The 57671-nt window shown below is 30.1% G+C and carries 39 protein-coding genes and 1 pseudogene (1 of these 40 running past the window's edge); 25 read left to right on the forward strand and 15 right to left on the reverse strand.

Going from position 1 to position 57671, the window contains the following annotated elements; genetic code table 11:
- Nucleotides 1–20 precede the first annotated feature (20 nt).
- The 3 genes from H527_RS23390 to H527_RS0120355 all read left to right on the forward strand — a co-directional run bounded on the left by H527_RS23390 (nucleotide 21) and on the right by H527_RS0120355 (nucleotide 4088).
- Complete coding sequence (locus H527_RS23390) at nucleotides 21–362, forward strand: hypothetical protein (RefSeq protein WP_051316890.1); 342 nt, start codon at nucleotides 21–23, stop codon at nucleotides 360–362.
- Nucleotides 363–1009: 647 nt separating this feature from the next.
- On the forward strand, nucleotides 1010–1552 hold the full coding sequence (locus H527_RS0120350; RefSeq protein WP_027414342.1) for a hypothetical protein: 543 nt from the start codon (nucleotides 1010–1012) through the stop codon (nucleotides 1550–1552).
- Nucleotides 1553–1703: 151 nt separating this feature from the next.
- Nucleotides 1704–4088 (forward strand): TonB-dependent receptor, encoded by a 2385-nt coding sequence (locus H527_RS0120355; RefSeq protein ID WP_027414343.1) that lies wholly within the window; start codon nucleotides 1704–1706, stop codon nucleotides 4086–4088.
- On the opposite strand, the gene H527_RS0120360 is transcribed toward H527_RS0120355, so the two are convergent.
- Together H527_RS0120360 and H527_RS22850 are read right to left on the reverse strand one after the other, a co-directional pair.
- Nucleotides 4085–6340 (reverse strand): right-handed parallel beta-helix repeat-containing protein, encoded by a 2256-nt coding sequence (locus H527_RS0120360; protein ID WP_027414344.1) that lies wholly within the window; start codon nucleotides 6338–6340, stop codon nucleotides 4085–4087. The two genes, H527_RS0120355 and H527_RS0120360, sit on opposite strands and share 4 nt — an antisense overlap.
- Nucleotides 6341–6467: 127 nt before the next feature.
- Nucleotides 6468–6923, reverse strand: coding sequence for a Fur family transcriptional regulator (locus H527_RS22850; RefSeq protein WP_051316891.1), 456 nt, complete (start codon nucleotides 6921–6923; stop codon nucleotides 6468–6470).
- Nucleotides 6924–7219: 296 nt separating this feature from the next.
- Between H527_RS22850 and H527_RS0120370 the strand changes: the two genes are divergently transcribed.
- Genes H527_RS0120370 through H527_RS0120380 form a run of 3 tightly spaced genes read left to right on the forward strand, consistent with a single transcriptional unit; the run spans nucleotide 7220 to nucleotide 12802 of the window.
- Nucleotides 7220–9943 (forward strand): lantibiotic dehydratase, encoded by a 2724-nt coding sequence (locus tag H527_RS0120370; protein ID WP_027414345.1) that lies wholly within the window; start codon nucleotides 7220–7222, stop codon nucleotides 9941–9943.
- Between the two features lie 2 nt (nucleotides 9944–9945).
- Nucleotides 9946–10845, forward strand: a complete 900-nt coding sequence (locus H527_RS0120375) for a thiopeptide-type bacteriocin biosynthesis protein (RefSeq protein ID WP_027414346.1) — start codon at nucleotides 9946–9948, stop codon at nucleotides 10843–10845.
- The gene (locus H527_RS0120380; protein ID WP_027414347.1) at nucleotides 10838–12802 is read left to right on the forward strand and encodes a lanthionine synthetase LanC family protein; all 1965 of its coding nucleotides are present in this window, start codon (nucleotides 10838–10840) and stop codon (nucleotides 12800–12802) included. Before H527_RS0120375 ends, H527_RS0120380 begins: the two co-directional genes overlap by 8 nt.
- 19 nt (nucleotides 12803–12821) lie before the next feature.
- Here the strand turns inward: H527_RS0120380 and H527_RS0120385 are convergent, their stop codons facing one another.
- From H527_RS0120385 to H527_RS0120410, 6 genes are all read right to left on the reverse strand, one after another.
- Nucleotides 12822–13019, reverse strand: a complete 198-nt coding sequence (locus H527_RS0120385; RefSeq protein WP_027414348.1) for a pinensin family lanthipeptide — start codon at nucleotides 13017–13019, stop codon at nucleotides 12822–12824.
- 127 nt (nucleotides 13020–13146) lie between these two features.
- Nucleotides 13147–15276: a TonB-dependent siderophore receptor gene (locus H527_RS0120390; RefSeq protein WP_081414663.1), complete on the reverse strand. Its 2130-nt coding sequence runs from the start codon at nucleotides 15274–15276 to the stop codon at nucleotides 13147–13149.
- Complete coding sequence (locus H527_RS0120395) at nucleotides 15273–16709, reverse strand: DUF3526 domain-containing protein (protein ID WP_027414350.1); 1437 nt, start codon at nucleotides 16707–16709, stop codon at nucleotides 15273–15275. Before H527_RS0120395 ends, H527_RS0120390 begins: the two co-directional genes overlap by 4 nt.
- Before the next feature lie 3 nt (nucleotides 16710–16712).
- Nucleotides 16713–18107 carry an ABC transporter permease subunit gene (locus tag H527_RS0120400; protein ID WP_027414351.1) on the reverse strand — a complete coding sequence of 465 codons (1395 nt, stop codon included), beginning with the start codon at nucleotides 18105–18107 and terminating at the stop codon, nucleotides 16713–16715.
- 7 nt (nucleotides 18108–18114) lie between these two features.
- Nucleotides 18115–18813 (reverse strand): ABC transporter ATP-binding protein, encoded by a 699-nt coding sequence (locus H527_RS0120405; protein WP_027414352.1) that lies wholly within the window; start codon nucleotides 18811–18813, stop codon nucleotides 18115–18117.
- A gap of 171 nt (nucleotides 18814–18984) precedes the next feature.
- Nucleotides 18985–19332, reverse strand: coding sequence for a hypothetical protein (locus H527_RS0120410; protein ID WP_027414353.1), 348 nt, complete (start codon nucleotides 19330–19332; stop codon nucleotides 18985–18987).
- A gap of 244 nt (nucleotides 19333–19576) precedes the next feature.
- Here H527_RS0120410 and H527_RS0120415 point away from each other — a divergent pair, with 244 nt between their 5' ends.
- From H527_RS0120415 to H527_RS0120470, 11 genes and pseudogenes are all read left to right on the forward strand, one after another.
- Nucleotides 19577–22858 carry a VCBS repeat-containing protein gene (locus H527_RS0120415; RefSeq protein WP_027414354.1) on the forward strand — a complete coding sequence of 1094 codons (3282 nt, stop codon included), beginning with the start codon at nucleotides 19577–19579 and terminating at the stop codon, nucleotides 22856–22858.
- A gap of 1293 nt (nucleotides 22859–24151) precedes the next feature.
- Nucleotides 24152–25348, forward strand: a complete 1197-nt coding sequence (locus tag H527_RS22855; protein ID WP_229809258.1) for a M12 family metallopeptidase — start codon at nucleotides 24152–24154, stop codon at nucleotides 25346–25348.
- A 36-nt stretch (nucleotides 25349–25384) separates the two neighbouring features.
- Nucleotides 25385–25613: pseudogene (locus tag H527_RS23725) on the forward strand (GlsB/YeaQ/YmgE family stress response membrane protein).
- A 542-nt stretch (nucleotides 25614–26155) separates the two neighbouring features.
- Nucleotides 26156–27097 (forward strand): hypothetical protein, encoded by a 942-nt coding sequence (locus tag H527_RS0120425; RefSeq protein WP_027414355.1) that lies wholly within the window; start codon nucleotides 26156–26158, stop codon nucleotides 27095–27097.
- A 258-nt stretch (nucleotides 27098–27355) separates the two neighbouring features.
- On the forward strand, nucleotides 27356–28084 hold the full coding sequence (gene tssD / locus H527_RS0120430) for a type VI secretion system tube protein TssD (protein ID WP_027414356.1): 729 nt from the start codon (nucleotides 27356–27358) through the stop codon (nucleotides 28082–28084).
- Nucleotides 28085–29173: a hypothetical protein gene (locus tag H527_RS0120435; protein WP_027414357.1), complete on the forward strand. Its 1089-nt coding sequence runs from the start codon at nucleotides 28085–28087 to the stop codon at nucleotides 29171–29173.
- Nucleotides 29174–29505: 332 nt separating this feature from the next.
- Nucleotides 29506–30066, forward strand: coding sequence for a hypothetical protein (locus H527_RS0120445; RefSeq protein WP_155837976.1), 561 nt, complete (start codon nucleotides 29506–29508; stop codon nucleotides 30064–30066).
- 88 nt (nucleotides 30067–30154) lie between these two features.
- Nucleotides 30155–30733, forward strand: coding sequence for a hypothetical protein (locus H527_RS0120450; protein WP_229809259.1), 579 nt, complete (start codon nucleotides 30155–30157; stop codon nucleotides 30731–30733).
- Nucleotides 30734–31127: 394 nt separating this feature from the next.
- Complete coding sequence (locus H527_RS0120460) at nucleotides 31128–32165, forward strand: alpha/beta hydrolase family protein (RefSeq protein ID WP_027414362.1); 1038 nt, start codon at nucleotides 31128–31130, stop codon at nucleotides 32163–32165.
- Between the two features lie 366 nt (nucleotides 32166–32531).
- Entirely contained in the window at nucleotides 32532–32954 is a 423-nt protein-coding gene (locus H527_RS0120465) for a lipocalin-like domain-containing protein (RefSeq protein WP_027414363.1), read from the forward strand.
- Between the two features lie 118 nt (nucleotides 32955–33072).
- Nucleotides 33073–34005, forward strand: coding sequence for an AraC family transcriptional regulator (locus H527_RS0120470; protein WP_027414364.1), 933 nt, complete (start codon nucleotides 33073–33075; stop codon nucleotides 34003–34005).
- 212 nt (nucleotides 34006–34217) lie between these two features.
- Here H527_RS0120470 and H527_RS0120475 read toward each other — a convergent pair whose 3' ends face one another.
- Nucleotides 34218–35522, reverse strand: a complete 1305-nt coding sequence (locus H527_RS0120475) for a phosphatidylserine decarboxylase (RefSeq protein ID WP_081414664.1) — start codon at nucleotides 35520–35522, stop codon at nucleotides 34218–34220.
- Nucleotides 35523–36508: 986 nt separating this feature from the next.
- Between H527_RS0120475 and H527_RS0120480 the strand changes: the two genes are divergently transcribed.
- The 3 genes from H527_RS0120480 to H527_RS0120490 all read left to right on the forward strand — a co-directional run bounded on the left by H527_RS0120480 (nucleotide 36509) and on the right by H527_RS0120490 (nucleotide 39237).
- The gene (locus H527_RS0120480; protein WP_027414366.1) at nucleotides 36509–37153 is read left to right on the forward strand and encodes a hypothetical protein; all 645 of its coding nucleotides are present in this window, start codon (nucleotides 36509–36511) and stop codon (nucleotides 37151–37153) included.
- Between the two features lie 63 nt (nucleotides 37154–37216).
- Nucleotides 37217–38128: a hypothetical protein gene (locus tag H527_RS0120485; protein ID WP_211235751.1), complete on the forward strand. Its 912-nt coding sequence runs from the start codon at nucleotides 37217–37219 to the stop codon at nucleotides 38126–38128.
- Complete coding sequence (locus tag H527_RS0120490; RefSeq protein ID WP_027414368.1) at nucleotides 38122–39237, forward strand: outer membrane protein assembly factor BamB family protein; 1116 nt, start codon at nucleotides 38122–38124, stop codon at nucleotides 39235–39237. Before H527_RS0120485 ends, H527_RS0120490 begins: the two co-directional genes overlap by 7 nt.
- A gap of 441 nt (nucleotides 39238–39678) precedes the next feature.
- Here the strand turns inward: H527_RS0120490 and H527_RS0120495 are convergent, their stop codons facing one another.
- The 6 genes from H527_RS0120495 to H527_RS0120520 all read right to left on the reverse strand — a co-directional run bounded on the left by H527_RS0120495 (nucleotide 39679) and on the right by H527_RS0120520 (nucleotide 51601).
- Entirely contained in the window at nucleotides 39679–41508 is a 1830-nt protein-coding gene (locus H527_RS0120495) for an Ig-like domain-containing protein (RefSeq protein WP_027414369.1), read from the reverse strand.
- Between the two features lie 52 nt (nucleotides 41509–41560).
- The gene (locus tag H527_RS22860) at nucleotides 41561–43864 is read right to left on the reverse strand and encodes a family 20 glycosylhydrolase (RefSeq protein WP_035089341.1); all 2304 of its coding nucleotides are present in this window, start codon (nucleotides 43862–43864) and stop codon (nucleotides 41561–41563) included.
- A 2-nt stretch (nucleotides 43865–43866) separates the two neighbouring features.
- The gene (locus H527_RS0120505; RefSeq protein WP_027414370.1) at nucleotides 43867–44736 is read right to left on the reverse strand and encodes an N-acetylglucosamine kinase; all 870 of its coding nucleotides are present in this window, start codon (nucleotides 44734–44736) and stop codon (nucleotides 43867–43869) included.
- Between the two features lie 155 nt (nucleotides 44737–44891).
- Nucleotides 44892–46805, reverse strand: coding sequence for a glucosamine-6-phosphate deaminase (gene nagB / locus H527_RS0120510; protein ID WP_027414371.1), 1914 nt, complete (start codon nucleotides 46803–46805; stop codon nucleotides 44892–44894).
- Between the two features lie 127 nt (nucleotides 46806–46932).
- Nucleotides 46933–48513, reverse strand: a complete 1581-nt coding sequence (locus H527_RS0120515) for a RagB/SusD family nutrient uptake outer membrane protein (RefSeq protein ID WP_027414372.1) — start codon at nucleotides 48511–48513, stop codon at nucleotides 46933–46935.
- A gap of 4 nt (nucleotides 48514–48517) precedes the next feature.
- A complete protein-coding gene (locus H527_RS0120520) occupies nucleotides 48518–51601 on the reverse strand; it encodes a SusC/RagA family TonB-linked outer membrane protein (RefSeq protein ID WP_027414373.1) in 3084 nt (1027 codons plus the stop codon).
- A 517-nt stretch (nucleotides 51602–52118) separates the two neighbouring features.
- On the opposite strand from H527_RS0120520, the gene H527_RS0120525 reads away from it, so the two are divergent.
- The 5 genes from H527_RS0120525 to H527_RS23395 all read left to right on the forward strand — a co-directional run.
- Nucleotides 52119–52871 (forward strand): sensor histidine kinase, encoded by a 753-nt coding sequence (locus H527_RS0120525; protein ID WP_248601264.1) that lies wholly within the window; start codon nucleotides 52119–52121, stop codon nucleotides 52869–52871.
- The gene (locus H527_RS0120530) at nucleotides 52868–53596 is read left to right on the forward strand and encodes a LytR/AlgR family response regulator transcription factor (RefSeq protein WP_027414375.1); all 729 of its coding nucleotides are present in this window, start codon (nucleotides 52868–52870) and stop codon (nucleotides 53594–53596) included. Before H527_RS0120525 ends, H527_RS0120530 begins: the two co-directional genes overlap by 4 nt.
- 5 nt (nucleotides 53597–53601) lie before the next feature.
- Nucleotides 53602–55437 carry a sodium:solute symporter family protein gene (locus H527_RS0120535; protein ID WP_035089345.1) on the forward strand — a complete coding sequence of 612 codons (1836 nt, stop codon included), beginning with the start codon at nucleotides 53602–53604 and terminating at the stop codon, nucleotides 55435–55437.
- A 4-nt stretch (nucleotides 55438–55441) separates the two neighbouring features.
- Nucleotides 55442–56533, forward strand: a complete 1092-nt coding sequence (locus H527_RS0120540; protein WP_035089348.1) for an acyltransferase family protein — start codon at nucleotides 55442–55444, stop codon at nucleotides 56531–56533.
- Nucleotides 56534–56806: 273 nt separating this feature from the next.
- Nucleotides 56807–57671: the beginning of a glycoside hydrolase family 19 protein gene (locus H527_RS23395; protein ID WP_051316893.1), read on the forward strand. 1802 nt of this gene lie beyond the right edge of the window; only the first 865 of its 2667 coding nucleotides appear in the window; it begins with the start codon at nucleotides 56807–56809; its stop codon lies beyond the right edge, outside the window.

The raw sequence follows: 57671 nt of genomic DNA on the forward strand, positions 1-57671 counted from the left end.
TTTCAATAATATTATGTGTCTTGTTTACAGCACAACCAATTTTCAAAATAAGTACTATAGTATATTATCAATATAATATAGATACTATTATTAAAAAATTCTGTATTAATAAAGATAGACCTAAATTACAATGTAATGGAAAATGTCATCTACTATCTAAAATAGGTACGACAACTGATAATAATAAGAAAAGTATCTCTATTAAAGATGTTTTTTCTCCTCTTTACTTTAAAGCAGAAGATATAGAACTTAAACAATCTCATGATTTTGGCTATATAGATACTATTAAAAACTGGAGTATAACATCTCTGGTAGTATACGAAATTTTGTACCCTATTGATCACCCTCCTGAATACATATAAATCATACTAAATAAAAATAAAACTGTAATACAATCTTCCTTTATTTTATTCTATAAATAAAGGAAGACAACTATATATGATTAGTTTTGATCATGGTTTTTCATCTTGCTATTTATGAATACCTAATTATAAATTGATAAATTAATCCAATTCTGGAGTAATATTAACCTGAGTTCAATTAACCTGAAATACATCAATTAGAGTAAAATTCTGTTAAGAATTTTGTATCGAAAACCAATTTTAAATACCTCTGTTGAGTTTGTCGAAAACCAATTTTTTTCTACATTATCTCGAGCCTTGAGACAGTATCAAGATAAGCTTTATCGAGAGACTAATACGAAAAATTACTCGAATTGATAGTTTTTTATGGAACATCTTAGTATATATCAAAATCAGGTTGTTAAGTCAATTTTAGAAAACTAATATCATATAAAACAAGTTTTAAGCTTTTATTTATTCCTTTTTAAATTACCGTTCGTATGAGGACCCTAATAACCTGGGGTCTAAATAAGTTAGAGCGTTAAAAAAAAGCTGTATCTAGAATCGTTTTTTTTTAGAAGGGAAACTAAAATCCTCCTTTGTTGGTTTGGACTGATGTAATTTTTTTACATCGAATTAAGATTAATAACATAATTAAAATTACCTAAATGAATATATCATATAAATTAAGTAAATCAATCCTAAGTATAACTACATCCTTATTCCTGCTTTTTTCTTGTAACAGTGATGATGATAGTAGTGAACCTGTTGTAACAGAATCTGTTATAAAACATGATTTGGAACTAACCTTAAAAAACTATACTAATGATCAAGTGATTTCTACAGGAAATGTAGTTTTTGAATTTCTAATAAAGAATGTAGGAAAAACTACTATTCCTGCGGGAACAAATGTATATCTTTCTCTTAAAATCAATGACACTAATCAATTCGATCTTACTTTAACTAATACAGGAGAGGATGCAGCTACTATGATAACGATTGATAATGATTTAGTTTCTAGTGGATCTTTTACTTATAAACAAGAACCTATACCTTTTTTAAATGTAGAAAGTACACTACAGTTTTTAGGGGTTTCTTCAGCAAAAATTTGTTCAATAGCATGGGGAATTGACAAAACCTCTATAGGAACCTTCGAATCAGATCTTAATAGCCAGAATAATACATTTTGTTTAACCTTTGGAGCTAACTAGTAATAACTAGGAGAAGTGGTTTTGTTTTTTTACTAAAATCAAAAAAAATAAAACCACTTCAAACATAAAACTTAAGTGGTATTGTATGACTATTGAGAGAGAATATGGATTTATAATAACTTAAAAACAAGAATTTAGTTCTGTATAAAATATGAATAAAACGATTATAATTATCCTCCTTATTTTTAGTCTAAGTTACTCTCCTTCGTATGCGCAACTTAGACAAGGTACTATAACAAACACAGATGGAACACCAATACCAGAAGCATCCATATTAATAGAAAAGCAATCAATCAATACACTTACTGATAGTAATGGTGTTTATACCATTAACATGGAAGAAGGAACACATCAGATTATAATATTGGCAGATGGATATAAAACACTAATAGAGGTAATTCAATGTAATTCTTATTCTTGTTTATTAGATTTTTCTATGAAAAAAGATATTCAGGAATTGGAGACGGTTATTATACAAGAAAATAAACACGAAAAAAACATTTTAAATACAATGGCTTCTGTTTCTGAAATTTCTTCTAAGTCTATAAAAGAAACACAAATAGGACTGTTAAATGACTTAAACAGTTTAATTCCTAATTATGTTTATAGTGATTTAGGAGTAAGTTATCAGCAGCAAATAACACTTAGAGGAGTAAGTGCTTTTAGTGAGGTGCCTTCTGTTGCTACTTATATAGATGGAATTAATACATTTAATATTTCTGCCAATAATTTATTACTTAATGATATAGAGAAAATAACAGTTTTTAGAGGTCCTCAAGGAGCGCTTTTTGGGCAAGATGCTATAGGAGGAGTGATTAATATTGTTACAAAAAAGCCATCTAATAAGAAATCTGTATATATAGAAACTAGTATCGGAAATCTAGGACTTTATAGTTATGCAGCTGGGTTTAAAACACCTATAATAAAAAACATACTTTTTATAGGTATTGATGGTAAACTTAACAATCAACATGGGTTTTATAGAAACAACCTAACAGGTACATTTTCATTTGAAGGAAAGCCTTTAGAGAAAAGCCCTGAAAATGGTGTTAGAATGGGAGATCAACAAGCGTTTTATGGTAATGTCGATATAAAATTTAAGCCCAACGAAAAATTAAATTTTCTTTTTAATATTAAAAAGCAGGTAGATCAATCCATAGGGACTAGCTCTTTTTACCAAGCGGCATTAACTCCTCAAAAAGCATTAGATAATCCTGATGAGTTTTCTGTAAACTCAATTGGCAGCGATTATAGAGATGTATTAAATATTTCTTTAGGAATAAAATACAAGGGAACTAATTATACGATAAAAAATTCTTCGTATTATTCTAAAGTTAAAATAGGATATGACAAAATAGACGGGGATCTAACCCCTTTTGATTTTTATTCTGCATCTTCCAGTTATAAAGGAAAACTAGGAGATCCTTTTCCTTTGGAAGTTATTGGTCAGGAAATTAAAATAGAGTCAAATAAAGAAAAGCGATTATCTTGGTTGTTTGGTGGATCAGCTTTTTTTCAAAACTATAAAAAACAATATTCTTATGTCGGAAAATCTACTATTCAAGAATATAAAGATTTTCAAGAAAATGTAGGGATATCAGGATTTGGAAAGATTTCATATCAAGTTTCAGAAAAAATTAATGTTACTCTTCATGGGAGGTATGACGCAGAAATAAAAAATATTAAAGCAAGTGTGTCAGATACAAATACAGAAAATCAACTTGATGTTATAGAATCTATTAATCGTAAAAAAAACTTTGATGCATTAAGTCCAAAACTGGTGTTTAATTACACCCCGGTTTTTAATCATCAACTATATTTATCTTATGCCAGAGGATTTAAATCTGGAGGGATTAATAATAGAGTAGTTAGCGAAAACAGTTTTTCAAGTTTTGATTCAGAATACTCTAATGTTATTGAGACTGGTTATAAATGGTTATCCAACAATAATAAATATATTATTGCCGCTACAGGGTATGTAATGCGTTGGCAAGATATGCAATTGTATTACTTTTCACAGCAGACAGATCGGCCAGATATAGGAGGGATTTGGATAATTGATAATATAGGAAATGTAAAATCTTATGGATTAGAAACAGAAATAACAGCAAAACCATTTTCTGGCTTTCAGGCGGATTTTTCATTAGGAATCAATAATGGTAGATATAGCGGATTTGAGTTTTTAGGAACAAATATTAAAGGAAACAGAACTATATTATCTCCAAAATTTACTTCATTTCTAGGGGTACAACAATTATTTCCTGTATTTAAAAAGAAAAATATTACAGGTGCTATAAGAGGAGAGTGGCGTATTATTGGAGATCAATATTTTGATTTAGTAAATACTATAAAACAGAGTACTTATCAAATTTTTAACACTAGATTATCTATAATAAACAATAATATATCACTTGCATTTGGGGTAAAAAATGTGTTTAATAAACGTTATATAAGTTTTTCTATGCCTGGACAATTTAAGGCATCTATTCTTAATCGCCCTCGTACATTTACGACAAGTCTAATTTATAAGTTTTAGAATTTATAGGTATGAGTTATTAAATTATTTATTTTCCCATTTGTTTTTGATATAACCTTAGAACAATAACCTTTTTTATCATAAAAAAAAGCTATTTCGTTATCCTTGTCAGAAATCACATGATTCTTAGCTAATTTTGGAGTTAATAACTCAAAATCCTTTTCTAGTTCTATATGTTCATTTGTAAAAAAGAATTTAGAAACCTTATTATTTTTATCAAAACCATACCCCAAAATAAAAGTATAATTTCCCGATTTAGCTTTAATTATATCCACTTTATTATCCTCGAATTTATAATACTGAATATAATTTTCACTCCAAGTTTGAGGGTAATTGGTTTGAGTTATTTCATATTTATTATTAATAGTAAAAACTGCTTCTAGATTATTGTTAGTTGTTTTAGAATCAAAACTATCAGTTTTATATTTACCGATAGTACGGTCACTGGTCATGAGATAAAAAAGGTATGTTTTCTTTTTAGACTTTAACTGTGTTTTTTCTATAAAGTTTATTAGACCATTTTTATTATAACTAACCTTATATTTACAAGAGGACCGACTGGAGAAAAGAGAATCTAATTTTTTGTTCTTTGCAAAAAAGTATTCATAATATTCGATTAATTTTCCATCACTATAAATATCTGTTTTGATGTATCTAACATTTTTAGGAATATGAAATAGAGATTCAGGATGGAGATAGTGATTAGGGGTTATGTCTTTAAATATCAATTCATTGCTTAGTTTTGTTGAAGGTTTTTTTTTCTTTCCTCCGAATAAAGCTAATATTTCTTCTTTTGTTTTTACTCCAAAATACTTTTTAAACTCCAGAAAAGGATCTCTTTTTTCGGATAAACTAATAGGTAAAGGTTTTTTTACTCCATCCCAAAAAATAATTTTATAATCTTCAGCAGTCTTATTTTGGGGTAGATAATAAGTGCTGTCTTGTGCTATAAAATTTAGGGGATCAGAGGTGTTTAAGTGGAAAAAATTTATAGTCGAGAATTTAGGTAATATAGCGTATAGCTCAGAGAGTTTTGAGTTATATTTTTTAAGCATATTCTGATTTATATTATCACTCTTATGAATAATAATACCGGGGATATGAGCCAGAGATAAACCTTTATTAGTAGACTGCTCTTTATCTTTAATTATTGGAGTTTTTTCTTTGTCTAAATAATCCTCATAATCTTTGAAATCTGACATTTGAAGTATACAATCCTCTTCAAAAAATAATTCTTGTTCAGAATCTAAATAGAATTTATCGTTATTTTCTATTTTACATTTTTTAAATTTAATTGTAGAATTTTCATCTACATACAAGAATCTACTTTTTGATCCTACATTAGATAATATATTTGTGTTTTCTATTAAAGCATTACTGTTTTTTATGCTAATCACACTGTTTGTTAGTGTGTTATTGTCTATGTTGCTGTTTTGTAAAGTGAATTTTTCAACCGTATTTAAAAAAACTCCTGTGTTACTACAGTTAAATATTCTACTATTATTTACCAAAAAATTTGTGACATTATTTGCTATAATACCTTCGGTACCACTCCCATTAAACGAGCAATTGTCTATAATTAAGTTTTTATCTTCATAAAAGCTTACTACAGGTGCATATTCTCCACAACCACCATCAGCTGTAGGGCTGTGATAAAATTGTAAGTTTTTTATACTAAGATTAGTGTTCTTCTGAAACGAAATTACAGCACCCTCATTTTGATTAGTGACAAAAGCAACAGTATTATTTTTATATCCTTCAATTATAAGGTTAGTACAGTTATGTATTTCAAGGAGGTGATTTTCATATATATTTTCTAAATACATCTCAAATAAATCGGTGTTAGAATCTACGGCGCTACTATAATAAGATCCATCCGATATGCTATAGTATTCATTTCCGAATTTTAAAAGACCATAATCGCCGTTTTTTATTAAAGAGATATTTTCTCTATTAAAATAAAGGTCTTGTATCTCCTCACTTAGATTAATCGTTTTATCCATTCTTATAATACGATCATTCCCTAAGGAGTTTAAAAAATCTTGTAAACTAGAAACGTTATATACCTCCATAGAATCGGTTTCGGTTTCTATTTCTTTTTCAAAGGAAGTATTGTCTTGAACGTTTTTTTTTGAAACTTCTATACTTTCTAATGTTTTTTTTACTTCTGTATTTTCTGTTTTAAAAACCTGGAGGATAAAAAATATAGATACAGCTACGACTATGATTCCAAAAATTATTTTTTTATACATTATTTGTTTTTAATATTAAATAATAATCGGTGATGTACCTTGTTTTTACTTTTGTATGCTAAGTATATAATAAAAATTGATCAAGATGGTTATAGAAAAAAGATAAGATGTGGTAACTCTAAAAATGCTATTCTTCATCATTCGAGTTTACATATTGCTCCGCTTTTTTAGAACATTTTTCACAGATACCATACGATACAAAATTTGTGGTATGAGATACAAAACCAGAAGGTATTTTAATATCTGGTATTTGTATATTATCTAAACAATAAATGTGTAAACATACGGTACAATTAAAATGTACATGATTGTCTTTATGATCATGTTCATTACAAGAAGAGTGGCAGATAGCGTAATTTGCAGTTCCGTTAAGATCTAATATTTTATGAATGATTCCCTTTTCTTCAAAAGTTTTAAGAATCCTATATAAAGTTACTCGATCTACATCTTTTCCAATCATCGCTTCAAGATCGGGCTGAGAAGTCGCTGTGTTTTTAGCTTTTAATATAGAAAGAACAGATAAACGAGGTGCCGTTTTTCTTAGTTGATGCTTTTCTAATAGACTGATAAATTCCTTATTCATAACAAAAAGTAAATTTAATCATTTATTGGCACATAAAGTTAAGGTGTTATAAATATATTAATAATAAATGGCTAAGGCTATAAAAGTGATTTCTGAAAAATAGATAATTTATTTTCAAAAAACAATTCTTATATTGCAACAAAGTTGCATGATGTGTTTGCATTGTATTTCAAGATAATTTTTAAATAAAAAAAAGAAATTAATACAGGTATAGCTTGAGTTTATCGTAAAAATGAAAAATTATTTTTATTGTGGTAAATTCAAATTATAAATGATATTATCCTTAAGATACCATAATGAATAAAAAAAAAAATAGGGCTAATTGTTTAGAGAAATTTGAAATTTTTCCATATTCGTTTATTCGATATGCTTCTGGTAATCATATAGATTTCGAGCAACTTAGATGTGATAAAGTAAAAAGTTTTGCAGAAGAAATAAGTACTTTAGGGTTAGAAATAAAAAATTTAAGAGATAATATATGTAATTATTTACACGCTTTAGTAAAAGAAGCTCTTACATCTTCAGAAAAACAATTTTTTATTAATATGAAAAGAGATATTTATAACTCTAGAAATATTACTTCTCAGGATCGAGCTAAACTCGTAGAAAGATTAAATAAAAAAAACAAAGATTTATTTGAGTATTATATTGTTTTAAAAGAAAAGAAAGAAGACCTACTAATAGAATGGCAAGATAGATACGTAAATACTATTACGAGGCATCGTGGTATAATTCAAGAATTATCAAAAAATGAACTTTTTCAAAAAGGAGTTAGATTATCAAGTAAAGTTTTTTACAACCAATTAGATACATTTTCAAAAAAAACAATACTATCTTTCGGAAAGAAAGAAGCCCGGTTAGAGTATAGTTTACTAAGATATCTGACCCGAATGTATTTTAAAACCTCTCCGTTTAGCACTTTTACCAATTTGGGACTAGCTAACCTAATCGAAATAGGAGATACCTATACACTTGCACAAGGAAAAATACACAGTAAAATAAGGTTAAATAATGGCATATTTGATTATTTAAAAACGTTACTTGTTTTGCATCCCGAAATTAACGAACATTTATATTTACAACTTAACCCAACTATTCAAGTAAAGGAGGAAAAAATTTCTTTTCTTATTAATTTTCATAATCTAGAATCTTTTCAGAGTATAGCTAATACGGGAGTTATAAAGCTACTTTTAGAGATAGCAAGACAAAAAGAAAAAGATTCATTAAGGATGTATGAGTTTATTGAAAAGCTGCAAGAATCTATAGATGGAGATGCCCAAGAGATCAAAGAGTACTTATTAAAACTGATAGAAATTGGTCTTTTGGAATTCGATTTTCAAACCTCAGGAACGGATCCAGATTGGAGTTTGAAATTACTAAGTTTTCTGAAACAAATTAATATTTCTTCGCAGTTATTAAAAGAAACGATTTTAGTTCTGGAAAAACAACGTGCTTGTTGTGAAATTTATGCTACTTCTAATACGAAGGAGAGAAATGTAATCCTTGAAGAAATGTTTCGGGATTTTAGTATGTTATTTGATCATTTTTTGGAAAAAATGAACATTTTTAAAAAAGATTATAAAGAATATAAGGAAAACTATAAGAGTTTATTTACTAAAGAAAATTTTAAAAAACATCCGTATATACTTCCATCACTTACTACAGAAAAACTAATATATGAAGATAGTTTTATAGAAGAAAAAGGAGAGGTTAGTAAAACGCTACTTACTGCCATAATAAAGGATATAAATACTTTCATAGATGTATTACAGCCCTTAGATAGTTTTCAGGAAGAAAGAGATAGAATAAGATCCTTTTATATAGATTATTATGGTAAAAGAGCAGAGATCAACCTTCTGGATTTTTATAATCTATATTATTTACATATAAAAAAACCTCAACAAGATTTTAAGAAGGATAATAAAGATATATATATAGATCAACATCAAGAAAATTATAATAAAACCTATCGTAAATGGATTGAAGATTTTAAAACTATTTTAAAACCAATAATAGATAAGAATCAAGAGGAAATATCTATAGATTCTAGTATGCTAAAAGCAATGCAGGAGAAATGGAAGAATAATAGAAAAATACCATTGTTTTCTAGAGGTATGTTTATGCAAGTATTTCGTACTGAAAATAATTTTCAAGTTGTAGTAAATAGTATTTCTCAGGGAATGGGCAGAGCAAGTGGTCGATTCTTACATCTTTTTAACTCTAATATTACAGAGGCTTTTAAAAAAAATAATCTTCAAAATTCTAAAGAATCATTGTTCATGGAGTTAAGCGATGGATCTTATTTTAATGCAAACTCTCATCCGCCATTATTAGATCAAGAGATTAAAATCCCAGATGGACATAATAGTTTACCTATAGAATCACAAATTGCAGTAAAAGATATTCTAATCTATTTTAATGAAGATATTCAAGAAGTATGCTTAAAGCATAGTCTTACAGGTAAACGAATTTTACCATTTGATCTATGTCTTCAATCCTTAGATCATCGATCAAAACTATACCAACTACTATTTTATTTTTCACCAGAACAGGCAGTAAGTTTTAGACCAATACAAAAGGCTGTGCAAGAATTATTATTTGAAGTTGAGGAAACATCCGTAAAACGTGAAATTTACTATTTTCCAAGATTAGTCTATAATAAACAGATTATTTTAAAAAGAAAAAGATGGTCTGTACTTACAAAATCGATCCCGCAAAAAGGAGAGCAACAAAGCGATGCCGATTATTTTTTATCCATTAACCAATGGAAACAAAAACATAATTTTCCAGATCAGATTTTTTTATACTTAAGAGCTAATACAACTACAAAGGGAGAAGGTATGGCAGACGATTATAAACCACAATACATTCGTTTTGATAGCCCGTTACTAATAATATTATGGAATAAGTTGCTTAAAAAGGCCAAAGAATATATCTATTTTGAAGAGATGTCTCCAAATACAGAAACATTAAAAGAGCAACCAGTTAATGAACTTTTGACACAATGGTATTTTAAATAGGTATGATAGATAAACACAAGTACACATGGATCTCAGCGTATTTATTTTATAAGGAATCAGCAAATAAATTTCTTATACAATTTATTTCTCCTTTTGTAGAAAAAATGCAACAAGAAAAAGTTTTGTTGAGGTATTTTTTTATTCGATATAATGAAGGGGGGTCACATATAAGGCTAAGATTATTGGTCGAAAAAGATAATGAAAACATGTGGAAGGAAAGGCTGAAAAAAGAAAGTGAAATATATTGGTCTAATACGCATGAAAACATAAAAAAGGACAAAAAATTTCTATATAATCATATTCAATTTACAGAGTATATTCCTGAAATAGATAGATATGGAGGGATGCATGTGATGAATGAAGCAGAGAAACAATTTGAATCCAGTTCTGAAGTAGTGTTGTATAACCTAGTGCGCTATTCAAAAAATTGGAAAGATAATACGGCATTTTTATTAGCTATAAAAATGCACCTTCTACTTTTTGTTAGTATGGATTTGAGTAATAAAGATATGATGAAGATCTGTAAACTTTTTATACAAGAATGGTTACCTGTTTTATATGATATATCTAAACCACAAAAAGAGCAACAACAATTTTTTCTTTCAGAGTTTGCCAAAAAATTTGACTTATATAAAGAACAAATGATATTTGCTGTCTCTACATTTTTAAAAGATATTAAAACCAATTCCTTAACAGAGAATATGTTAAATGCGTATTATTTAAAAAATGAGAGTGTAAATAAAGTATACAAAGAAAAAAAAATTGACTTAAAGATAGAATCGAGTATTACGACTAGTTTTATGCATATAACACATAACCGTATAGGGATTATAAATGCAGACGAGGCGTATATTGTTTATTTACTATATAAATGTTTAGAAAATAATTGTGTAGATGCGTAAAATAAAAAATATAGTATATAATGAAGTATTGTGGATAGCAGAAGAGTTAATTAAGAATTCAAAAGAGGATGCAAATGGTATATATTGGGAGACATTACATAAACAACCATATGGGCAGCTTTATAACCAAGTAAATGAAGAAATTTATAATGGAGTATCTGGAATTTCTTTATTCTTTATTTCTCTATATAAATATACTAAAGAAGATAAGTATTTACAAATCGCAGAAAAAAGCCTTTCTTGGGTAATTCATTATATAAAAACACTCTCTACCAAGTATTATACTTTTTATACAGGAACAGTTGGAGTTATCTATACTTTGGTAAAATTGTATGAAGCCACAGGTAATCTATCAAATTTAGATACAGCAAATACATTGTTTTTAGAACTTAAAAACGGAATTTTAGAAGAAGTAGAACTGGATGATTTATTAAGTGGTAATGCAGGAAATTTATTTGTAATAACATTATTGTACACCTATACAAAGGATATAGAACAAGAAAAAGTAATAAAGATACTTATAGAAAAATTACTCAAGAATGCACGTATTTCAAAGTACGGATTAAAATGGGGTTATGTTAGTGATACTGTAGACAGTTTAACAGGGATGTCACATGGTGCATGTGGTATTGCACATGTTTTGTTAGAAGTAGGGGAGGCTTTGGATTACCCAGAGTTAAAATGGGTTGCAGAAAAAGCATTTGCTTATGAAGATGAATACTATAGTGTATCGTTAAGTTCTTGGGTAAATATGCGGATTACGGATAATCCTAAAATTAAAAACTTGCCTATAGAACAAGGTTTATCCTATTATTTAGAACAAGAAGAAGATGTTAATGCTTGGGCACATGGTAATTCTGGCATAGGGTTATCAAGACTTAATATGTATAAAATTATTAAGAAAAAGAGGTATAAAAAATCAGCAATAAGAGCAATTACTAAAACAATCTCGGATCTTAAAAAAAATATAGAAAGACCTAATTATACATTAAGCACAGGTGTAGGATCATGGATAGAATTATTGCTTACAGCTTCTCGAGTTTTAAAAGAAAAAACACTAACAAAGGAGGCTCAAAATCTAGTGAAGAAAGCAATAGCTAATAGAAAAAATATTGGTTTTTATGGATCAGGATGGTACATAGATAAGCAAGACCCAGCATTGCTGGTAGGTGTTTCAGGCATTGGACATTTATTCTTGCAAATACTAGATAAAAATATGGACTCGATACTTCTTCCAAAAATTAAATCTAAAAAACAATTACCTATAGAGAGTAAAATAACTTTAGAGTGTTTTAAAAAAAAAATTTATGGAAAATATGTAAAACGAACCATTTGGTTTTTAGAGAGCAATGATATTTGTGTAGATATAGTTTATGAGAATGGAGAACAGGGCTTTAATAGTCGTGGTTTTACTAGAAAGATTTCAGCTCTTATAAAAACTTTAGATACAGAAAAAAGAAAAATGGCAAAAGATGTTTTTAAGTTAGAAAGTACCGCTATAGAAATGCTTGTAAATTCTAATTATAACATTTATAGAGAACATAAAAAGGAATTTTTTATAGAACAATTATCCAAATTTAATAATCTAAGTCCAAGTTTGTTTCATCAATATACATTTCAGATAAGTGAGCATATTAAAATAGTGAATTGTGAATGGCAATGGCCACTATTAGATAAAAATATTTGTTTAGAGAATAGATATATAGATAGAAATACATACCCTGTTTTATTAAGGTTAGGACCCCAAAATATAGAAGAATTTCATCTTAATTTATTGAGTACTTTATTACTAGATATCTTAAAAAGACCAAGAACTTTGTATGATTTAATAGAATTATTAAAAAAGAAGCTGGATACACACGATGAAGAAACTTTACAGAATAGACTTATGCAGCAACTACAATATTTTATGATGCAAAATTTTATAGAAACTAAAGAAAAAATGCGGGCTATATAATATAGCCCGCATGATTTTTTTATAAATTAAAAGCAGGCCCTTGAAGCTGATTTGCGCATGTACATCCTGCATGTGCATCTGTTTTACCAGTATGAGTAGGGTGTTTAGCTATCCCTAATCCACCAGCGATATGCTGAGATACTTCAGAACTAATGCTAGTTACAAAACTTTCTACTTGTAACTCGTCTAATGTTAATTTGCTTTTTGAATTTTTCATGTTTTATAATTTTTAGATTATGCCTTATAAAAATAGGGTCGGCTTATCCCATTTTGTTGCAACGATTAAAAATAATAAAGAAATAATTAAAATGCAACTTAGTTGCATTTTAATTAACATCATTTTTCTACAACTTAACACTTAGTGAGATTTTAAAATTAAAAGGAGTCCCCTCGGTATAATATACATTCCCTTCATAAATATCACCAGTTAAAATATATCGTTTATTAGTAAGGTTATCTAGTAATAAACGAGTTGTTATTTTTCCTTTTGTATACGAAATAGATCCATCAAATTTAGTATAATCTGGTATAAAAGCACCTACTGTATTTGTTGCTCTTTTTATAATAGAAGTATGTCCTAAACTTATACTAAGTCCACGAATTGTATTAGTAGGAAAAGAATAACTTACCCAGCTATTGATTAATTCTTTAGGAGAAAAAGAAGATAATTGTCCGACTATAGTAGGATCTGTATCTTTGGTTATGGTAGCTTTTGTATACGCATAGTTTGCGGATACAGCTATGTTTTTAGTTATATTACCTAAGATATCTATTTCAACACCTTTACTAACAACCTGTCCTAGTTGTTTATTAAATAATGGATCAGCAGGATCTTGAGTAACCATATTATTTCTCGAAATATGAAAAGCGGTAACCGAGGTAGATAATAAACCATCAAACCAGTTCTTTTTAACTCCTAGCTCTTTATCTTGCCCACGGATTGGCTTAAAGGGGGTACCTTGTTTATCTTGCCCACTTCTGGGCACAAAACTTTCGTCATAAAGAGCGAATACCGCAGTATTTTTGTCTATCAAATAAGTTATACCAGCTCTGGGAGTAAAAGCATCTTGATCAAATTTAGTTGCATCAGTATCAAAAATAGTTTCATTTTGGTTATGAGTATATCGCCCCCCAAAATCTACACTTAATCTTTTACCTATTTTAACATTGTTATAAAAATATAGAGCTAAAAAATTGTTATTAGATTTATAATCAAGGAAAGCTTCTTGATCTAAAAGTTCCTTTCTATCTAACCCATACTGTAGATTATTTACATCAAAAGGAAATGATTTTAATCCAAAAGTTTGATAAGTAGAATCTTTAGATATAGCATATTCAGTTCCTACCAATATATGATGTTTTATTTTTTTTCCAGTATGAAATTTTCCGTTCACAAAAAATTGAGTAGATAAAGTTTTGTTGTCGTTAAAAGATTTCCAAGCAAGCCTATTTGTTTTTCCGTTTTCATCAAACCCTACAGCATTATACGTTTCTTCAGATAAAAAAGACCATGTTTCAGCAGGAGTTTTAGAATAAGAAGATTGGTGAGTTATTTTCCAATTGTCATTAAACTCATGTTTAAAAACAACTCTAGCATTTTGTGATTTAGAAGTAGAATTAGGTAATCCAGAGTCTGCTAAATAATTTGCTCTTCTGTCATCGGTTAATATTTTATCTACAGGAAAAAATTTGGTAAAAGTAGATCCTGAAATAGCAGTTTGATTATTTAAAATATATTCTGCTAAGATAGAAGTATGTTTAGTAAAATTATACTGTACAACAGGAGCAATAATATATTTGCGACTCTCCATAATATCTACAAAATATTGTTGATAATTGTAGGCTGTATTAAAACGATAAGAGAACCCTTTTTCTTTTATACCAGATCCCAGATCGATAGAAGCTCTATAAAAATTGTAGCTACCTCCTGTAATTGTAGCATTTAGAATTTTAGAATTCCCTGGAGTTTTTGTAACGATATTAATCTTTCCGCCAGCTTCTCCTGTAGATCCTAAAAAACCTGCAGGGCCTTTGATAAATTCTATTCGGTCTATTATTGCTTCATCATCTTGTGATCCTCTAAAATCACCACTAGGAAGACCATTTCTAAAAATCCCATTTTGTGTAAAACCTCTTAAATATAAATTTCCCGCACCATCAAAAACATCATTATTTAATCCAAAATATACTCCACTTGCATTACGAGCGGCATCTCTCAAGACAAATGCACCTTGTTCTTTTAAAAGAGAAGAAGATATACTAATGATATTTTGAGGTATTTCTATTAGAGGTACATCTGTTTTTAAAGTAGAAGAAATAGTATCATTTTTTATTTTTCGTTTATTTTTAGTAACTACTACCTCTGGTAATGAAACTGTTTTTTTTAAGTTTTCTTTATCTTGTTGTTGTGTTTGTCCCCACATTTGTAATGTAGTTGCTATAGCCAATATGACTATTAGATAGTACTTGTTCATTGTTTGATTGTTAAGTATTTATTCGAATTGTATGTTACGTATGTTTGTAGTAAGATTATAAGGAGAGCTAGTAAAATAAACTCTACAGCATTTATCACGATACCTTTATATTGTATTTGGGATCTATTTTCGGGATATTCAGGCATTGTTAGGTAATCGCTTACTTGTAAATTTTCGTCCTTAAATATGAAATCATAAATAAATTTTTTCCATTTTTTCTGAAACGATAATGTAGATTCTTCAAAGTATATGTAGCTGTTAAAATCAGTATTTCCAATCTGATTTAGCGTTTTTTGCATCTTTAAAGTAGGTATGAATTCTGAAAATTTAGACATTAATTTTTTTCTTTCATTTTCTCTATCTTTATGTACCTTGGCTATAGGAGCAAGTTGTTTTTCGAGGGCATCATAATAAGCTACAAAATGTTTAGAACTATATTTTATAGTATCATTAGAATTTTGTGTATTATACTCTGGATGATGATTATAAAATTTCTGGAGTAATACTTTGGGTTCAAGATCCCAAACACTTTCCTCTATTTTTCGTTTTTCAGAAGCCATATCTGCTTTTATTCTCTTAGGGTAAGAAATGTCTATATAGAAATTAAAAAGAGAAGGAAGAATAATACTTAATAGTAGCCATGATCCAATCATATATAAGGATGTGACAATAGAGTTTTTTTGAAAAGAAATGAGTAAATAACAAATAGCAAACCAAAAAAATAAATAGCAAGTCACTATAAGTAACCAATACAACAAATTCAAAATAGAAATAGGAGTATTGGTAGGGGATATATATGCGGCAACTATATTAAGTATATATGTTAGAGTCAAAACAATTAATGTTCTGAAAAATAACTTATAAAATATAATTTTTCGAAAATGATTACTTTGTGATTTAAGTAAAATAAACGTTCCTAATTCTTTTTCTTCAGAGATTATATTATGACATAAAACGATCATAAGTAAAGGGATCAAATAGATGATAACAAAGGATAAATCAAAATTACCAGCAATTAGTATTTCTGGATTCGAAATATCTGCATCAAAGACATGAAGCGAATTATCTTTTGTAGAAATTTCCTTATAAAAAGGGTATACATCTCTATGACCAATCGCCATAGAAGAAAAGGAATTGGGATAAAATGTGGCAAATGGCTTAATTAAATGCTCTATCCAACCTGGTTGAGTTGCTTTATTATATAAAGCTTTTCCTTTATGGGTAGTAGTATCTGCATTAAAATAACCAATAGTAGTTTTTACCTGCTCTTTGTGCAAATTTTCTAAATCATGAATAACCTGAATTTGTTTTTTTGTAATACTATAGCCATAATAAATGCTATAGGCTCCTAACCCAATAAAGAATACCAGAATGGAAATACTTAGTGGAGTTCGAGCCAATTTTTTCCATTCAAATAAAAAAATAGTTTTCATACTTTATAAGATATTTTTTTTTCGAATACTTATTTCAATAGCTGCTATTAATACGATCAACCAATAAAAAAAAGAAAGTAATACTAGGTATTGTTTGTTAAAAACAAATCTTAAAGAGGGTTGGTTATAGCTAAATTGTTTCATGTTTTTTAAGAAAATAGTGTTTACAATATGTTCTTGATCTTTTGGGATCTTGGTGAGTTCTTTATTTAATGTTTTTACAAAATCATCACGATATATTCTGGCTTTTTTATGAAAATTGTGATGATAGTATAAATCCGTTTCTGCAAAAGCCATAGATGCTTGTTGTATAGAAATATATGGGGTAAAAAAAGAAGCCAATTTATGTACGTATTTTTGCCCCTCCATTTGCTTTGTAATAGGGGCAGACCTGTATTCATATACTTTACTATTATAATCTTCAGAAGCTTGTAATAGTACTCCATCTATGTTTATCGGCAAAAGAGAAATACTGTCTACATCATATTGGGTAAGTAATTTATTTTCCGTCTTCTCTTTACGTTCTTTATAAGTACCATCATTATGTATCCCAAAAGAAAAATCATGATCTATTTGTTCTTGAAACTTATGATAAGAGATAAGAGGGTACTTTGTAGTAGCAATACCAGCAATAAGTTTAGGGAAAATAACACAAAAAAGTATCCAGATACAAAGAAGGGATAATAAAGAATCTTTAGAGGTTTTGGTTCTATAAGAAATAAGAACACAAATACTTGTGATTATAAAAAAATACAAACTATACGTCAATATAAATAATATAGCTTTTAAAAACACATCAGGATTAGATATTCCCGTAATTAAAACACATATAAAAACAGGCAAAACTATTAAGAAGATAATAAAGTAATTACCAAAAATTTTGCCCCATACTAAAGAACGATACTGTAGCCCTTGCGAAAAGAGAATTTTAATAGTTCCAGCTTCTCTTTCTTTTGAAATAGAAGAAAAGGAAATAAAAATAATCAATAAAGGAACAAGTAATTGTAAAACAGTACTAACAGAAAGTTCTCCAAAACGAAGAATTGTAGTAGTATCAGGAGGACTAGCAAAGTTCATCTCGGATTGTTTATGTGCTTCTACTCTGTATGTAGAACCACTATAGTTATTTACGCCTGGATCATAAAGACTTAAAGAAGCAAATGGTTTAAAAATATATGTTCCAAAATGAGCCGCCGAATGTGGATCTCGATCTTTTTTAGATAACTCATTATAAAACATTTTTTTAGCATCATCTTGTTGCTTATTTATGTTTTGATAATTTTTAAATCCGTTAAGAATAGAAACACTTAGAATACTCCAAGTGATTATAGATAATAAGATAAAAACTTGATTACCAAAAGTCTGCCTGATTTCTTTATTTGCTATTATAAGCCACATATTATTTTTATAAAATAGTTTCTAAGTATACTTCTTGTAGCTCGTTTGCGTTGATATCGGTATTAGAAAACTCATGTACCAAACAGCCTCGACGCATAATACCAACCCTTGTCCCTATAGCTGCTGCACTTAATAGATCATGGGTAGCGATTAGAGTAGTTTTACCTTGATTACTTAAATCCTTTACTAATTCTGTAAATTCGTTTATAGCCATAGGATCTAAACCAGATGTAGGTTCATCCATTAATAAAACATCTGCATTTTTGGCAATAGCAATAGCAATACCAACTTTTTGACGCATTCCTTTAGAATATTGTCCTAAACGTTTATAAAAAGCCTCGTTAGGTAAGCCTACAGATAAAAGAAAGTTCTCTAGTTCTTCTTTAGAATATGTAAAACCAGCCAACCTACTAAAAAAATCCAGATTTTCTATACTAGTCAAATTACTATACAACATAACTACTTCTGGTATATAGGCTAAAGATTTTTTAGTTGTTTTATCATTTTGTTGAACTAAAACACCATTAATAAGAGCTTTACCTTTAGAAGGAGATATAAAACCTAAAAAAAGATTAATAGTAGTCGTTTTACCTGCTCCATTTTGACCAAGAAGACAAAAAACATCTCCTTTGTTTACAGTTAAGTTAAGACTATCCAAAGCAATGTGGTTATGGTATTTTTTTGTTAAATTAATAGCTTGTAACATGGGTTTATAGAGTTATTGGTTAGGCCTGTAAAATGTTCAAGTATCCCAAAATATAGATATACAATATTTAGTATTACATATTATTAACGTCTCTCTATTTGAAAAAAAGAGAGACGTGTTATTTTACAGAAGTAGAAAGAAATTTATAAGTCTCTTACTAATCTAAATTTTTTAGGATAAAGGAGGGCTATTTGCCAAAGGGAATAGAAGAAGATCTAATACGTATAAAGCTTCAATTAAATTTGGAGTAAAACATACAATATCTTTGGGAACATCCTTTATTATGGTAGAATTAGAAAGTAAATAAGGAATCTTTCTATTTATAATAAAATCGCATAATATACAATCTGGATTAGAAGAATGTAATTCTAAATCATTAGAGATTGGATTAAGATTAGAATGTATAATGGTAAGATGATGAAAGCTTTCAATTATAGGATTAGTCAAAAAAACCAATAATAGTACCCATGCCAAAAATGGCAATCTAATAGCCGAAGAGAAAGTATTTATATTTTTCATCTTGTTGCACCAAAGTTGCAAAATAAAACAATGCACAGCACTGTTTTATCATTTATTTAACGTAGAATATTTTATTGTATACATTTTAAAATAAAAAAGGACTGTATAGTTTTATTTATTTTCATGGTTATAATAATGCTGTTTATGTGTAAATTAATGTAGTTTGGGAGATAAGTTTATAATCACAAAAAATGTTTCTTACTTTCAGAACCCTCTAAAAGAAACACTTAATTTTAAGAAAAATATGCGAAATATAGTTTACTTCATACTACTTATAGTTATCATTTGGGGTTGTAAAAAAGATATAACTAAAAATACAGAATCAACAAAGGATAGTAAAAAAACATTGGCGTTTGAATTAGTTCCAAAAACATATAGTACAGTACATTTTAAGAATAAAGTCGAAGAAAACCTGTATTTTAATTTTCTTAATTATTCTTACATATACAATGGCGGAGGAGTAGCAGTAGGAGATATTAATAATGATGGGTTAGAAGATATATATTTTACCTCTAATCAAGGTACTAATGCCCTATATCTTAATAAAGGAGATTTTATCTTTGAAGATATTACCGCAAAAGCAGGTGTAACAGATGCTAATGGCTGGTCTACAGGAGTTTCTATAATAGATATCAATGCCGATGGTTGGTTAGATATTTATGTATGTAAATCAGGATCTTTGCAGGATAATACAAAAAGAAAAAACAAACTATATATTAATCAAAAAGATGGTACTTTTTTAGAACAAGCAAGCCAATATGGACTTGCTTCTAGTGCATTTTCAATACAAGCATACTATTTAGATTTTGATAAAGACGGAGATATAGATATTTATTTGGTAAACCACAGACCAGATTTTAATAATAATGTAAGGATAGACCCTAAAATCCAAACAGATTACCACCCAAATAGTACAGATCAACTTTTTGAAAATAAAGACGGAAAATATATAGAGATAACCCAAAAAGCAGGTGTTTTAAGTAAAGCATGGGGACTAAGTGCATCTATCGGAGATTTTAATGAAGATAATTGGCCAGATATATACGTAGCAAACGATTTTCTAGAGCCAGATTTTCTATATATCAATAACCAAGATGGAACATTTACCAATAAAGTTCTTAATACTTTGGATCATATTTCTGCCAATAGCATGGGATCTGATTATGCCGATATAAATAATGATTTAAAGTCAGATTTGATTGTTTTGGATATGGCAGCCGAAGACCATAAAAGGAGTAAAGAAAATATGGCAACCATGAGTACAGAAAACTTTAACCTTTTGGTAGATGCCGGATATCACCATCAATATATGTCTAATATGTTACAATTTAATCTAGGTAATGGAGTGTATAGTGAAATAGGGCAATTGGCAGGAGTAGCAAAAACAGACTGGAGTTGGGCACCTGTATTAGCAGATTTTAATAACGATGGTTATAAAGATCTTTTTGTTACGAATGGTATTCTACATGACCTTTCGAATCAGGATTTTAGAAATCGAATGAAAACAAATATTATAAACGGTAAAAAAGTAACCTTAGAAGAAGCTATAAACATGATGCCTTCTGCAAAGCTAAACAATAAGATGTTTATGAATAACAAAGACCTAACCTTTGCATCGGTTACAGAGCAATGGGGGTTAGAGCAAAAAGTAAATACCAATGGTGTAGTCTATGCAGACTTGGATAATGATGGAGATTTGGATCTAATTCTAAACAACCAAATGGATACTGCTAGTATCTATAAAAATAATCAAGAAGATACCAATTATATATCCATCAAACTTTTAGGAGTAGACAAAAACCCTAATGCCTTAGGAGCAAATGTAAAAGTATACACAAAAGATACACAACAATCCAGAGATCTATATACGGTAAGAGGATTTCAATCCTCAGTTACACAACGATTACATTTTGGATTAGGAAATATAACCACTATAGATAGTGTTTTAGTAGAATGGCCACAAGGAAAATCCAGTATTCTTAAAAATATAGAAAGTAACCAATTACTCACTATACACGAAAAAAATAGTAATTTAAGCACAAAAACAGGTAAAAAAGAAAGTGGAACAGCATTGCTTATAGATGCAGTAAAATTTGGTATCGATTATAAAAATAAAGAGCAAGAGTTTGAAGATTATAAATTACAATTGTTGCTACCACAAAAGCAGAGCGAAAAAGGAAAAGCCCTTATTGTAGGAGATGTAAATAACGATGGAAAAGATGATTTTTTTGTCGGAAATGCAAAAGGAGCACCTTCGGCTTTATATATTCAAAATACAGATGGAAGCTTTAGAGCTTCAAGCACCCTAGTTTTTCAACAAGATAAAGAATTTGAAGATAATCAAGCTTTATTTTTTGATATGGATCAAGATGGAGATCAAGATTTGTATGTAGCCAGTGGTAGTTATGAAGATAAAGAAAACAGTGAATGGCTTTTAGATAGAATTTATGAAAATGATGGAAAAGGAAACTTTACAAAAAGTAAAGCATTACCAGATATCAAATCTGTATCTACAACCGTTACCGTATCCGATTTTGATACAGATGGAGATCTCGATCTTTTTGTAGGTGGAGGAGTACAACCAGGCAGATACCCATTATCCTATCCTTCTTATTTCTTAAAAAACGAATCCGGAAAATTTATAGAAGTAACTAAAGAAATTTCTAGTGGTATAGAAGAGTTACAAATGGTAAACGATGCAATTTTTTCAGATTATGATAAGGACGGGGACGAAGATCTTTTGGTAGTAGGAGAGTGGATGCCGATTACTATTTTGGATAACCATCAGGGTAAATTCACCAAAAAAGAAAGCGAAGTATTACAACATACATCTGGATGGTATTTTACCATAAAAGCGACAGATATAGATAAAGATGGTGATACCGACTATGTATTAGGCAACATAGGAGAAAATACCAAGTACCACCCCAAAAAAGAAAAACCGCTACACATTTATGCTAAAGATTTTGATAATAACAATAGTCTAGATATCATACTAAGCAAAGAATCTAAAACAGGATTGCTACTACCAGTACGAGGAAAAGAATGCTCTTCTGAACAAGTACCATTATTAAAAAATAAATTTAAAACATACGGAGAGTTTGCAAACGCATCCTTGTCAGATATTTATGGAGATCAGGATTTGCGACAAGCTACCCATTATACAGCAACCAATTTTAGCAGTGTACTACTAATAAATAATGGCAAAGGAGATTTTACTATCGAAGCATTACCTAAAGAAACACAATTTGGACCAACTACAGATTTTGTTATCTCAGATTTTAATCAAGATGGTACAGAAGATATATTAGGTATAGGTTCCTTATACGAAGCCGAAGTAGAAACCATACGTTATGATGCTAATAAAGGATATTTTTTATATAAAAATAAAGAAGCCTCTAGCTTTTATGTAACACTATCTGCATTACAAGGAGTGCAAATAAAAGCAGCAGAAAGTATTGTTATTCAGGATAAAAAGTATACACTTTTTTTATGTAAAAATGAAGGACTTAAGTTATTGCAATAAAATATAACTACTATTTTTATATAGCATAGCAGCTTCTCAATAGTTTTGCTGAGCTTGCCCAAAGTATAATTTTTCTTCATGTCATCTCTAGCCTTACGGCAGTATTAATACGATTTACGGATGAGAATTGCGTATAAATAATTGCAAAGGTTTTTCGCTAGATTGATGAATCAAATTAAAGAATAGCCATAGCTATTGTTTCATTTTAGGAAGAAAATATAGTAGAAAAAGAATGCGATTATATGCGAGATTTTTATTAGTAAATCGTATAAGATACACCTGATATTAATAGAAACTCAGGTTAATACTAAAATCCTTAAGTGTTCAAAAAACATAATATTTTAGCTATTCTACCCCATACCCATAAGGGGGCACCCCCTTATGGGTATGGGGTAAAGCCCATCCAGAGGTAGTTCGAGTCGATATATTATCGCTTCGAAGGGTCATTATGCCCCCCTTTAGCCCATAAACAGACCCTTATAAGCGATAATTTTTGGGCTAAAGGGCTTGCCAGAAGGGGTAAAAGTGATATGTTTTGGGGTTAGAGCCCGCTAAAAGGTACTTCGAACTACCTCTGGATGGGCTAGAAGTACTTCGATGATTCTTCGAAGAACCTTAATAATATGTAAAAAGAAGACACAAAGAGAAAACAAAAGATGTATACTATTCTAAGAAAAAGGAAGAAGAGTAGCTTAAGTTTGAGAGACTATGGTAAAAAACAAGGCGTCACTTATGGGGCATGAAATATTGGCATAGGAAATATATAGCTAAATATCCAGATTTTAATAAAGAGATATCCAAGAAAGAAACGTAAGCGTTGCACAAGTTTCTAATTTCTTATAAAACGATTCATTTTAAGTCTTTTTATCTAGGCTTTCATTATTATAGGCCTTATTGATATGTTATTTTGAAGTAATAATTTTATTGTTACTGCTAAAAATGAATACGTTGAAATACAATTGTTTCACACCGATCAAAATGAAATTAACAACCAGTTTTTATTGTTACTCTAATGATTTATGCGTAAAGTTATTATGGCCTTTCCTTCGTGAAGAGGTCAATGAAATATGGTGCAATATTTTTTGATTTTTTTACTTTTACTTTTACTCGGGTTTTAAAAACAGAAGTTTTGAATACCTGTAAAAACAAATATTTATTCGTAAAATTATTCTTCTTTATTGCCTATGTAATTCAGAGAATAAAGTAAAAACCAACTTAAATTAATTACTCATGAAAAACTATTTTAACATTAAAAAACTGTGCATCTGCTTTACAATACTATGCTTAGTTTTTGTGTCATGCGAAAAAGATGTGGTAGAACAAGAACAACAAAACTCCTCTGTAAACACTACTAACTCCTTGGTAGAAAATCATGTGCTAGAAAAAGCATACCCGAATACCAAAGGTGAATGGACAGAAATTGAATTGTATGGGCAGCCTGTAATGGCAGAGAAGATCGGAGAAGAATATATTATTGAAGGAGATATAAAAGTAATTCCTGATCATAAGATCGATAAAGGGGATCTTAAGAGTACAGGAAGAACTCAGGGACGATGGTCAAAAAATACGGTATACTATGCAATAGAAAGTGGTATGCCTGACCAAGGTAGGATTACAAGTGCAATTGCGCATTGGCAGGCTAATACTGCGGTGCGATTTTTACCGCGAACAAATCAAATCGATTATGTCTATTTTAGAAGTGGATCTGGTTGCTCGTCTTATGTTGGACGTATAGGTGGTAAACAAGACATCACTTTGGCTAGTGGTTGTACTACAGGTAATACAATTCACGAAATTGGTCACGCTGTAGGATTATGGCATGAACAAAGTAGAAAAGATAGAGATCAGTATCTCACAATCAATTTTCAGAATATTACCTCTGGTAGAGAACATAATTTTCAGACGTATGTGCAAAGAGGAGATGATGGAAATGAATATAGCGCCACGTTAGATTTTGGAAGTATTATGATGTATAGTTCTTATGCTTTTTCTAAAAATGGACAACCTACCATTGTAAAGAAAAATGGTAGCACATTTAGTACACAACGAAATGGATTATCTAGTGCAGATAAGCAGGGAATAGCGGTTATGTATCCATCATCGGAACCTACAGGTATCATAATTAATCTGAAAGGAAGTAACAGTAAATATGTGTCTTCAGAAAATGGAAATGGCCCTATGAACTGTAACCGTGTAAATCTAGGCCCTTGGGAAAAATTTCAATTAATTCGATTAAGTAATCGTAAAGTAGCGTTAAAAGGAAATAACGGTAAATACGTAAGTAGTGAAAATGGCGATCATCCTATAACTTGCAATAGAACTGTCATCGGTTCATATGAAGAGTTTGTTCTTGTTAACACAGGTGGAAATAAGTACGCTTTAAGAGGTAATAACGGTAAGTATATTTCTTCAGAAGACGGAAGTAAACCTATGACCTGTAATAGAACTAATATAGGTTCTTGGGAACAATTTATTATTTCTGGATTATAAATAAAACACTATGTATTGGTACTTTTCTAAGTAACGATTATTATTGGTGCAATAGCTGGTTGGCTGGGTAGTACCATTTACAAAGGGAGGTCTTGGCCTTATCGGAAATATTATAGTTGGAGTCGTTGGTAGTTTTGTAGGATACTGGCTTTTAGGACAATTAGGCATCAGTTTAGGTACTGGCTGGTTAGGAGCAATTCTTACAGGTGCTATAGGAGCAATACTAATCCTGTTTTTAATTAATTTGATATTTAAAAAACGCTAAACAAAACATAACAGACTATACGAAAAAGCTACTAATTTAGTAGCTTTTTTGTGTATCAGGTATTTAATCCACATTGTGGAGTTTAATTCTAAAGGAGGCTTGTCTCAAAAACAAAATATATTTTCGGAAGCATACCTTGTGAGCTTGCTCCCAATGTCATTAAATTAAGAGTTTAAACTATCGATTTAGATTTTGTTAAGTGGATTTCTGCCTGTGCCAGAATGACAAAATAACCAAAACACAATGCCTTCTACTTGTCATTCCAGCGTAGGCTGGAATCCATAATGGAAATAAAGGAATATTTTACTTTTACAGATATTTAATTCTCAAAAAGATACAGCTTAACTTAATGACATAGAGCTTGCTCCGAGGTTATGGATTGAAATCATATTATTTTATAAAAAGATACTATCATCGTTTAGAGTAATTATAGTATTTTTAAATAAAAAACAAACCAATACTAAACGTGTAACATACATTTACAAACCATTGTAATTGGTAAATGTGTTTTATGTTGTTAGACAAAAGTTAATAAAACCTAGATGCAACGAGAAATACTAGAATCTAGAAAAAAGGCTGAAAAAAAATCACGACGATGTATGTTTGAAAATTGCCAGAATAAAGCAATAAAATCACACGTATTTCAGAAAAATGGCATTCTTAGAGAAATATCAAAAAAAGAGCATCTGATCCAACCACTGCCTTCCGATCCTTTTCAATACGATAAGAAAGGGCTTTTTGATTTTAAACGAATTGGAATTAATGATGTATATACATTTTTGGGGTTTTGTAAAGAGCACGATAATAAAATATTCGAACCAATTGAATCAGAATCTAACTTAAAGTTTGAAAATATTAATCAGCAAGCATTATTCAGTTATCGAGGTTTATGTCAAGAAATTAGAAGGAAGGAAATATCCATTGAATGGTTAAATGATATAATAAAGGTATGCCCTATTCAAAGAGTTCATTATATGCAATCGACTATTAACGGATTTCATCACGGAATACAGAATTTATCTTTTTATAAATTGGAACTTGAAAAAGCTATTCAAACAAATGACTTTTCATCATTTCATTTCTTGACAACTAAAATCCCTAAAATAGACTTATGTATTTCTGTTCCATTAAACATAGAAACGCCTAATCAAGTTTTAGAAATACCATATACTACGTCATTTTTGAATATTTTTCCGAAAAATGATAATACATATGTAATAGGAGGATATCATAAAAAAACACCTTGTATTTGGACTAAAAACTTTTTGACAAAAGTCCGTATTAGTAAAAAAGGTAAAATATTTAAAGAATTGAGTGATTTGATAACTTTAAGGCTTGAATTTTGGGCAATGTCCCCACAATTATTCAAAAAAATAGAACAAAAAGATATTGAAGAGTATAAACTATTATTTACTAAAAATGTTCACAACCACAATTTATATCTTAAAACTGACCTGAATTTATTTAAAAATATGTGTAAATAACGTGTGGAACATCATATATAAAATCATAGAAAAATTTAGCACCAATCGAAAGGTAATTATCTTTTTGCAGTGGAGCTAGATATCTAGTCAGGCGGAGTACAAGCTTTTGTAAATTAACTAAGAAATAAAAATTTAGTGGATTAATCGATGACTTCATAACATTTTACTCTATTACGGCACATCTTTATAACAATGTAAGCCATTGAAGCATGTAAATTAAAAACAATAGTAGCTTTTAAAACCTAAAACTAACCAATAATGATCAAAGCCAAATTATTTGTTCTGGGAACTGTCCGAGAATTGTTATGGACAGATTTAGAGTACAATAGATTTTTAAATCATAAAACAGGTCGTTGTGGAGAAATACCATTAGGAGGGCTTATTACGCTAGTCTTTGCTTCTGGTTATGATGACGATAGACTATTACGTTGGATGACCCATAGCCGTAAAGGAGAACTCTGCTCCTTAACCGAAGGTGAAATTGTATTTTATCTAGGGAATTTTGATGGTATTGTCCTTTTTAAATACAGATTTAATGATGCAGCTTTAATCTATTGGAAAGAAAAATTCACTGCTGTGGGAGAAGAACCTATGACAGTAACCGTTACCATTTCTGCTGCCATACAAGAAGTAAAAGGTGTTACTTTAGTAAAACCTTGGCAAGAGAGTTGGATTTCACCTAGTGAACAAATGCCATATCAATCCGAAGAAACAGAAGATAATGAACCTAAAGTAATTGATTATTATATTACAGATTTAGAAAATAATAAAAATCCTGAATATAAGGTTGGTGATCAAATTTATGTTGTCGCGAAAACTAAAAATATGATAGGTAAAGAATTAACTATGAATTTGGCAAATAAGACAAAGGATTTTAAATACAAAGGTAAATTATTGCCAAATGATAAACTTGAAAATTATCCTATTGGTAGCAATACGGAAAGGATAAAATTAGAAATTGTTGGACAACAAAAATTATCAAATTAAATGGGAAAGAATACGTTTGAGTTAATTATAGATGGAGAAGTTAAAGCAACTGCATCTATAGAGGTGAAAGATTGTTGTTGTGAAAAATCAAAGCCTGCAAAAAGTTTTACCCAATTAGTAGAATTGGTTAAGCAAGCCGAAGAGGTACTTGTTGAAAACGGTTATGATGATATGGGTGACAGGATAAGTATTATTAGAGGGATTTATTACGGTACAGAATGGAGTTTAGATTATAAAAATGAGGAAAGTAAGGTAAGAAATAACGTGTTTACTCTTTATACAGGTAGTTCTGTTGTTGCTGATGCAAGAGAAGTTCTTAAATGCTCAGAAGATTGTGAAGCGGATTTATTCAATTCATTTTTTAATAGTTTTGAAGTATCTGATAGTAACTATAAAGCGGTAGATTTTGGACACTTGATTATTGGGATGGATTCCAGAAGAAGTTGGACATCTAAAACTGTCTCTCTTAATGGAGGAACGGGATTAGAAAATAATACGTGGGTGGGAGATTTGGGAGGTGGTACAGCAAAATTAGCCTTAGATAGAGTGAAAAACCCAAGTAAGCGATCAAGAACAATGTTTCCTATATCTGGCAGCAGTTATGGAGCAATGGTAAATTTAGAAGGGGATATTGCGGCTTATGTTGTGGGAATGGATGAGGAGAGCGATTCAAAAATTGATGATCCTACAGATAACTTTGAAATGATTCATGAGGCCTTAAAAGATTATTTTGATAACAAATGGGATAAGCGCAGTTACTATTTTTTAAAAATGCTTAAAGGTGATTTTAAGGATGGTAAATTAATTAATAAGGATAAACTTATTGAAAATTGTGCAGAAATTTTTGAAGATTTTGCTTTTTATTATGCAGCCTTGAGATATACGAAAGAAGAACTAGCACCTGCATCAAGTTACTTTTATCCCGCTTCGCAGGAAATGGCATCAATTTTTATAGATGGATTGATACACGTTGTAGATAATCCAAAAGATATGATTGCTCGAAGAACAAATCCTAGCCCTGAACCTAAAACGGAAAGCAATGTTAATAAAATTGAAAATGCTATCGAGAAAATTAAGGATTGGTTTTAAAATATTTATATGAGAAAGTTTTGGATAAGAAACCTTATAGGTGGAACAGTTTTTTTTATAGTATTCTTTGTTATGATTTTTACAATTGTAATGAGGGTAGAGAATCTGGATGTTGATTATATTTATTTTCAAATTATCTATGTTTTGATATCTATTGCGGTACTACAGTTTATATTTTGTTTAGTTGTCTCAATTGTGAAATTAAAGAAACAGTCATATAAAACTATTTTGATATTGCTGTATTTTTTAAGTATTATTTTTATAGAGATAAGTACCAGTTTAGCTCTTATGGGCGGATTCTTAGGAGATATGTAATTTTTATATTAAATCATTTGAAACACATTAAATCTATAAAACGAGTATTATTTGCATCAATAATTTTGATGCTTATTGGTTTTATTTTTCGCGGTACGATCTATAGGAAAGTCGTAAAATATAAACCTCTTCAACAAAGATCAAGTTACATAGTTCAAGATGATGATCTTATAAATTATATTGAAGTAAATAGTCAAAAAAAAACAATTAAAGTTGAGGGGATAATTAAAGTAGGGTTATTTCTAACATCAAAAAAATTAAGGTTTATCTATTCTAAAAATCACAATAATCCTAATGAGTTAATCAAATCAAAAACTGCAAATTGTATCGGTTATGCTTCCTTTTTTTCTTCTGTTTGCAATTATCTTTTTAAAAAGTATCATTTAAATGATTGGGTTGCAAAACCATATAAAGGATTGATTTATTTTTTCGGAAAAAATTTACATTTATATTTCAATAGCGCATTTTTCAAAGATCACGATTTTGTAATTATTGAAAACACAATAACAGGGCAAAGCTTTGCGGTTGATCCATCAATTAATGATTATCTATTTATCGACTTGGTAGAAAAATTCTAAGGGGTGTTCCCTTTGCATATAATAGTTGAAATAAAAACAACCCTTGCAATTACTATCTAGGGGTTAAATAATTAGCTTTACGATTTTTTTGAAACACATAACCAACAGAAAAATGAAAAAACAATTAATAATTCTATCAGGACTGTTACTTCTTCTTGCAGGTGGGTTTGGACTTTGGAAGCTTAACAAAGACTTTTTACTTTTATGGAACAGTAATTCAATAAATGTAACAGCTAGTAGTCCTTTGGCAGTAGATAAGATCAAAATTCAATTTGGAATCGGTGTAAATACTATAAGTCGCTCTACAGACAGTGATTTACTTAGCCATAGAGAAAAATATACAGTTCTTTATGACGGTAAAGCAAAAGATAGGATGATAAATGATTATGGAGAAAATGATTTCCTGATTACTTATAATAATGAATACTATTTTTCATTTCGCCAGTTTAAATTTAATCGCAGGCATCAGCACAACTATAATTTTCACTTTTTTCAGAAGGATACAATACTATTTATTCGTGCAGACATTCAAGGGCAAGATGCAATGAAATTTGAAACACCAATGCTTGAAATTAATTTAGTAGATAAATATAGGTGCAATGTACCCGTTGACAATGCAGCAGTAATTTATAATATGATTGAATTAGTTGACCCTTACAAAAAATGACCGTATAATACCAAATCTGTGATCATAGCAGATAATGGATAGCCTAAAGGTTATTGTATATTTGCTACATTACAAAATGGGCTTCCTAATAATTTTAGGCAAAATTTTTAAGCTACTTTTCTGTTTTTATTATTTAGATATTTTTGTTCAATTTCTAGAGGAGTTTTATACTTCATTACAAAACACAACCTTTGTGCATTATACCACCATAGATTCGATTATTTTTATTAAAATAACTACAATCCTATTTTTTGTACTAATAAAAGCAGATATTTCACTTTTTTTTCGAGGAGCAAACATATTATACAAGATACAGTCTAGCGTTAGCTACAATAAAAAATAGTGTAACAAATTTTTTTTTCGTTTGTCTTTAACCTGAACGAAAAACAAATAAATGAAAAACACGGTTATAATTATAATCCTAATAACCCTATTTATTTCCTGTACCCAACAGAAAGAAAAAACCTTTAGAATTGGACAAAAATCAATAGCGTTTATAGATGAATCGAAAAACCGACCATTGCAGACCGAAATATGGTATCCTACTTTAGATACTTTGACAAAAAAAGTAGTAAAAGAGAACCAAAAAGAACTTTTTAAAACAATAGAAACAATTCCGAATGCAAAAATTCCAAACGAAAAATTCCCGTTGTTAATAATCTCACATGGAACTGGAGGAAATAGATTTTCGTTAACTTGGTTCATAGAAAAAATGGTGAAGGAAGGTTATGTAGTTGTTTCGCTTGACCATTATGGTAATTCTACTTTCAACAAAATACCTAGGGAATTCGTAAAATGGTGGGAAAGAGCAATTGACATTCAATTTGTACTTACGCAAGTTCTAAAAGAAAGCGAAATTGGGACTAAAATAGATACTTCAAGAATTGGCGGAGTTGGTTTTTCTTTGGGAGGTTATACCAATATTGCATTGGCAGGTGGATATGTAGATAGAACAGTAAGGAAAAATGAAAAAAACAAGGAGAGAAAAATGCCTACCGAATTTCCTGAAACGGACGAAATTATAGATTTTGAAAAGGATAGTCTTATCGTTTCATCATACAACAAGTATAAGAATCACGTAAAAGATAAAAGAATCAAGGCATTTTTCGTTATGGCACCTGCAATCGGATTTGGATTCCATTCCCCAGAGCAGACAGACAAAATTACTGCACCGATTTTTATTGTAGCAGGAAAAGGAGATTTGATTGCACCCGTTAAAAACAATGCTGAAAAGTACCATAACTTAATCAAAACAAGTAAAATACATCTTTTTGATAAAAAGGTTGAACATTATGTGTTTTTGAACGAATCTACAGAATTCGGAAAAAAAGTAGCACCAGCAATAACTATGGATAATCCTACTGTGGAAAGAAAAAAAATACACGAAAAAACATTAGAATTAGCATTAGAGTTTTTTAAGAGTACGTTATAATATAACCTCTTTTTGTTTATGAATTTCAAGTACTTCTTCAAGCTATATCAGTTGTATTTACTGGTAAAGAAAATAGGCTATTTTTTGTTTACACGCACGTATTTGCATCATCCTATTAGCTTGTTTTAGTTTCTACGGTGTTTGTTTTACGGTATCTCATAATCAACTCTTTTATCTCGCTAGATTTTTTGCCATTATCTAGGATCCCTATCATTAAAGTGTAAGATATTCAAATTAAGTATATAGATTTGTATAAGATAAAACCGTATGATGGGATACAATCATATACGGATCTATGATAGATTTAGGTTGTTCTTATTTTCTACTTGATACACAAAGGTTGTAAACAATTAAAACATAAATAAAATGAAAAAAAACAGATTATTAATTACATCATTAGCATTTGGATTATTACTATCTTGTAATAAAGATGATGATAACACTCCTGAATCAAAAAAATATGAAGATTTAATAGTTGGACAATGGAGCTTTTCAGGTCAGGCTATTAGTGGTGTAAATACAGAATATTCCGACCCTTGCCATAAAGATTTTGAAGTTTTGAGTTTTAAAAATGATAAAACATATAGACAAACTGAATTTGAAAATATAAATGGAACAGGGTGTGAAGAAACCACTCCAACAGATGGAGTTTGGAAAATAAGCGGAAATAAAATTACTCTTAATAACGAACAAACTGCTGATATAATCACTCTAAATGAAAATGTGCTTTCTCTTAAATATACAGAGGATAACAAAACAATCGTAGACAACCTTAAAAGAAAACAATAATACTGTTACAACAAGAGTAACCGTTGCACAATATCTTTAACAGATAAAACAAGGGGCAGTTTATCAAGCTTTGTACTATATCCTGTTAATAAAAACTACATTTTAATAAGCTAAACTAGTGCAAGCAAAACATAATCATTATATAAAAAGTATAAACAAAACAATAGATTACATAGATAGTCATTTAGGAAAATCTTTTTCATTAGAAGAATTATCATCTATAGCTAATTTTTCAAAATTTCATTTTCATAGAATATTTCAAAGTGTAGTTGGGGAGTCTGTTTTTGAATATATTTTAAGGCTTCGTTTAGAAAAATCTGCATCACTTATAATATTTCAACCCACAGAAAATTTATCTGATATAGCTTTTCAATGCGGATTTTCTGATTTATCGATTTTTTCTAGAAACTTTAAAAAACATTTTAAAATAACACCTTCTTCATACAGAAATCATGTACTTCTAAAAAGCAATCAGAGTCAAATAAATAGCAATATAAGACATATTGAAAACAAGACTCCCCCATATTTTTGTCCTGAATCTAAAACCACTAAATGGACAAGTACTATGAACGTTATTAAAAATATTGAAGTAAAAAATCTGGATAAGATCACTGTGGCTTATAACAGAAGTTTAGGACCTTATAAAGGAAATAATGTATTGTATCAAAAACATAGAGCAGAACTCTTTGCGTGGGCAGGATCAAAAGAACTAATGAGCGATGTTAACTTCAAATACATCATTCTTTATCATGATAATCCTAATGCTACTCTTAATGATAACCAGAGAATGAGTTTGTGCGTAACAGTCCCATCAGAAACAGAAACAGATGGTATAATAGGAAAAATGAATATTAAAGAAGGTAAGTATCTTGTTTGTCAATGTGAATTATCTGCTCAGGATTTTTCAAAAGTATGGGATTGGATTTACGGACAATGGTTTCCTGAAAACCATTATATTCCAGACGATAAACCATATTTTGAACTTTATCCAGAACAACCTAAAGGGGAAATATTTAAAGTAGATTTTTGTATCCCTGTAAAGGTAGTTTAAAACAACTTATTTTAAAGCACTTCTCTTAAGATGATGGATTATAAACTTTTAGTTATTGCGTATCTATATAATTTTATCATATATAAAGTAAGTATACCAAAAACAAATTTTAGAGTAACCCTATTACTCTAGAAACTCAGGTTAACAAATAAAAAGCGGTGGATCTGTTTAAAAGATCCACCGCTTTTTTATTTATAGTAAAGTATTGCTTATTATTTACAATACACTGCAGTTTGCCCATATTGAAAATGAATAGGGTTATGAGATGGATCTTCTTTAAACATATATAAATCCTTAGGAGCTTTCTCAAAAAGCAGGATAATATCCGAACCACCAAACTTAAATTTACCAAACTCCTGACCTTTAGGTACCGTTTTCCCTTCAAGTTGCTCATACATATCTACTCCCGATACCTGGCACATCCCGATAGGTATAATAGCCACTTTTCCTACTTCGGCACCTGCATCTACAATTACAATACCACGCGCTTGTGTAAACTCATACCCATCAGTAGCACTATCAGGAGCATCCCATTGCCCATCATCGGTTAAGTTAACCGATAAATATACTTTTCCTGGCACCGCCTTTATCTCTAATATTTTACCACTAACCGAAGTATGAAAACGATGGTAGTCAAATGGACTTAAGAAATAGTGTATAAAAGTTCCGCCATAAAAATCTTTTGCATAGCTACTGTTATCTAAAAGTTCATCTACAGTACCAATAGTATGAGTGTGTTTTAAAGTAATTTTGGTCTTTTTTCCTTCAACATCCAATACATTACCTTCTTTATCAATAGGGTAATTTTCTTTAAAAGTACAATCTGCAGGAGATACAATAGTTTTATTGTTATCTGGCTCTGCAATAGGGCGTAAAGGGCTTATTCCTGTTTTTGGATCTGCATTATTAAACTCTCGATAAAAGAAATTATTAAAAGTATGCCAGTTTTTTTCATTATCAGCATATAGCGGATAATTATACATAGTGTCATATTTAAAAGAGCGTAAACTCTCTTTGGTTAACGATGGCTCGGTATCCAAAAAACTACCCCAAGCTTTCGCAAAATCAACTAACCAAGCAGCAAAACTCTCAAAACTTTGCATACTACGATTAGTACCTGGTATTTTTTGATCGATTAACCAATAAAATTGACATAACAAGTCATATATTTTTTGATTATATCCATTTTGCTGTCCATTACTCTTCCAAGCATTAGGATAATTAGGATCATTACTTTCATTTGGCACTATACGAACATATAAATCCAAATAATCATAGTATGCAGGAATAGTTACTGGCCACCCATTTCCTTTAAATTCATCATTTATTGCCTGATAAAGATCTGGGTTTAAGTTCTTTTTTGCAGAATCATTAGCAGCTTTTAAAGAAGCCAATAAAGCAACACGCATTTCAGGATGGTCATTCAAAATTGTCTTTAATTTTTCTACAACCTTATCATGGGTATGGATGCCTAGATGTAATGTTTCTGTTTGTTCTAAGATTATTGTGTCTTCCATTTGTTTGGTTTTAAGTTTTTTTCTTACTCTGTTTACATTAGCTTTTCAGATTCCGCTATTTGTAATCCAAAAACAAAAGGCAAAGGGTTTTTGCATCTTGTTTTTTGACTATTACATAAAGTTAGAAAACAAAGTCGTAAAAAAATATTTCAACCTATATCACAGCAATGCATCAAACAGGATAAGAAACCTTATGGTTATATAAATTTTGTTTGTTTTTATTACATATATACACTAAATCACTTCTTTGTATAAAATAAAACCTTTGATTTTAAAGACCCCCGCAAGGATATACTCATCCCCGCACTATCTTTGATGCTCCCCGTAAAGATATTCTCATCCCCGCGCTATCTTTGGTTTTCCCCGTAAAGATATTCTCATCCCCGTATTAACTTTGCTTATCCCCGCGCTATATTTTATTCTCCCCGTTACTGGGATAATCATTTTATACCGGGGAGTATCATTTTATGCTAGGGATTTATAATTTACTAGCTGAGGAAGATAAAAGTAGTATGGGGAGTAAGATTATAGAGTAGTAAAAAGAAACTTATTTGTGTTTTCTTTAAATTATAATAATAGAGTTTTATGAAGTATTAAGACACAAGAATCCAACTACTATAATGTAATCCAGAAACATAAAATATTGATTAACTTCGTTTCTTACATAATAGATATATGGTTGTTAGTTTTAATTAAAATTGAATGGAAAACGAATTTCAAGAAATTGTACTTCACCGAACTGACAAATAATGAATTAGAGTCGTAACTATAGAAGGAAAAAGTAGATCCAATAGCAATTAAAGTAACTGAATCCGAGATAGAAAAACGAAATATAGATACGAGGAAATTTACTAAAATCAAAGAATAGGTAATAATTGAAAAAGAGAAAAATAAAAACTTGAAGATAAATCGATGACTTAAGATATACTTGCTTTGCTTGGATTCATATATTTGTCGTTATCTGTAATTTTTTAAAATGTAAATAAATGAAAGTAAATCTTATAATAGGGATTCTTTTTTGCTCGATGTTATACGCTTGTGAAAAGAAAAACGACGACAGATTTATTTTTTTTATTCACAACCGATTTTTAGAAACTCATGATGTAAACGAATCTCACCCTGAATTTGGACGAACAGAATATAAAGAAATTATAACCGAACTCGAAAAAGGAGGCAGTAAAGTTATTAGCGAAATAAGAAACGGAAATGTAAATGCCCGAGAATATGCAATTCGAATTATAAACCAAATAGAGGGCTTATTAAAAAAAGGGATCGAACCAAAAAATATTACGGTGGTAGGAACTTCAAAAGGTGGATATATAGCCCAATATGTTTCAACTTTAGCAAATAACCCTGACCTAAATTTTGTATTTGTCGCTAGCTTTACAAAGGATGATATTTTAAATATTCCCGAAATCAATTATTGTGGAAATATTTTGACTATTTATGAAAAATCAGATCCATTTGGAGTTTCTGCAATTGACAGAAAAACAAGCTCAACCTGTAAAATCGATCATTTTAAAGAGGTTGAACTACATACAGGTATGGAACATGGTTTTTTATTTAAACCTTTAAAAGAATGGATCGAACCAACCATAAAATGGGCAAATGGAAACTATGAACTAGAATGAAAACTATGTAAAAGACTATATACATAGTAGTATTATTACAAAATAAAATAAAGAAGATCATATATGACAAAAACAACAATTTTAGTGAATGGAGTTGAAATTGAAAAATCAATAATATCAAAACTTCTACTAGAAAATGAAAAATTAAAAGCAGTTAAATATGTTTGTGAAAAAGCAAATGTAGGATTGCTGGAATCTAAAAATATTGTTGAGCAATTTCAAGCAGGGAATATAGATAATTATAAGTATCAAGAGGTAAAGAAACCATCATCTTTGATAGAAAGAACCAAACCAAAAAAATTTAGTTTAATAAAAAAAATGGGGATCATTTTTGGTGTTATGGCGATAACCATATTCTTATTTTTATATAAATACATAGGATTTCAGCATATTCCACATCACATAGAAAATATAATGAATAACGGATTTCCTAATGTATCGATGTCATCTTCAGAAAATGATACAGAAATCTCTGTAGAAGCTGTAGAATCTGTAGAGGCAGTAGAAACGATTCAAAGCCCGATGGATACTTTGATTTGGGTAAATGCACAAAAAAACAACCATTATATTCCTGAAAATGTATTAGAAGAATGGGAAATTTATAAAAAAATAGATTTTTCAAAATTAATTGAAGCTACTGATAAACCAACTAATAAAGAAGCTCAAGCAGCAATAGTTAGGCATTATAAAGGTGAAGTAATACAGCTTTTAGAACAGTATCAAGCACATATACAAATAGGAAAATGTTATAATGCACCATTACAATTTTCAGAAAAAAATGGTCAACAAATAGCAAGAGTTACTGCTATGGTTTCTGCTTTTAATACAAAAAATGACAATTTAGGTAATATTCAACGACCGCTGAATATCGTTTATGATTTTGTAAAATATGAATCAGATCCAGATACTTGGTATATTACTGATTTTAGCCAGAGTATACCTTTTGATTATGTATTAAATGCAGACAGATGGTAAAATATCTTTATAGCCTTTGTTTTATATTATTTTTATACTCTTGTTCTGAAAATGAAAAAGAATACAAAAACCTATACTTAACTACCGATACAAGTGATGTATATTGTTTTGATCTTACAAAAAAACAATTATTGTGGCATTCAAAAGCAGAAAACGAATATAACAATGAATTAACTTTTTTTACTATAAAAGGCGACAAGTTAATCAAAGCTTATTTAGATTGTAATATTGTACAATTCAATAAGTTTAACGGAAAAAAAGAATGGGAGCTAAAGGACACCATTTCTAGTCAACACCGGTATTATGATTATGATTTTGATAACATAAGGTATGTTATGTTTAGCCAATACCCCGCTGTATATAAGGATAATATTATTTTTGGAAATAGTAAAGGTGAAATAAAATCAGTAAACCCATTAACAAAAAAAGTAAATTGGATTTATCAAAATCCAAATCCAATTATAACAAGCCCTAAAATCTTAAATAACGTACTTTTTATAAATTTAGGTTATGATGTTATAAGTTTAAATTTAGAAAATGGTAAAATGATTTCGCGTATTACTTTTGATAAGGGAATTCCTAACGAAGTGGTATTTGATGAAGATAAAATATATGTGGTAACCGAGTATGGAAGCGTTTTTTGTTTAAATGAAAATTTAGAAATAGTCTGGGAACATAAAAGACCATTGGAAAAACTTTATATTAATAAAAATGTATTTATACATCATAACAATCTTTATTTTGGGAACAAAGTAATTATAGCTTTAAATAAAACTACAGGAGATTTACAATGGGAACATAAATTAGATAATAAAGATGGTGAAAATTCATTATTATCTATAGATAAATATCCAGATGGAATTATTGTAAACACAGCTAATAGTATTTTAAAAATATCAAAAAGCGGAAAAATTATAAAAGAGAAAAAATTTCATAACAAGCAATTGTTTGGTGAAATACTATCCTCTGGAAAACATTATTTTTATACTACTACAGATGGTAACCTGTATAGTATTGACGAAGAGTTAGAGAAGGAAGAAATTATATATGACAAGATTAATTTGTCAACAAAAAAAAGTTTTGAAAACACATATATGTATGCAGAATAAGGATGTCTGATATATAATTATTTTAATAGAAAATAATAACAACTCATTAGTAGTTCAATTTGTTTTATCTCTAATAATAATGCTTCAAAAAAACGGAAGACGTAATAATGCACATAATCGAATTTAAGTACTTTAAAGAAAAAGAGAAATAACGGTTTATCTTTCAGAAAAATTTAATCCACATTGTGGAGTTTAATTAGATACTTTTTTTAAAGTACAACAATCTGCTAATTTTAAATGGAGTTTATCTATATATGAAGACTCAACGCATATTACCACACGAATAAAAAGTATGCATAGAGGATTATTGAAATTATCGGAATATTGAAAAGAATTCAAAAAAGTAATTTTTAGATCTTTATAAATATCAAAAATCCCCCTGCACTTGTGGTTCTATTTGTACAGGAGGATTTTAACAATCAAAAACTATTTTATTTATTGTTAATTACAGGTTTTTATGATTTTCCACCAATGCTCACCACTACCAGGAGTTACCCAAATTGGCCCTGATTGAGCTTCGTATAAGATACCTTGATGTACCACTTGATCACCAGTATTATAAACAGTTGGATATGCTTCCCAATTAGCGATACCAGTACAAGAACCACCATTACCACCAGTTGTAATGGTTATGGATATAGCAGCTGATGTAGATGTAGCATTGGTGTTATCGGTTGCTTTTGCAGTTAAGCTATAGTTTCCAACCGAGGCATTAGCCCAAGTATAACTATATGGGCTGGATACATCTTCTCCTAATTTAGTATTACCTTGATAAAATTCTACTTTAGTTACAGTTCCGTCTGTATCTGTAGCATTTGCAGTTATAGTAATAGACTGCCCTTGGGTAATACTTTGTGTATTAGTTGGAGAAGTAATAGATACTGTTGGGGATTGATTTTCTCCTCCTGTACCATCACAATCTTTAACAAACTCCCAAGGCTTACTATCCCCAGAATTAGTTTCAGGATTATCATTTTTTGTCCACCATTTTGCTTTGTATAATTTACCGTTATAAACAGCTTCCTGGTCTGTATTATAAATTTTTGAAGCAATCCATGTAGCAGCTTTACATCCAGAGCCATTACCACCACCACCTCCAGTATATGGAGATCGAGGGTAGTTTTCTGCATTAGCTATTGCTTGAGATGAAGAAACGCCTCTTAATATTTCACTTGCTGTATAAAGATAACCGTATGCAGAAGAAGAGTTGTTGCCAAGTAAGAGTTGCCAAATCATGATACCATCATACGTAGTATTATTGGTAGCAATATGTCCAGAAAGATCTGCTACATTCTGGTAGGTATACTCATAATAAGGTCCCCACGGCTCATTTGGATAATGAATACCAGCAGCAATAGAAAAACCATATTGATCTGAATAATGTTTATAAGCATCGTACATTATTTTTCGATTACTTGCAGCTCCTGTGTTATATCCTTGATAAGCAATAAGATCAATTTTATCTCCGACAGCTTTCATAACAGGTATCATATGTCCTGTAGTAGCAAAACCAAATAAACTTATAGCTTTATTAGGAGTAGTTGCATTATATAGATTAGCATCCGATTCCCCGGTTACAACATTTCTTTTACTATACGCAAAAGGAGAGGAGGAGTCATCATTGTTTAAACCTCCTAATGCCCCAACACCAGCAGGAGCACAAGCCAATAAATATTGTCCTTTTGGCATAATCGCTCTCGAGTTGTTAAAGAAATCAATAAAACGTTGTACGTTAACTGGGTTTCCTATAGTTGCAAAAGTACCGTTAGGCTCAAAATCCCAATCAATACCTTCAAATCCCATATCATCTACCAGATCTTTAATTTGCTGATAATTAATATCATAAGCTGCATCGCTACCCCAGTAGGTCTCACCACCCACAGATAAAATAACTTTAGTTCCTTTTGATTTTAGAGCAGCAACAGATTCTTTTAAAATATCACCACCATATGGAGTTTGTATTCCTGTATTGGTTATGTCTAAAGATCCTTTTTGGTATCTAAGATTTGGTTTAGCAAATGCTAGAAATACATGTGTAACATGTTTAGGGATGTCTCTTAATTTAGACCCTTTTCCATCTTCAGGGTAACTTTCTGACCAAGAAGGGAAATATCCTAAAATAATAGGTTTTGTTAAAGCAGCTTTATTTGTAATAGTAGATTCTGTATTTTGAGTACTTAAAGTTTCGTCTTCTAAGAAACTTTCATTTGTACAGGAAAAAAAACAGACCTGTATTAGTATTACAGCAGTTATTTTTTTAAGTAAGTTCATAATTAAATAATTTTAGAGTTTGTGTATAGTTATAAGAAGCAATTAGTATATGTTAATGAAAAATCATATTTTCATCTACAGTATGATAATCCACTTCAGATGCTTTTCTATATTTTAACTCAACAGTATTCCAATCGGTAGCCCAACCTTTTGCAATATTGTTTAAGTATATAATTTTAAGTTTATGTTTTCCTTTTTGTAATGCTATTGAATTTTCTTTTGGATGTTTTTTTAATGCGTCTTTATAGTCAATAATTAATTGATCTGCTATCCATACTTGATCTTGGCAACTAGAAAAATAATATACACCATCCTCTGGGATTTCTAAATAACCATTCATAACAACAGCTTTAAAATTATCTTTATTTACTTCATGCCCCCAGTGATATGTAGTATTAGCATCTTCGATGGATTTAATAATAGAGTTAGTGGTTATAGTATTATTTGGAATTTCGTCTATGTTTTTAAAATACCCTTTAGTTTCATGTTTAATAAGTCCTTTAGATAATTTTTTTGTAGTAACAGCAGGAATGATCTCTTCTTTTGTAACCATTAGCTTTCTAACAATACTCATTTTTCCATTTTGTAAAACTGAAGCTATTCGTAAATCGGTAGTTTCTTTAAAACGTAAAGGTTTTTCATAAATTGTACTGGTTATAATTGGATCTGTTCCATCTATAGTATATACCATTTTTACGGGATGTGTTGTAGAAAAAGGTACTGTAACACTATCTGTAAATACTATTCTGTTAGTAGTTGGTCCTTCTGGTAGAGGTATATGATAATTTATAGTATGGTAATCTAATATAGCATAGACATTGTTTAATCTACTTAAAAAATCTTCAAAATTTTTATTTTCCTTTGCAGTCCATGTAACTTCTGCTAAAGCTATGATACGTGGATATAATAAATATTCGATTGTTTCTTCTTTATAGGTGTATTCTGTCCATATATTTCCTTGAGCACCTAAAATATGCTTTTTCTTATCTTCTTCAATTTCTTTAGGTATAGGATCATAGGTATAGACTTTTTCTAAAGGAATATATCCTCCAAAGGCTAAAGGTTCTACTTTAGGATCTCCTTGGTAGAAGTTGAAATAACAGTATTGTGAGGGGTTCATAATAACATCATGCCCTTTATTGGCAGCGTTAATACCTCCTTCTTCTCCTTGCCATGACATAATATTTGTAGTAGGAGTGATGCCACCTTCTAAAATCTCATCCCAACCAATCATCTTTTTTTGATATTTTGATAAGATTTTTTCTACACGAGCCATAAAATAGCTTTGAAGCTCTTTTTCATCTTTTAAACCTTCTCGTTTTTTTAGATTCTGGCATTCCACAGAATTTTTCCATTGATCTTTTGGTACTTCATCACCACCCATATGATAGTATTCATAAGGAAAAAGAGCAGTCATTTCTATAATGACATCTTCAATAAAAGTGTATGTTTCTTTTTTTGCAGCACATAATATATTAGATTCTACTCCCCATAAGTTTCTTACTTCATATTTTTCTTTTCCACACGAAAGCTCTGGATAAGCTGCTAAAATAGCAGCGGCATGACCAGGAGTATCAAACTCGGGTACTACATCTATAAAGCGATCTTTTGCATATTGTACAACTTCCTTTATTTCTTCTTGAGTATAATATCCTTGATGTATAGACCCATCTTCATTTTTTCGGATAGATCCAATTTCAGTAAGTTTAGGATATTTTTTTATTTCTATTCTCCAACCTTGATCATCGGTTAGATGCCAGTGAAATTTATTAATCTTAAAAAGAGATAATACATCTAATTGTTTTTTTATAAAATCAATAGAAAAAAAGTGTCGTGAAACGTCGAGATGCATTCCTCTCCAACCAAATCTTGGTGCATCTTCTATCTCTAAAGCTTGAATTTGAATAGGAAGTTCCATTTGAGATTTATTCTCAGAGTAGATAGGTAAAAGTTGTGTAAAGGTTTGCATACCATAAAATAAACCTTGATTTGTGGTTGCAGTTATTTTTACACCTTCTTTAGATATAGATAGATTGTATTCTTCTTTTTTTAGGTTAAGAGATTTGTTTTTAACTAATTGTATGCTGTTTTTTTTGTCTTTATTAGTATTTATAGAGAAAGTATGCCCAGTAAGCGTTTTTATTTTTTCTATAAAATACTTTGCGATAGTTTTAGAAGACTCTTCTGTATAAACAATCGAAGTATTTTTATTAATTTCAAATCCTCCTGGTTTTTTATTTATTTTAAGTGGTTTAGGAGTGATTTGAAGAGATTTATCTATTAAAGGTGTAGAATTTTCTGGGTTTTTACAGGTTATAAAAATCAAGAAAAATATTGGTATAATTCGTAAATTCATTACTAGCTTAGTTTTTGAAGAGTTCTATCTTTGATGGTGCGAATTACTAAATGATCTATCGGTTTTTTAACAAAACTCTTTACTTGGTATCCTTTGTCATTTAATAATTTTTTTACAATGTCCTGAGAGTAATAAGCTACAGAACCTACAAAATGTATAGGATACTTAGATACTTCTTCTTTATATTGAAAAATATATGTGTTTATAAATTTTGAGATACCTTCATATAAAATATCTTCTATGTATGCATTTTCACGATTTTTGAAAAGAAATTGAGCGAAAGAAGCTAAATATTTACTTGGATTATCAATGCTGTATAATTTATTTAAGAGGTGATCCAATTCTATTTTATAATCACTTTTAAATAATATTGTTAAATCCATCGGCATTCTACCTAAAAAATAATCTTTAAGTAGTTTTTTTCCAAAATAATTACCACTTCCTTCATCTGCTAACAGATATCCAAGAGCTGGAAATTTTTGAATAACTTTTTTACCATCAAAATAACAACAATTTGTTCCAGTACCTAGAATACAAACTATACTAGGTTTGTTTGTAGTAGCTTTTACAGCTCCTATTATGTCTTCTTCAACCGCTATAAATTTAGCGTCTTTGAATACTGTTTGTAATACCAGACGTATTCTTTTTTTAGTTTCTGCTTCTCCACATCCTGCTCCATAAAAATGTACTTCGTTTATTAAGTGTCTTTTTTGTAGGATCAAATCTGCTTTCTCTACAATATTCTGAATAGCATTATCGGAAAGTAAAATAGGGTTTATGCCATCTGTTTTTATTTTATGAATAGGTTGTCCTTTTTCTGTGACTAGAACCCAATCACATTTGGTAGAACCGCTATCTGCAAATAATATCATTAGCTATCATTTATTAATTATTTTATTTTTTGAAGAAAATTTTATTTAATGAGCGTTTGTAGGAGAAAATATTTTAAAAAAGAATCCTTCCCTCAATAATTGTTATTAAGGGAGGATTTTTAGAGTATAACTCTATAACAAACAAAACATATATATTAAAAAATATATCTCTTAAAGGCTTCTATTGCTTCATAATCTGCTAGGCCAAGTTTATCATACAGTTCTGCTGTATTTCTATTTCTCTCTCTAGCTCTTAGCCAGAATTCTCTAGAGTCCTCGCCTTGAAACATAACTCTATCTTTTTGAGATTGATGGTATAAAATAGCGTTTGTTTTTTTACTTACTTCTAGAGGGCTTAATGGTACAGCCATTTCAATTTCAGAAACATCCCATTCTTGCCATGCGCCTCTGTAAAGCCATACCCAACAATCGTTCATATACGTATTGTTTTTTTGATTTTCTACTGCAGCAAAGATTGCATCTAAGCAAACTTTATGAGTTCCATGAGGGTCTGCTAAATCTCCTGCAGCATATATTTGATGAGGTTTTATTTGATTAATAATATCTTCCGTAATTTTTACATCTTCTTTTCCAAGAGGATTTTTTTTGATTTTACCAGTTTCATAAAAAGGAAGATCTAAGAAATATACTTTTTCATCAGGCAAACCAAAATATCTGGTTGCGCCTAGAGATTCCATTCTTCTTATTAAACCTTTAATTAATCGTACTTCGGGGATATCGATATCTCCTTGGTTTTTAGATTTAAGAAAAGTGATTACTTTATCAAATGGACCTTCTTGAGAGGATTGGAATTTTTTTGCTACTTCAGAGAATTTTAAAGCTTCGTCATCAGTAACGGCTATGTTACCAGAGGTTTGATAAACTACATGCACATCATGTCCCTGATCGATCAGTCTTAAAAAAGTACCTCCCATAGATATAACATCATCATCTGGATGCGGGCTAAAGATTAATACTCTTTTTTTAGCTGGTTCGGCTCTTTCTGGTCTGTTAGTGTCATCGGCATTTGGTTTACCACCTGGCCAACCAGTAATAGTGTGTTGTAGCTTGTTAAAGATTTTAATGTTTAAATCGTAGGATGAGCCTTCAACAGCTAACAGGCTAGACATACCATTATCGTTATAATCTTTATCGGTAAGTTTTAAAATAGGTTTGCTTATTTCTTGACTTAACCAAGTAACCGCTTTAAACTTTAATTGTTCTTTCCAAATACATTGATCTACCAGCCAAGGTGTCTTTATACGAGTAAGCTCTGAGGCTGCTTCATCATCTAATATTATGGTAGTATTTTTATGTTGCTGTAAAAAAGATGCAGGTATGTTAGGCGTTATTTGCCCTTCTATTGTTTGTTTTACTACAGTAGCTTTTTTATGTCCCCAAGCAAGTAACAATACTCTTCTGGATTTCATAATAGTATTAATCCCCATAGTAACGGCTTTTTTAGGAACATTTTCCATACCATTAAAATCAGAAGAAGCATCCGATCTTGTTACATGATCTAATGTAATAATTCTAGTACCAGAATTTGGGTGAGATCCAGGCTCATTAAAACCAATATGCCCTGTTCTACCAATCCCTAAAAGTTGAAAATCGATACCTCCATATTGTTTGATTTTCATTTCATAATCAATACAATATTGATCCATTTCTTCAAGAGGTACGGTGCCATCAGGAATATTTATATTTTCTGGATTAATATCTATATGATCAAATAGATGTTGATGCATAAAGTGATAATAACTTTGCTGGTGTTCTATATCCATAGGATAATACTCATCCAGATTAAAAGTTACAACATTACTAAAACTTAATTCTCCGGATTTATGTAAACTTACGAGTTCCTCATATACTTTTATAGGAGAGGACCCTGTGGCTAATCCTAGTACACATAAATTTCCTTCTTGTTGTTTTTGCTTGATTAGGGTTGCTATTTCGTTAGCAACAAGTTTTGATGCGATCGTTGAGTCAGGGAATATTTCGCTATGAATTTTCTCAAACTTAGATTTTTCAAACTGTCCTACTTGTTTATATTCAATTTCCTGAATCATTTTCTCAAGAGTTTGATAGTTTTTAATTGTTTCTATTATTTTAAGGCTTTGGTTGAAAAGAGATGGATTAGATGTTTATATAATCTATCCACCTCTATTCTAATTTATTTGTGGCTAATTCAAATTTTTAAAAATTTCCACCAGCGATATCCCACCATAAGCGTGTTCCTCCGTTATCTGGTCCTCCAAGAAGTGTTCTTGCTTGCTCAACATTAGCAGTATTTGTATTTCTTTCACCAAGAATAAAATCGATTCTTCTAATTTGTATATCAGTATCAATTTTCCCACCGCTATTGTTAATTACAACTGGAAAAATTCTTGGATACCCTGTCCTTCTAAATTCACTCCATGCTTCTTGACCTTCTGGGAACATAGCTATCCATTTTTGTGTGATGATTTGTTCTAATTGCTCTTCGTTTGTTCCTGCATTGTTATAAGCAATTTTAACATCACTTGGGTATGCAATATTATTGGCAGGATTTAAAACATCAACAAAATCCTTAGGAGTACTTGTGTTATCTGCTAAGTAGGTAGCTGAACCATCAACATTATGTTGCGAGAACGAAGTTTTTATACCCGTTTCATAATGAGTTTTAGCATCGCCAGCCCCAGCCCAGCCTCTTAGAGCAGCTTCTGCTCTTAAAAACCAAACTTCTGAAGCACTCATCCACTGTACGGTTCCTTTCTCTACCACTTTTCCAACACCAGAATATTCCCCATATTGTGTTTTTGCAGTAATATCAATACCCATTCTAATTCCTTTATATGCTCCAGCTAAATCCTCATCTGTTGCTGGTTTGAAATATCTTTCTTTACGACCATCGTTATACCCTTCTAAAATGGATTCCATTTCAGCACTCATACGAATATCTCCCCATGAACTACTAATTTCTAGGATTGGATTCGGGAAACCACCGTCAATTTTCATATCATCAGAGTTTGATTCTAAGAACCCAGCGTCACTAGCTAAGGCTAATTCACCCTGAGTTTTTGCTAATGTAGGATCTACTTTTACTACACGCATTGCTAAACGAAGTCGTAAAGAATTTGCATATTTTCTCCATTTAGTAATGTCTCCTCCAAAAGCTGATAGATCAAAAGGAGCAAAGAGTTGAGAAGTTTCAAGGTCTTTTAAGCCGTCTATAGCTATTTTTAGATCATTAAAAAATGTATTATAAACTAATTCTTGAGAATCATATTCTCCTGTAGTTGCAAAGTCATCAAATTTAGTGTATCTGATGGGTCCGTAAATATCAGTAACACGGTGCATAGCAGAAACTTTAATAATATTTGCTAAATGAATAAATTCAGTAGGAGGGTTACTTCTTTCATTAACAATTGTTTTAATTTTTAAAGCAAAAGGCATTACATTGTTATATGCGTTGTTCCAAGGAAATTCATTCCAACCATCTATTAAAGAATAGGTCATGTTATTAATATTTCCTGCAAATGGAGTTGGTGGTGTCATGTATCCAGAATATACATCGCCTATTACTCCTTGTTGTAATTGATAATTCCATGCAGGGGTAATATTTATAACGTTTAAAAACATTGGAGTAAAAGGTGCACCAATATCATTATTCATTTGTTCTAAGCTTCTTTCTGGTATAGAATTAGGGTCTGTATTAATGTTCTCAAAGTCATCTGTACACCCTGTGTAGCTCACAATTATGATGGAAACTATAATATATTTTAAAATTTTGTTCATTTTCTTAGAATTTTACATTAATGTTTAATCCAATACTTCTAGTAGAGGGTTGTCCATAAATATCTACACCTTGTAAACCAATACCAGTACTTGATGCGATATTTGGGTCAAATGGAGCGTCTTTATATATAAAGAAAAGGTTGTTTGCAATTAGAGATAGTTTGACATTTTCGATAAAACTATTTTTAAAATTAAGATTATAGCCTAAAGATACTTCTCTTACATTAATGTTAGTTGCACTATATACATACTCTCCTAGTATACCATCTCTTCCTCCGACCGCATTGTAATATGCTTGAGCAGAAATCTGTGTAGCATTACCGTTGGTGTCTACAACATCAATCATACCTCCGTTAGTATTTCTAGCATCAGCTGAAGCTTGAGAAACTCCATATTTGTCATTAATCGCTTCTGTAACACTTAAAACATCTCCTCCTACTTTGGCATCAATCAAAATGTTTAATGAGAAATCTTTGTAATCAAAAGTATTATTCCATCCTAATGTATAGTCTGGTTGTGCATGTGCAACAGTATTTTCTTTTCCTGTAGTTTGTAATGTTAAATCATCTGCTGTAACTATTGGTGTTCCATTTTCGTTTCTTATCAAAGAACTGGCTCTAATACTACCAAAATCTTCGCCTTCTATCAACGAGTATGCATAACCATTAACTCCAGAAGCTGTTAGTATTGCTTCACCATTGTTAAGGGATGGATGAACAGATATGACCTTATTTTCATTGGTAGCAAAGTTTATCGAAGTATTCCATTTAAAGTTTTCTGTTACAATTGGTTTTGCATTCAAAGTAAGTTCAATTCCTTTATTCAATATTTCACCTGCATTAACAATATTTTGAGTTAACCCAGTAATATTTGGTTCTGCAGCGATAAAGAATATTTGGTTGGAAGTAGTTGTACTGTAATAGGTAAAATCAAAACCTAATCTATTTTGTAAAAATCTCCACTCTGTACCAATTTCAAAAGATTTTTGTTCTTCAGGTTTAAGAGTTTCGCCTTCTATAACACCAAATCTTGGGACACTAGCATTTCCTGTTCCTAGTTCAATTGGTTCTAATTGATTTGAAGCATACGCAGGGATGTCTTTACCAACAATAGCATATGATGTTCTTATTTTTCCAAAAGAAATAAACTCAGGAAATTCAACCATTTCTGAAATAACACCTGTTAATCCAACAGAGGGATAAAAGAAAGCATTAGTGTCGGTAAATGCCAATGTTGATGACCAATCAGATCTTCCAGTTACATCCAAAAACAACATGTTTTTAAATCCTATATTCATAGATCCAAATACAGATTGTACTTCTCTGTTAGAAATCTTTTGTTGAATATTATTAGTGTCTGAAAAATTGGCAATAGTAAATACATTAGGGTATTTTAAACCTGGGTTTTTTCCAGAATCTAATAAAATTTGATCTCCTGTTGCATATTTTGTTAAACTTGTACCTAAAATTCCTGTAAATGTAAAATCTTCTGATAGTTGTTTATTGTATGTAGCAATTAGATCAATGTATTGTTGAGTGTTTTCAGTTTTTTCTAAAATATATCTTCCTGTTGCAGAAGCAAAAGTTGGATCACTCCCTCCATATATTCTCTGATCAAAAGTAAAAAATGACTTATCAAAACTTCCTCTAGATTGTAAAGAGAAATCGTCAGTAATTTGATACTTTATGCTTACGTTAGCAAGAACCCTTTGGGCAATATCTTTCCTTAAGTTTCTGTTAATTAACCAGTATGGGTTTTGTTGAATATTTTCATCAAATGATGATGCAAATTGATCCATCATATTCAAATTTGCATTAAAATATTCAAATTTATTTTTATAAGTATTTAAATCAATACCTACGGGGTTTAAATATAGCCCAGTTAAAGGGTTAGAATATAGTCCATTGGTTGGCCTGTTCCAAATCCTTTGATCAGATAAAGTAATACTTCCAGAGACACTAATTTTATCATTTAAAAATTTAGCAGTTTCTCTAAGTGTTATATTATTTCTTACCATTTTGTTATTTGGCATTACCCCACCAGCAACTGTGTTAGCATATGAAAAATATGTCTGAGCTTTTTGATTACCTGCGGATAATGATAAAGATTGTATAGAAGTATGTCCTGTTTCAAAAAAATCATCCACAGTATTAGATAAACCACTGGTTTTTGATCCCCATGATTTTGCATCAGCTACTCTACCATTTATTGCTATGGGTTGACCCACAGAGGCAGATTGGTATTCTGTTTGTAATTTAGGTAAAGATATAACATTATCAATAGTTATACTTGAATTGTAATTAACCGTTAGTTGGCCTTCTTTACCTTTTTTTGTACTGATTAAAATCACTCCATTTGCTCCTTGACTACCATATAGTGCAGCAGCGGAAGCACCTTTAAGTATAGTCATACTTTCAATATCATCAGGATTAATTAGAGATAAAGCATCTCCACCATCTCTGTTTCCTGTCTGACTACCAAATACATTAGTTCCAGATGTTTCTCCATTTTGCCCATTACCATTATTTAGCATAGGGACACCATCAATTACATATAACGGGTCATTGTTAGTTGTAGAAGAACTACCTCTTAAAACTACTTTTGTAGCTCCTCCAAGCCCTGATGAACTTCTTGAAACGGTAAGCCCTGATACTTTACCAGATAAACTATTAATAGGGTTCGTTTGTTTTATTTTGTTTAGTTCTTCTCCTCCTAATTCTTGTGCAGCATAGGTAAGAGTTTTTTTTGCTTTTGAAATTCCTAAAGCAGTTACAATAACATCGTCTAATTGCTCAGTATCAGCATCTAATAGTACGTTGATTATGGTATTACTACCTACAGTTACTTCTTTACTAACCATTCCTAGATAAGAGTATACAATTACATCTCCTAGAGATGCATTAATTGCATAATTTCCATCAAAATCCGTTTGTACTCCATTTGTTGTTCCTTTTACTATAATGTTTACTCCAGGTAATGGTATATTATCTGAAGCCCCTTTGACATTACCTGTGATTTGGGTTCCCTGCCCAAAACTCAGATAAGAAAAAAATAATAAAGTGATTAGAGTTAAAATTTTTTGTTTCATATTAAAATGTAGTTTTTTTGAATGAGTCAAAGTAGTATTTTAAATTTTTAACAAAATTTTTTTTAGACAAACGACATGGTTTTTGTAATAATCGACATGCATTTATAGATAACGGTTTTTTGAAAAATTGATATCTTTATTTTTTTTGTTTTTCTCTACAAATAGTCTTACATTTTTCAAAAATTTTTGTTAAAAAAGTAATTTTGATCAGTATTATTTAATCATTTTTCAGAAAGGGGACAAGAAAGTGCAAAGAACTATTAAACGAAAACATCACTTATATTTTTGGATTTTTTATTTTTTATTTAATGTTATTCGATGGGGAAGTTATTTTAATGATTATTTATATTCATTAAAATCCAATTTGGTAGAATTTCCTTTGCATATTATTTTGGTATACTTTAATATATATTATCTGGTACCTAAATTTATATTTAAAAAAAGATATGTGTATTACGTCTTTTTTTTATGCATGAGTTTAGGAATGCATTATATATTAAGGTCAAGTTTGAATTTTTTGTTAGTAACAGAAGATATTTGGCCTGAGGTAGAAGGTAGATTAGCTCCTTTTGGGTTTAATCATATAATAGCAGTAGCAATAGGAGAACTGTATGTAGTGGGATTGACTTCTGCAATAAAATTTACTGTAGATTTTTTAGTTGTACAAAATAAAAATAGATATTTAAGCGAATTACAATATAAAACAGAGTTAAAATATTTAAAAGCACAGATACAACCACATTTCTTTTTTAACACTCTTAATGGTTTATATGCACTTACCATAAAAAAATCTGATCTAGCTCCTTATATGGTGTTAAAATTATCCAATTTTATGAGGTATGTTATTTATGATACAAGTAAGAAGAAACTTCCGCTTTTACAAGAAATTGATCATATTGATAATTACATTGAACTTGAAAAAATGAGGTATGGCGATAGAGTTACCTCTATTATAGATATAAATGGCAATATAGATGGTGTAAAAGTAGTTCCTATGTTATTTTTGCCGTTTATAGAAAATGCTTTTAAACATGGATTAAAGAATGCAGATCAAATGGAATTATCAATTTCTTTTGAAAAAAAACAAAATGAATTAATATTTATTTCTAAAAATAATTACGAAGAAGAATATCAATCAATAAAAACACATGGTATAGGAATAAAAAATGTAAAAAGAAGATTACAGATTCTCTACCCTAAAAATTTCACACTTAACATAACACAAAAAAATAATGAATATTCGGTTTTACTTAAAATTCCTCTATCATGAATATTAAATGTATCATAATTGATGATGAACCCCTGGCAGTTGAAGTTATAGAGTCTTTTTTACAAGAGTTTAAAAACATTCAAGTAGTAGATACCTTTAAAGACCCAATTGAAGCTTTATCTATATTAGAACAAGGAGATATAGATGTTGTGTTTTTAGACATAAATCTTCCAAGAATGAATGGGTTAGAGTTTTTAAAAAGCCTGAAAGATTATCCTCAAGCTATAATTACTAGTGCATATAAAGAGTATGCGTTAGAAAGCTATGAATTAGAAGTTCTTGATTATCTGGTAAAACCTATTTCTTTTAATAGGTTTTTGAAATCTATCAATAAATTAACAGCAAGGCTTATTTCTATAAAAAAACAGGAGCTATCTGTTGATGTAATACAGCAACCTGCTCACGTTTTTCTTAAAGTAGATAAGAAATTAGTAAAAATCCTTCTCAGCGATATTCTTTTTATAGAAAGCTTGAAAGATTATATTAGGGTAAGTACTCTAGAAGGTACATTTCTATCACACAAATCTTTGACTAGTATAAGTGAAGAGCTTCCATCAGAAAATTTTATAAGAATCCATAAATCCTATACCATAGCAATAGATAAAGTTAAATCTATAGAAGGGAACTTGGTAGAAGTAGGAGAAAAAAGAATTCCTATAGGAAGGAATTATGCTGCTCATGCCAAACAACGAATACTAAAAAATAAATCAAACTTATTAAAATAAAAATAATGATTCTAACAACATTGGATTACATAATAATAGCTTCCTTTTTTCTAACCACATTAATTATTGGTATTGTGGTTTCAAAACGGTCTGGAAAAAATACGTCAGAGTATTTTTTGTCCGGACGTAATATGCCATGGTGGTTACTTGGTTTTTCTATGGTTGCTACAACATTTTCTACCGATACACCAAATTTAGTAACAGATATTGTGAGGCAAGATGGTGTTGCTGGTAACTGGGTTTGGTGGGCTTTTTTATTAACAGGGCTTTTAACTGTATTTGTATATGCTAAGTTATGGCGTAAATCCAATGTTACTACAGATATGGAGTTTTATACATTGAGATATAGTGGGAAACCAGCAAGTTTTTTAAGAGGTTTTAGATCTATATATCTTGGAGTAGTATTCAATATAATAGCAATGGCTGCTGTAAATCTTGCTGCAATTAAGATTGGTCAAATAATGTTAGGACTCACGCCAGTACAAACTGTTTTGATAGGAGGGTTAGTAACTACTTTCTTTAGTTCTGTAGGTGGTTTTAGAGGAGTTATCTATACAGATTTTGTACTTTTTTTTGTTGCTATTATAGGAGCAGTAGGAGCTGCTTATTATTTAGTTAATCTTCCAGAAGTAGGAGGTTTAAGTAACTTAGTTACACATCCAAATGTATCTGATAAGCTTTCTTTTTTTCCGGATTTTTCTAATACCGAAGCATTAATAGGGGTTCTAATTATACCATTAGCTGTACAATGGTGGAGTTCATGGTACCCTGGGGCAGAGCCTGGTGGCGGGGGATATATTGCGCAACGTATGCTTGCGGCTAAAAATGAAAATCATGCAATTGGAGCAACATTCTTTTTTAATATTATGCATTATGCATTACGTCCATGGCCATGGATATTAGTAGCATTAGCATCTTTAGTAATATATCCAGATATAGCAAGTATTCAAGAAGCGTTTCCGAATATAGAATCTAGTAAATTAGGGCATGATTTAGCATATTCTGCAATGTTAACAATGCTTCCTGCAGGTTTATTAGGACTCGTTTTAGCATCGCTAGGAGCAGCATATATGTCAACTTTATCTACACACCTTAATTGGGGGTCATCTTATGTAGTAAATGATTTTTACAAGCAACAAATTAAAAAAGATGCAAGTGAAAAAGAATTGGTAAATGTTGGGCGAATCACTACAGTTGTTCTTATGGTAACAAGTGCAGTTTTTGCACTTTTTTTAACCAATGCAAAACAGCTTTTTGATATTATTCTTATGTTCGGAGCAGGAACAGGTTTAGTATATATATTACGTTGGTTTTGGTGGCGTATAAATGCATGGAGTGAAATATCTGTAATGTTTTCTGCTATGCTTATCCCTTTGGTTCTTACTTTTACGCCACTAGGAGATGTTTTGTTTGGATATGTAGACGATTCTGGAGTAGTAACATCAGGTGTCTTTCCTTCTTGGTTTAGATTTATTTCTATGGTAATTGTAACATCAATTGTTTGGATAGTAGCTACATATTTAACAAAGCCAGAGCCAAAAGAAACTCTACGTTCTTTTTATGAAAATATACAACCTGGTGGACCAGGATGGAAAAAAGTTGTAGATGAAGCTAATGCAGATGGAGTTGAGATAATTAGAGATAAAGGAAAATGGACAGTGCCCTCTGGAATTTTGGCGATGTTGTTAGGATGTGTCTTAGTATATAGTTGTTTATTTACAGTGGGTAATTTACTTTATGGAGATTATACAAAGGCAAGTATTACCGGACTTATCGCAACAGTCTCTGGTTTTTTATTAATCAGGGTTTGGAGATCACTTGGTAAAAAATTAGTTTCATAGAATAATGAAGAGAGTACAGTCAGTCGATTTTTTAAGAGGCTTTACAGTAGTATTAATGATATTAGTGAATACACCTGGGGATTGGAACCATGTGTATTCGCTGTTATTACATGCCGATTGGAATGGTCTCACGTTGGCGGATTTTGTATTTCCATTCTTTTTATTCATCGTTGGGATATCTATCTCTTTTGTGTATAAGAATAAAAAAGGAAAAGCAAACGCTTCTGTATATAGAAAGATCTTTATTCGTAGTTTTAAATTAATTCTACTAGGATTGTTTCTTAATGTTTTTTTACCGTATTTCCCTTTTATTAAAATAGAATCTATGCGTATTCCAGGGGTTTTACAACGCATAGGAATTGTTTTCTGCATAGTTTCGATATTATATCTAAACCTTCATAAAAAGCAACTTCTTTATATTTCTTTTTTTATATTATTGGGGTATTGGATATGGCTAGCATATATTCCTTTACCAAATGGAAACCTCCCAACATTAGACAGAGGGGTTAATAATTGGGCTAACTATGTTGATTTTTTATTACTAAAAGGAAATATATGGCAACCTGATTATGATCCAGAAGGGATACTCAGTACTTTACCATCAATAGTAACGGTATTAATAGGGGTTTTTGTTGGTGAAATTTTAGTGAGTAAAATAAAACAAAAACTTATTTTACTAACGATAATAAGTATGTGTTTACTTGTTACAGGGTATGTATGGGATGTGTTTTTTCCTATAAATAAAGCATTGTGGAGTAGTAGTTTTGTATTAGTTACATCTGGTTATGCAACATTATTTTTAGTAATATTTCATTATCTAATGGATGATAGGGAATATGACTTTGGAAACCTATTTAAGTACGTAGGAGCTAATGCGATTGTTATTTATTTTTTATCCATGGTATTTGCCCGATCCTTGTATTTAATTAAAATAAACTCTCAGACTTCAATACATCAATTTTTGTTCGAAACTTTTTTTGTTTACAAAGGAATTGCTATGCCACTATCTTCTCTTTTTTATGCGTTGATTGTTGTTGGTTTTTATATCCTTCTTGCTTACTTTTTGTATAAGAGAAAAATATTTATTAAAGTTTAAAAATTTAATTACATATCAATAAATAGAATATTTAATTTTTAATAATCTCTCTTACTTATATTGGATATTTTCGAGTAGAATTATCTTCATAGTAAAAATTAAAAATAGAAATTTTAGTTTTCGTTTATTCCTGCTTAAATGGTTTTTTGTACGTTAAAAAGTGTTATTCGTATATTTTATTTCTTTAAAGATACTTAAATACAGTACTTTATATCTTTAAATAAAATAACACATAAGAAACTAACTATTTCTTTACACAAAATTGTCTTAACGATGAAACACAAACTCTTTACTCCAAAAACCTATTTGGGTTTATGTAAGAAATCATGGCTACTTATATTTTCGGCGTTATTACTAGCTGTTAATTTAAGTTTCTCTAATTCTTATAAAATACATTCAAAAGCAAACACTTCTTTACATACTTATAAATCTACTGAAGTAGTACCTCCTATACAGGTTAGTGACTTAATAAATAAAGATTTATGGAATACTTTGTTTCCTTATCGTTTTGGTGCTAAAAATACTGGAAATGGATGGGAACTAGATCCAAAAGATGACTTTTACACATTTGATTCTTTTGTAGAAGCTATTAATCGAATGAGTAAAATTAAAGTAATTTTTGATAGAAGATGTGGTACTAATGCATATCGAGTTACTCGTATTGATAAGACTACTGGGGTATCAAAACTTCTTAGAACTGATGTGGATTTTGATGCGCCCAGAAATGCAGAAAAAGAAATTATAACAGAAGAAGTAGATTATGGTGCTTTTTTAGAAGAAGGAAATTTAGAAACAAGGAAAAGAGAAATTACCGCTTTTTTTGCAAATATTTCTCATGAAACCACAGGAGGGTGGTCAACTGCTCCTGGTGGACAATTTTCATGGGGATTACATTTTCGTGAAGAACCTACAAATGCTTCTTATGCCTATCCAGATACAAACTATCCTCCAACAGCAGGTAAATCTTATAAAGGAAGAGGACCAATACAATTATCTTATAATTATAATTATGGACCTGCTAGTGAATTTATATTTGGAGATAAACAAATATTATTAGATAATCCAGAAAAAGTAATCGAAGATGCTGCTTTAGCTTTTCAAACAGCAATATGGTTCTGGATGACACCACAATATCCAA

The organism is Aquimarina muelleri DSM 19832 (genome assembly GCF_000430665.1).
In the GTDB taxonomy this organism is placed as follows: domain Bacteria; phylum Bacteroidota; class Bacteroidia; order Flavobacteriales; family Flavobacteriaceae; genus Aquimarina; species Aquimarina muelleri.

What these genes read in the sequence shown, in the direction of transcription:
- H527_RS0120540 (WP_035089348.1), top strand. Translation starts at nt 55,442, where the DNA reads ATGAAGAGAGTACAGTCAGTCGATTTTTTAAGAGGCTTTACAGTAGTA.
- H527_RS0120400 (WP_027414351.1), bottom strand. Translation starts at nt 18,107, where the DNA reads ATGTGGCTTATAATAGCAAATAAAGAAATCAGGCAGACTTTTGGTAAT.
- H527_RS22850 (WP_051316891.1), bottom strand. Translation starts at nt 6,923, where the DNA reads ATGAATAAGGAATTTATCAGTCTATTAGAAAAGCATCAACTAAGAAAA.
- nagB (WP_027414371.1), bottom strand. Translation starts at nt 46,805, where the DNA reads ATGATTCAGGAAATTGAATATAAACAAGTAGGACAGTTTGAAAAATCT.
- H527_RS0120460 (WP_027414362.1), top strand. Translation starts at nt 31,128, where the DNA reads ATGAAAAACACGGTTATAATTATAATCCTAATAACCCTATTTATTTCC.
- H527_RS0120360 (WP_027414344.1), bottom strand. Translation starts at nt 6,340, where the DNA reads ATGTATAAAAAAATAATTTTTGGAATCATAGTCGTAGCTGTATCTATA.
- H527_RS0120515 (WP_027414372.1), bottom strand. Translation starts at nt 48,513, where the DNA reads ATGAACAAAATTTTAAAATATATTATAGTTTCCATCATAATTGTGAGC.
- H527_RS0120530 (WP_027414375.1), top strand. Translation starts at nt 52,868, where the DNA reads ATGAATATTAAATGTATCATAATTGATGATGAACCCCTGGCAGTTGAA.
- H527_RS0120355 (WP_027414343.1), top strand. Translation starts at nt 1,704, where the DNA reads ATGAATAAAACGATTATAATTATCCTCCTTATTTTTAGTCTAAGTTAC.
- H527_RS0120505 (WP_027414370.1), bottom strand. Translation starts at nt 44,736, where the DNA reads ATGATATTATTTGCAGATAGCGGTTCTACCAAATGTGATTGGGTTCTA.
- H527_RS0120380 (WP_027414347.1), top strand. Translation starts at nt 10,838, where the DNA reads ATGCGTAAAATAAAAAATATAGTATATAATGAAGTATTGTGGATAGCA.
- H527_RS0120350 (WP_027414342.1), top strand. Translation starts at nt 1,010, where the DNA reads ATGAATATATCATATAAATTAAGTAAATCAATCCTAAGTATAACTACA.
- H527_RS0120375 (WP_027414346.1), top strand. Translation starts at nt 9,946, where the DNA reads ATGATAGATAAACACAAGTACACATGGATCTCAGCGTATTTATTTTAT.
- H527_RS0120425 (WP_027414355.1), top strand. Translation starts at nt 26,156, where the DNA reads ATGCAACGAGAAATACTAGAATCTAGAAAAAAGGCTGAAAAAAAATCA.
- H527_RS0120465 (WP_027414363.1), top strand. Translation starts at nt 32,532, where the DNA reads ATGAAAAAAAACAGATTATTAATTACATCATTAGCATTTGGATTATTA.
- H527_RS0120415 (WP_027414354.1), top strand. Translation starts at nt 19,577, where the DNA reads ATGCGAAATATAGTTTACTTCATACTACTTATAGTTATCATTTGGGGT.
- H527_RS0120485 (WP_211235751.1), top strand. Translation starts at nt 37,217, where the DNA reads ATGACAAAAACAACAATTTTAGTGAATGGAGTTGAAATTGAAAAATCA.
- H527_RS0120390 (WP_081414663.1), bottom strand. Translation starts at nt 15,276, where the DNA reads ATGAACAAGTACTATCTAATAGTCATATTGGCTATAGCAACTACATTA.
- H527_RS0120435 (WP_027414357.1), top strand. Translation starts at nt 28,085, where the DNA reads ATGGGAAAGAATACGTTTGAGTTAATTATAGATGGAGAAGTTAAAGCA.
- tssD (WP_027414356.1), top strand. Translation starts at nt 27,356, where the DNA reads ATGATCAAAGCCAAATTATTTGTTCTGGGAACTGTCCGAGAATTGTTA.
- H527_RS0120480 (WP_027414366.1), top strand. Translation starts at nt 36,509, where the DNA reads ATGAAAGTAAATCTTATAATAGGGATTCTTTTTTGCTCGATGTTATAC.
- H527_RS0120535 (WP_035089345.1), top strand. Translation starts at nt 53,602, where the DNA reads ATGATTCTAACAACATTGGATTACATAATAATAGCTTCCTTTTTTCTA.
- H527_RS0120475 (WP_081414664.1), bottom strand. Translation starts at nt 35,522, where the DNA reads ATGGAAGACACAATAATCTTAGAACAAACAGAAACATTACATCTAGGC.
- H527_RS22860 (WP_035089341.1), bottom strand. Translation starts at nt 43,864, where the DNA reads ATGAATTTACGAATTATACCAATATTTTTCTTGATTTTTATAACCTGT.
- H527_RS0120405 (WP_027414352.1), bottom strand. Translation starts at nt 18,813, where the DNA reads ATGTTACAAGCTATTAATTTAACAAAAAAATACCATAACCACATTGCT.
- H527_RS0120385 (WP_027414348.1), bottom strand. Translation starts at nt 13,019, where the DNA reads ATGAAAAATTCAAAAAGCAAATTAACATTAGACGAGTTACAAGTAGAA.
- H527_RS0120395 (WP_027414350.1), bottom strand. Translation starts at nt 16,709, where the DNA reads ATGAAAACTATTTTTTTATTTGAATGGAAAAAATTGGCTCGAACTCCA.
- H527_RS0120410 (WP_027414353.1), bottom strand. Translation starts at nt 19,332, where the DNA reads ATGAAAAATATAAATACTTTCTCTTCGGCTATTAGATTGCCATTTTTG.
- H527_RS0120520 (WP_027414373.1), bottom strand. Translation starts at nt 51,601, where the DNA reads ATGAAACAAAAAATTTTAACTCTAATCACTTTATTATTTTTTTCTTAT.
- H527_RS0120495 (WP_027414369.1), bottom strand. Translation starts at nt 41,508, where the DNA reads ATGAACTTACTTAAAAAAATAACTGCTGTAATACTAATACAGGTCTGT.
- H527_RS0120490 (WP_027414368.1), top strand. Translation starts at nt 38,122, where the DNA reads ATGGTAAAATATCTTTATAGCCTTTGTTTTATATTATTTTTATACTCT.
- H527_RS0120370 (WP_027414345.1), top strand. Translation starts at nt 7,220, where the DNA reads ATGAATAAAAAAAAAAATAGGGCTAATTGTTTAGAGAAATTTGAAATT.